This window comes from Streptococcus sp. XMC, from assembly GCF_021341835.1.
GTDB lineage: Bacteria > Bacillota > Bacilli > Lactobacillales > Streptococcaceae > Streptococcus.
This window is the reverse complement of record NZ_JAJTNQ010000004.1, coordinates 57,247-114,917: the sequence shown is the minus strand read 5'-3', so window position 1 is coordinate 114,917 and position 57,671 is coordinate 57,247. Positions and strand designations below refer to the sequence as shown.

At 35.2% G+C, this 57,671-nt stretch carries 57 protein-coding genes and 2 pseudogenes (2 of these 59 only partly in view); 26 read left to right on the top strand and 33 right to left on the bottom strand.

What is annotated here, in order from left to right; genetic code table 11:
- The 3 genes in view from LXO72_RS08155 to LXO72_RS08145 are tightly spaced (at most 1 nt apart) and all read left to right on the top strand, a layout consistent with a single transcriptional unit that may run on beyond the window.
- Nucleotides 1-640 carry the 3' portion of an ABC transporter ATP-binding protein gene (locus LXO72_RS08155; protein WP_003010129.1) on the top strand. It extends 347 nt beyond the left edge of the window, so only the last 640 of its 987 coding nucleotides appear in the window; its start codon lies off the left edge, out of view; it ends in the stop codon at nucleotides 638-640.
- Nucleotides 637-1,431, top strand: a complete 795-nt coding sequence (locus LXO72_RS08150; protein WP_003013825.1) for an ABC transporter permease — start codon at nucleotides 637-639, stop codon at nucleotides 1,429-1,431. The genes LXO72_RS08155 and LXO72_RS08150 overlap by 4 nt, the downstream gene beginning before the upstream one ends.
- A 1-nt stretch (nucleotide 1,432) precedes the next feature.
- A complete protein-coding gene (locus LXO72_RS08145) occupies nucleotides 1,433-2,218 on the top strand; it encodes an ABC transporter permease (protein ID WP_003013947.1) in 786 nt (261 codons plus the stop codon).
- Nucleotides 2,219-2,808: 590 nt separating this feature from the next.
- Here LXO72_RS08145 and LXO72_RS08140 read toward each other — a convergent pair.
- The 16 genes from LXO72_RS08140 to LXO72_RS08065 all read right to left on the bottom strand — a co-directional run bounded on the left by LXO72_RS08140 (nucleotide 2,809) and on the right by LXO72_RS08065 (nucleotide 16,732).
- Nucleotides 2,809-4,080, bottom strand: a complete 1,272-nt coding sequence (locus LXO72_RS08140; protein ID WP_233332053.1) for a tyrosine-type recombinase/integrase — start codon at nucleotides 4,078-4,080, stop codon at nucleotides 2,809-2,811.
- A 10-nt stretch (nucleotides 4,081-4,090) separates the two neighbouring features.
- Complete coding sequence (locus LXO72_RS08135; protein ID WP_006152868.1) at nucleotides 4,091-4,348, bottom strand: MerR family transcriptional regulator; 258 nt, start codon at nucleotides 4,346-4,348, stop codon at nucleotides 4,091-4,093.
- A 13-nt stretch (nucleotides 4,349-4,361) separates the two neighbouring features.
- Entirely contained in the window at nucleotides 4,362-5,474 is a 1,113-nt protein-coding gene (locus LXO72_RS08130; protein WP_233332052.1) for a CHAP domain-containing protein, read from the bottom strand.
- A 16-nt stretch (nucleotides 5,475-5,490) separates the two neighbouring features.
- Complete coding sequence (locus tag LXO72_RS08125; RefSeq protein WP_001092961.1) at nucleotides 5,491-5,715, bottom strand: hypothetical protein; 225 nt, start codon at nucleotides 5,713-5,715, stop codon at nucleotides 5,491-5,493.
- A gap of 1 nt (nucleotide 5,716) precedes the next feature.
- Nucleotides 5,717-7,603 carry a conjugal transfer protein gene (locus LXO72_RS08120; RefSeq protein ID WP_233332051.1) on the bottom strand — a complete coding sequence of 629 codons (1,887 nt, stop codon included), beginning with the start codon at nucleotides 7,601-7,603 and terminating at the stop codon, nucleotides 5,717-5,719.
- A gap of 11 nt (nucleotides 7,604-7,614) precedes the next feature.
- On the bottom strand, nucleotides 7,615-10,119 hold the full coding sequence (locus LXO72_RS08115) for an ATP-binding protein (protein WP_049546050.1): 2,505 nt from the start codon (nucleotides 10,117-10,119) through the stop codon (nucleotides 7,615-7,617).
- A 13-nt stretch (nucleotides 10,120-10,132) separates the two neighbouring features.
- The gene (locus LXO72_RS08110) at nucleotides 10,133-10,543 is read right to left on the bottom strand and encodes a conjugal transfer protein (RefSeq protein WP_049503699.1); all 411 of its coding nucleotides are present in this window, start codon (nucleotides 10,541-10,543) and stop codon (nucleotides 10,133-10,135) included.
- A 2-nt stretch (nucleotides 10,544-10,545) separates the two neighbouring features.
- Nucleotides 10,546-10,770, bottom strand: a complete 225-nt coding sequence (locus tag LXO72_RS08105; RefSeq protein WP_003005585.1) for a TcpD family membrane protein — start codon at nucleotides 10,768-10,770, stop codon at nucleotides 10,546-10,548.
- A gap of 9 nt (nucleotides 10,771-10,779) precedes the next feature.
- On the bottom strand, nucleotides 10,780-11,775 hold the full coding sequence (locus LXO72_RS08100) for a conjugal transfer protein (RefSeq protein ID WP_233332050.1): 996 nt from the start codon (nucleotides 11,773-11,775) through the stop codon (nucleotides 10,780-10,782).
- 11 nt (nucleotides 11,776-11,786) lie between these two features.
- A complete protein-coding gene (locus tag LXO72_RS08095; RefSeq protein WP_233332049.1) occupies nucleotides 11,787-12,344 on the bottom strand; it encodes a conjugal transfer protein in 558 nt (185 codons plus the stop codon).
- Between the two features lies 1 nt (nucleotide 12,345).
- Nucleotides 12,346-12,579: a hypothetical protein gene (locus LXO72_RS08090; protein ID WP_233332048.1), complete on the bottom strand. Its 234-nt coding sequence runs from the start codon at nucleotides 12,577-12,579 to the stop codon at nucleotides 12,346-12,348.
- A 14-nt stretch (nucleotides 12,580-12,593) separates the two neighbouring features.
- Nucleotides 12,594-13,826 (bottom strand): replication initiation factor domain-containing protein, encoded by a 1,233-nt coding sequence (locus tag LXO72_RS08085; protein ID WP_233332047.1) that lies wholly within the window; start codon nucleotides 13,824-13,826, stop codon nucleotides 12,594-12,596.
- 207 nt (nucleotides 13,827-14,033) lie between these two features.
- Complete coding sequence (locus LXO72_RS08080; protein WP_233332046.1) at nucleotides 14,034-15,722, bottom strand: FtsK/SpoIIIE domain-containing protein; 1,689 nt, start codon at nucleotides 15,720-15,722, stop codon at nucleotides 14,034-14,036.
- A gap of 13 nt (nucleotides 15,723-15,735) precedes the next feature.
- On the bottom strand, nucleotides 15,736-16,197 hold the full coding sequence (locus LXO72_RS08075; RefSeq protein ID WP_233332045.1) for a conjugal transfer protein: 462 nt from the start codon (nucleotides 16,195-16,197) through the stop codon (nucleotides 15,736-15,738).
- A 21-nt stretch (nucleotides 16,198-16,218) separates the two neighbouring features.
- Nucleotides 16,219-16,515 carry a cytoplasmic protein gene (locus tag LXO72_RS08070; RefSeq protein ID WP_233332044.1) on the bottom strand — a complete coding sequence of 99 codons (297 nt, stop codon included), beginning with the start codon at nucleotides 16,513-16,515 and terminating at the stop codon, nucleotides 16,219-16,221.
- 34 nt (nucleotides 16,516-16,549) lie between these two features.
- A complete protein-coding gene (locus LXO72_RS08065; protein ID WP_013904646.1) occupies nucleotides 16,550-16,732 on the bottom strand; it encodes a hypothetical protein in 183 nt (60 codons plus the stop codon).
- 650 nt (nucleotides 16,733-17,382) lie between these two features.
- On the opposite strand from LXO72_RS08065, the gene LXO72_RS08060 reads away from it, so the two are divergent.
- The 9 genes from LXO72_RS08060 to LXO72_RS08020 all read left to right on the top strand — a co-directional run bounded on the left by LXO72_RS08060 (nucleotide 17,383) and on the right by LXO72_RS08020 (nucleotide 25,923).
- Complete coding sequence (locus LXO72_RS08060) at nucleotides 17,383-17,724, top strand: helix-turn-helix domain-containing protein (RefSeq protein ID WP_013904647.1); 342 nt, start codon at nucleotides 17,383-17,385, stop codon at nucleotides 17,722-17,724.
- A gap of 158 nt (nucleotides 17,725-17,882) precedes the next feature.
- Complete coding sequence (locus LXO72_RS08055) at nucleotides 17,883-18,404, top strand: hypothetical protein (RefSeq protein WP_013904648.1); 522 nt, start codon at nucleotides 17,883-17,885, stop codon at nucleotides 18,402-18,404.
- Nucleotides 18,343-18,750, top strand: coding sequence for a hypothetical protein (locus tag LXO72_RS08050; protein ID WP_041818439.1), 408 nt, complete (start codon nucleotides 18,343-18,345; stop codon nucleotides 18,748-18,750). The genes LXO72_RS08055 and LXO72_RS08050 overlap by 62 nt, the downstream gene beginning before the upstream one ends.
- Complete coding sequence (locus LXO72_RS08045; RefSeq protein ID WP_233332043.1) at nucleotides 18,731-19,540, top strand: hypothetical protein; 810 nt, start codon at nucleotides 18,731-18,733, stop codon at nucleotides 19,538-19,540. The genes LXO72_RS08050 and LXO72_RS08045 overlap by 20 nt, the downstream gene beginning before the upstream one ends.
- Nucleotides 19,541-19,735: 195 nt before the next feature.
- Nucleotides 19,736-20,593, top strand: coding sequence for an ImmA/IrrE family metallo-endopeptidase (locus tag LXO72_RS08040; protein ID WP_013904651.1), 858 nt, complete (start codon nucleotides 19,736-19,738; stop codon nucleotides 20,591-20,593).
- Nucleotides 20,594-20,601: 8 nt separating this feature from the next.
- Nucleotides 20,602-21,288, top strand: coding sequence for an XRE family transcriptional regulator (locus tag LXO72_RS08035; RefSeq protein ID WP_013904652.1), 687 nt, complete (start codon nucleotides 20,602-20,604; stop codon nucleotides 21,286-21,288).
- A gap of 512 nt (nucleotides 21,289-21,800) precedes the next feature.
- Nucleotides 21,801-23,384, top strand: coding sequence for an ABC transporter transmembrane domain-containing protein (locus LXO72_RS08030; RefSeq protein ID WP_233332042.1), 1,584 nt, complete (start codon nucleotides 21,801-21,803; stop codon nucleotides 23,382-23,384).
- A gap of 261 nt (nucleotides 23,385-23,645) precedes the next feature.
- Complete coding sequence (locus LXO72_RS08025; RefSeq protein ID WP_233332041.1) at nucleotides 23,646-24,767, top strand: HesA/MoeB/ThiF family protein; 1,122 nt, start codon at nucleotides 23,646-23,648, stop codon at nucleotides 24,765-24,767.
- Complete coding sequence (locus LXO72_RS08020; RefSeq protein ID WP_002917271.1) at nucleotides 24,760-25,923, top strand: M16 family metallopeptidase; 1,164 nt, start codon at nucleotides 24,760-24,762, stop codon at nucleotides 25,921-25,923. Before LXO72_RS08025 ends, LXO72_RS08020 begins: the two co-directional genes overlap by 8 nt.
- Here the strand turns inward: LXO72_RS08020 and LXO72_RS08015 are convergent.
- Nucleotides 25,886-26,770 carry a helix-turn-helix domain-containing protein gene (locus LXO72_RS08015; protein ID WP_233332040.1) on the bottom strand — a complete coding sequence of 295 codons (885 nt, stop codon included), beginning with the start codon at nucleotides 26,768-26,770 and terminating at the stop codon, nucleotides 25,886-25,888. The two genes, LXO72_RS08020 and LXO72_RS08015, sit on opposite strands and share 38 nt — an antisense overlap.
- 1,161 nt (nucleotides 26,771-27,931) lie before the next feature.
- Here LXO72_RS08015 and LXO72_RS08010 point away from each other — a divergent pair.
- A pseudogene (locus LXO72_RS08010) lies at nucleotides 27,932-28,000 on the top strand (peptidylprolyl isomerase); the annotation flags it as partial.
- Between the two features lie 233 nt (nucleotides 28,001-28,233).
- On the opposite strand, the gene LXO72_RS08005 reads toward LXO72_RS08010, so the two are convergent.
- Nucleotides 28,234-28,596 (bottom strand): hypothetical protein, encoded by a 363-nt coding sequence (locus tag LXO72_RS08005; protein ID WP_233332039.1) that lies wholly within the window; start codon nucleotides 28,594-28,596, stop codon nucleotides 28,234-28,236.
- A gap of 483 nt (nucleotides 28,597-29,079) precedes the next feature.
- Between LXO72_RS08005 and LXO72_RS08000 the strand changes: the two genes are divergently transcribed.
- The 8 genes and pseudogenes from LXO72_RS08000 to LXO72_RS07965 all read left to right on the top strand — a co-directional run.
- Nucleotides 29,080-30,000 carry a helix-turn-helix domain-containing protein gene (locus LXO72_RS08000; protein WP_233332038.1) on the top strand — a complete coding sequence of 307 codons (921 nt, stop codon included), beginning with the start codon at nucleotides 29,080-29,082 and terminating at the stop codon, nucleotides 29,998-30,000.
- 256 nt (nucleotides 30,001-30,256) lie between these two features.
- A complete protein-coding gene (locus LXO72_RS07995) occupies nucleotides 30,257-30,937 on the top strand; it encodes an ABC transporter ATP-binding protein (RefSeq protein ID WP_233332037.1) in 681 nt (226 codons plus the stop codon).
- Nucleotides 30,927-32,081, top strand: a complete 1,155-nt coding sequence (locus tag LXO72_RS07990) for an ABC transporter permease (protein WP_070659344.1) — start codon at nucleotides 30,927-30,929, stop codon at nucleotides 32,079-32,081. The genes LXO72_RS07995 and LXO72_RS07990 overlap by 11 nt, the downstream gene beginning before the upstream one ends.
- Nucleotides 32,081-32,698, top strand: coding sequence for a CPBP family intramembrane glutamic endopeptidase (locus LXO72_RS07985; RefSeq protein WP_070659343.1), 618 nt, complete (start codon nucleotides 32,081-32,083; stop codon nucleotides 32,696-32,698). Before LXO72_RS07990 ends, LXO72_RS07985 begins: the two co-directional genes overlap by 1 nt.
- A gap of 10 nt (nucleotides 32,699-32,708) precedes the next feature.
- Nucleotides 32,709-33,125, top strand: coding sequence for a hypothetical protein (locus tag LXO72_RS07980; RefSeq protein WP_233332036.1), 417 nt, complete (start codon nucleotides 32,709-32,711; stop codon nucleotides 33,123-33,125).
- A gap of 415 nt (nucleotides 33,126-33,540) precedes the next feature.
- Nucleotides 33,541-35,124 (top strand): ATP-binding cassette domain-containing protein, encoded by a 1,584-nt coding sequence (locus tag LXO72_RS07975; RefSeq protein WP_233332035.1) that lies wholly within the window; start codon nucleotides 33,541-33,543, stop codon nucleotides 35,122-35,124.
- Nucleotides 35,125-35,127: 3 nt separating this feature from the next.
- Complete coding sequence (locus LXO72_RS07970; protein WP_070659338.1) at nucleotides 35,128-35,436, top strand: hypothetical protein; 309 nt, start codon at nucleotides 35,128-35,130, stop codon at nucleotides 35,434-35,436.
- A 62-nt stretch (nucleotides 35,437-35,498) separates the two neighbouring features.
- Nucleotides 35,499-35,686, top strand: a pseudogene (locus tag LXO72_RS07965) (IS3 family transposase); the annotation flags it as partial.
- A gap of 248 nt (nucleotides 35,687-35,934) precedes the next feature.
- Here the strand turns inward: LXO72_RS07965 and LXO72_RS07960 are convergent.
- A complete protein-coding gene (locus LXO72_RS07960; protein WP_070659336.1) occupies nucleotides 35,935-36,834 on the bottom strand; it encodes a tyrosine-type recombinase/integrase in 900 nt (299 codons plus the stop codon).
- A 90-nt stretch (nucleotides 36,835-36,924) separates the two neighbouring features.
- On the opposite strand from LXO72_RS07960, the gene LXO72_RS07955 reads away from it, so the two are divergent.
- Nucleotides 36,925-37,923 (top strand): D-alanine--D-alanine ligase, encoded by a 999-nt coding sequence (locus LXO72_RS07955; RefSeq protein WP_233332034.1) that lies wholly within the window; start codon nucleotides 36,925-36,927, stop codon nucleotides 37,921-37,923.
- Here the strand turns inward: LXO72_RS07955 and LXO72_RS07950 are convergent.
- Nucleotides 37,918-40,257: a DNA repair protein gene (locus LXO72_RS07950; RefSeq protein ID WP_233332033.1), complete on the bottom strand. Its 2,340-nt coding sequence runs from the start codon at nucleotides 40,255-40,257 to the stop codon at nucleotides 37,918-37,920. The two genes, LXO72_RS07955 and LXO72_RS07950, sit on opposite strands and share 6 nt — an antisense overlap.
- A gap of 239 nt (nucleotides 40,258-40,496) precedes the next feature.
- Here LXO72_RS07950 and LXO72_RS07945 point away from each other — a divergent pair, with 239 nt between their 5' ends.
- Complete coding sequence (locus LXO72_RS07945) at nucleotides 40,497-41,789, top strand: radical SAM/SPASM domain-containing protein (RefSeq protein WP_233332032.1); 1,293 nt, start codon at nucleotides 40,497-40,499, stop codon at nucleotides 41,787-41,789.
- 147 nt (nucleotides 41,790-41,936) lie between these two features.
- Nucleotides 41,937-43,511: an ATP-binding cassette domain-containing protein gene (locus LXO72_RS07940; protein ID WP_233332031.1), complete on the top strand. Its 1,575-nt coding sequence runs from the start codon at nucleotides 41,937-41,939 to the stop codon at nucleotides 43,509-43,511.
- A 178-nt stretch (nucleotides 43,512-43,689) separates the two neighbouring features.
- On the opposite strand, the gene LXO72_RS07935 is transcribed toward LXO72_RS07940, so the two are convergent.
- From LXO72_RS07935 to rpmF, 4 genes are all read right to left on the bottom strand, one after another.
- On the bottom strand, nucleotides 43,690-44,301 hold the full coding sequence (locus LXO72_RS07935) for a Fic/DOC family protein (protein WP_123159719.1): 612 nt from the start codon (nucleotides 44,299-44,301) through the stop codon (nucleotides 43,690-43,692).
- Nucleotides 44,294-44,482 (bottom strand): hypothetical protein, encoded by a 189-nt coding sequence (locus LXO72_RS07930; protein WP_014713950.1) that lies wholly within the window; start codon nucleotides 44,480-44,482, stop codon nucleotides 44,294-44,296. The genes LXO72_RS07935 and LXO72_RS07930 overlap by 8 nt, the downstream gene beginning before the upstream one ends.
- A gap of 293 nt (nucleotides 44,483-44,775) precedes the next feature.
- Nucleotides 44,776-44,925, bottom strand: coding sequence for a 50S ribosomal protein L33 (gene rpmG, locus LXO72_RS07925; RefSeq protein ID WP_001265622.1), 150 nt, complete (start codon nucleotides 44,923-44,925; stop codon nucleotides 44,776-44,778).
- Nucleotides 44,926-44,940: 15 nt separating this feature from the next.
- The gene (gene rpmF / locus LXO72_RS07920; RefSeq protein WP_003009516.1) at nucleotides 44,941-45,123 is read right to left on the bottom strand and encodes a 50S ribosomal protein L32; all 183 of its coding nucleotides are present in this window, start codon (nucleotides 45,121-45,123) and stop codon (nucleotides 44,941-44,943) included.
- Between the two features lie 238 nt (nucleotides 45,124-45,361).
- Between rpmF and ilvD the strand changes: the two genes are divergently transcribed.
- A complete protein-coding gene (gene ilvD, locus LXO72_RS07915) occupies nucleotides 45,362-47,065 on the top strand; it encodes a dihydroxy-acid dehydratase (RefSeq protein ID WP_129822763.1) in 1,704 nt (567 codons plus the stop codon).
- 48 nt (nucleotides 47,066-47,113) lie between these two features.
- Here ilvD and LXO72_RS07910 read toward each other — a convergent pair whose 3' ends face one another.
- Nucleotides 47,114-47,455, bottom strand: coding sequence for a metal-sulfur cluster assembly factor (locus tag LXO72_RS07910; RefSeq protein ID WP_006595245.1), 342 nt, complete (start codon nucleotides 47,453-47,455; stop codon nucleotides 47,114-47,116).
- An 864-nt stretch (nucleotides 47,456-48,319) separates the two neighbouring features.
- Between LXO72_RS07910 and LXO72_RS07905 the strand changes: the two genes are divergently transcribed.
- Nucleotides 48,320-49,492: a CynX/NimT family MFS transporter gene (locus LXO72_RS07905; RefSeq protein ID WP_233332030.1), complete on the top strand. Its 1,173-nt coding sequence runs from the start codon at nucleotides 48,320-48,322 to the stop codon at nucleotides 49,490-49,492.
- A gap of 239 nt (nucleotides 49,493-49,731) precedes the next feature.
- Here the strand turns inward: LXO72_RS07905 and LXO72_RS07900 are convergent, their stop codons facing one another.
- From LXO72_RS07900 to LXO72_RS07865, 8 genes are all read right to left on the bottom strand, one after another.
- Nucleotides 49,732-50,904 (bottom strand): LysM peptidoglycan-binding domain-containing protein, encoded by a 1,173-nt coding sequence (locus LXO72_RS07900; protein ID WP_233332029.1) that lies wholly within the window; start codon nucleotides 50,902-50,904, stop codon nucleotides 49,732-49,734.
- 445 nt (nucleotides 50,905-51,349) lie between these two features.
- The gene (locus LXO72_RS07895) at nucleotides 51,350-51,973 is read right to left on the bottom strand and encodes a V-type ATP synthase subunit D (RefSeq protein ID WP_023027505.1); all 624 of its coding nucleotides are present in this window, start codon (nucleotides 51,971-51,973) and stop codon (nucleotides 51,350-51,352) included.
- Nucleotides 51,974-51,994: 21 nt separating this feature from the next.
- Nucleotides 51,995-53,392 (bottom strand): V-type ATP synthase subunit B, encoded by a 1,398-nt coding sequence (locus tag LXO72_RS07890; protein WP_233332028.1) that lies wholly within the window; start codon nucleotides 53,390-53,392, stop codon nucleotides 51,995-51,997.
- Entirely contained in the window at nucleotides 53,379-55,169 is a 1,791-nt protein-coding gene (locus LXO72_RS07885) for a V-type ATP synthase subunit A (protein WP_233332027.1), read from the bottom strand. Before LXO72_RS07885 ends, LXO72_RS07890 begins: the two co-directional genes overlap by 14 nt.
- A gap of 33 nt (nucleotides 55,170-55,202) precedes the next feature.
- On the bottom strand, nucleotides 55,203-55,907 hold the full coding sequence (locus LXO72_RS07880) for a GNAT family N-acetyltransferase (protein ID WP_233332026.1): 705 nt from the start codon (nucleotides 55,905-55,907) through the stop codon (nucleotides 55,203-55,205).
- Complete coding sequence (locus tag LXO72_RS07875; protein ID WP_233332025.1) at nucleotides 55,904-56,224, bottom strand: V-type ATP synthase subunit F; 321 nt, start codon at nucleotides 56,222-56,224, stop codon at nucleotides 55,904-55,906. Before LXO72_RS07875 ends, LXO72_RS07880 begins: the two co-directional genes overlap by 4 nt.
- Nucleotides 56,214-57,224 (bottom strand): V-type ATPase subunit, encoded by a 1,011-nt coding sequence (locus tag LXO72_RS07870; RefSeq protein ID WP_233332024.1) that lies wholly within the window; start codon nucleotides 57,222-57,224, stop codon nucleotides 56,214-56,216. The genes LXO72_RS07875 and LXO72_RS07870 overlap by 11 nt, the downstream gene beginning before the upstream one ends.
- 8 nt (nucleotides 57,225-57,232) lie before the next feature.
- On the bottom strand, nucleotides 57,233-57,671 hold the 3' portion of the coding sequence (locus tag LXO72_RS07865) for a hypothetical protein (RefSeq protein WP_233332023.1). The gene runs 152 nt beyond the window's last position; 439 of the gene's 591 nt are visible here — the last part of the coding sequence; its start codon lies off the right edge, out of view; its stop codon occupies nucleotides 57,233-57,235.

Here is a 57,671-nt window from a genome sequence, read left to right as displayed (position 1 = left end):
TTATTTTCAATTGATTGGTACTTTATATGAGGTAGAACCGGCGATTTTACAAGAACGAATTCAGGAATTAAGCAATTTGTTGAATGTAAAAGATCAGCTTTACCAGCAGGTCCGGACCCTCTCTCTTGGACAAAAAATGAAAATGGAGTTTATCGCGGCATCTTTAACAAGTCCGGAAATATTATTTTTAGACGAGCCTACTATAGGGTTAGATATACAGTCTAAAAAAGATATCAGAACATTTTTAAAGAAAATGAATGAAGAATGTCATACTACTATTATTTTAACGAGTCATGATATGGATGATATTTCGTCTGTTTGTGACGAATTAATCGTCATTGACAAAGGAAAAATTATTTTGCAGGAGTCAATGGATGTTATTTTATCTAAATTTTCTGATTTTAAATATTTAAAGATAAAAATGACATTAGATTTGGTACCAGAGTTATGCTCTGTTAAAGGAGTAGTAGTCATTTCTCAAACAAAATCGGAATGTATACTAAAAATACCTAGAGATTTTGTCTTTGAGACATTAGAATCAATCAATAAGCTTGTAGATATAGAAGATTTTGAAATATCAAATCTTTCTTTAGAAGAAATTATTTTACAAAACTATTTTACAAAAAAGGAGCACAATTGAAAAAAGAAATGTCTATTATTCTGATATCATTTCGATCTATTTTGAACTATAAATCAAGTGTACTATTGTTAATGTTACAGGCAAGTATACAAATTATGATATCAGTATTTTTATGGACGTATATATATCAGAGTAACCAGATAAATATAGCAGGATATGATTTTACCTCAATGGTTCAATACTATTTGGGGACTATAATTTTTTCATATTTTGTTTTTTATCCAGTTGATTGGGAAATCAATGACGATGTTCATTCAGGAAATTTTTTTAGCATATTAATAAAACCTGTTACTTTTTATAAGTATTATTTTTGTAAAATGCTTGGAGATAGGCTTGCTCATTTATTATTTATCATCATTCCTGTCATTTTATTCTCCAGTGTTTATTACAAGAATGAGTTATTAACCATTGAAATTCTTATTTTAGGAAGTATTGCAATTATTCTATCTATGGTTCTATGGTTTTTAATATCATGTTGTGTAGGTATGCTTTCTTTTTGGTTAGAAAATATATTTTTTGTCCTTACTGTTAAAGAAATAGTAATTCAGTTTTTATCAGGAATATTATTGCCTTTAAGTTTTTTTTCAAATAATTTTCGTCTGTTTTTAGATGTATTACCTTTTAAATACTTAGTATATGAACCGCTTCAGATGTTTAGTAATGATACATATAAATTAATAGACTATTTGAGAATTATTTGTATTCAATTGATTTGGTGCATCATTTTTTATATTATATCAAGATTCATATTGAGAAAAGGAGTGGAGCACTTCTCAAATGTGGGAGGATAAAATGTTTAGAATAAAAGTAATTTTTAGGCTACTTCATTTTGGTTTTAAATCTGATATGAATTTTCATTTTGACTTCTTTTGTGGTCTATTTTCGTCGATACTGTGGATTGGTTTACCTATTGTATTTTTTAGATTGATTTTCTTAAACATAGACTCTTTTAATGGTTGGGACTATTATCAAATTTTATTTTTGGTAGGTTCCTACACTATTGTAGATGGAGTTATGATGGGATTGTTAATTAGAAGTATGGGAATTTTAGAATCAGATATTTTGAGTGGTAACTTGGATCAAATTTTATTGAGGCCGTTTGATACTCAGTTGTTCTATATTTTTAGATCATTTAATTTAGTTCAATTCGTGAATACTTTTTTTGGTCTTGCGATCATTTTTATAAGTTATGGAAATTTAAATGTACATTTAAATTCATTAAAAATATTATTTTATATCCTTTCTTTAATGTGTGGTTGTATTATATATTATTCAATTTGGTTTCTAATAACGATTAGTTCATTTTGGTTCCCAACTAAATTTTCAAAAGTAGATGTATTTTTGAATTATATTGGAATTTCTAAGTATCCATATAATATTTTTACAGGTATTAACAGATTGATCACTATGTTATTTGTTCCCAATTTATTAATTGCCAATCCTGCAGTATTAATATTTTTAGGGAAAGATACATTGAACCTATTTTTCTATCAAATAGTTTTTACAGTTTTTTTGATTATTATCAGTCGTACAATTTTTAGAAAAGGATTGAAAAAATATGAAAGTGCAGGAAGATAAACAATGTTGTTCAGTTATATGTTTGACTAAAGGAAGTGATTCGCTGTACTTTGTTTTGTGGTCATTGAAACATCAGATAATTATAAACTATAATTTAAAGAATAGTATTATTAACTTATAGGTGCTAAGAAAAAATTTAAAGAAATTCCCTCATTCAATCAAACTTATTCATATTTTTTAAAATAAGAAAATAGTTGGATTTTGATGATGGTTGATATAAAGCTAAACTGAAAGTACCTGAAATCCAACTGTGTCAAACCAGGTCATACGATCTGTGAGAAAAAGAACACATAACAAAAAGAGGAGCTTCACAATAAAGTTCCTCTTCTTTTATATATCCGAATCATTATTCTTATTTCAAAAAAGGTAGTGAAAAAGGTAGTGATTCGGTTGATTTATATTGCAATGTAGTGAAATTTAGAATTTCAAGAATCGCTTAAAATCAAGGTTTCTAACATCTATTGACGTGTAGTGAACCCCTATTTTACTTCTGTAAAAGTTAAATTATATACTTACAAAGCTTATTTTAACAGACTTTATAACTATTTATGAAGAAAAGGTAGAGAAAAAGGTAGAGTTTAAAATGACTGTTAATTCTCACCTTTTATTTGTGAAAGTCTTTCCATTAAAATATCGACTGCTTCATTCTTTCGGTTAGGATCTAATTCTGCATATATATCCATTGTAGTTGAAATAGATCTGTGACCCATACGTTCTTGCAATTCTTTCCAATTTGCTCCAGAGTTAAGCATTAAAGATGCATGAGTATGGCGGAATAGGTGAAAACCATAATGAGGTAAACCTAACTCTTTTAATCGTTTAATAAGAGTAGCTCGCTCATTTCGATCAGCCATGTAATTTCCATAGATAGTGGGAAATATCAACTTAGATTTTGGAAGCCCATGTTTTTCAAAGTAATTATTCATTTCATTGTTAAAATCTTTAAGTTCTTGAATAATGGTAATAGGTACTGATACTTTGCGATTTCCTGAATCAGTTTTCGCAGAATTTTTACAAATAACCTTACCTTTAGTACCTAAGGTTTTATCTCCTCTCCTCCACATAAGAGTTTTATTTACGTTAATTTCTGATGAGTCGAAAAGTAAGTCATCAACTTCCAATGCTAACAGTTCATTAATTCGTAAGGCAGAAGCTAAAAGAGTATTACAAATAACTTTAAAGCGCCTGTTGGCTCTTGAGTTTGGGAGCGTATCTAAGTAGTTCAACCATATAGCGATATCTTTTTCATGTAGAACTTGAACTCGGTTTTGAGACGATTTAGGCTTGGGTGGTATTCTGACTTGTTTTGCGGGATTATTCTTTAGATTAAAATGTACCATTCCAAAATCAAGAATATCTTTTAGTTTATGAACGACTGCACCATAATCAGATGCCTTTCCTTTATCTGCCTTACGTTTTCCCTTATTTATTTCTATTCTAGCTTTTTCTGCTAGCTGATCAACCCATTTTTGAACTTCAGTAGATTCAATAGAATCTATTTTATAATCACCAAATTTTGGAAGGATATATGTATCCAAATACCCCCTTACTCTATTTCTAGTATTATCAGAGGATACCCAAGATTTATAACTATCATACCAAACTTCCGACAATTCTTTTATAGTACCGACAGGTATAGTTTCTTTTCGAGTACAATCATTTTCTTCAAATTTTCTTTTAGTCTCTAAATATTTGCGATCTAAGGCTTTTAGTGTTGGAGCTGATATAGTAGTTGTAACTTGTTTTCCTGTTTTTTTATCAGTTCCTAAATAAGCTCCTTTCATAGAATAAGTTATAGAACCATCTTTTTTGATTTTCTTAAGAACTTTCTTATTGTTTCTTTCTATTGTCTCAATTTGCATTTAGTTCACCTCAGATGGTCAAGAATTTAAGAATATCCCCACGTTTATAATACACTGTTCGGGTCCCTTCGATTGGTGGCTCCAATCGTGGCAGTCCTTTACGTTCCCAACTTTTGAGTGTATTAGGGGAAATATTCAGTTCTTTGAGGACTTCCTTTTGAGTCATGATTTCTAACTGATTAGTATCTGATCTTTTATCTAGAAGATTTACCAGAACCTGTAATAGATTTTCGATTTTATCTAGTTTTACTTGTTGTAGTGTATCCATATAATTATCCTTTCTAATGTCCTATAATGTATGTAAATTGTTTGGCAGTTTCTGCATCAAATGTACGGTAACTAATGATCCCTAATCCTTTCACATTACACTCCGAGACGAGAATTGAACCATCTGATTTGACCTGTTCCACAAATGAAATATGTCCGTATATTGGATCAGCTCCAGCTTGTCCAGGGCTAAATGATAGAGCAGAGTGTTCTGTTGGTGTATGGGTTATTGTGAATCCTGGCTTATTCATCCATTGACCACCATTTCCCATAAATGGATCAAAGTTGACTCCGACTTGTTTTCCACGGTTGAAGACATACCAGGTACATTGTCCCCAAGGATAGGTACTAGTGATATATCCTGTGGTATCAATAGCTGTTGTCAAACTATAACCTACAGGTATATCATTTGAAGTGACTCCTCCACCATCTCTAGTTTTTCCTGTAGTTTGTTCAGGAGCTTTTGGTGTTCCTCCATGTTCATCAATGAAGGTATCCAGTTTTTGCATGGTTTCTGCACGTCTTTTTCCTGATCCGGTGGTATCTGTGAAATAGACCCCACCATCAGTTGCTGGATTGAGTGTTCCATTCGCAAACTTTTTAGCTTTGTCATCTTGAATTTTGAAGGTTTGGTTCTTATTTCCAATGATGGTTTGTTGGGTTAGTCCGACAACAGCAATCTCATCATTAAAGTTATTGGCATATTCTGGATTGGAGTCATAGGCCCCAAAACCAAACATATTGGCTCCAGGATTAGTGGCTACCCCAGCAGTTCCAAGGGAACTTTCATTCAGTGCGATCGCAACGATTCCACGGACATCAAGATTAGATTTAGCTTCCCATTCGAGGAGCTTTTTCCCATTAATTCGGTTCTTATCATAGGAGATTCCTAACGTATCTAAAAAGCCATCTAATTGCTCTGCTGTGATACCGAAGCGATGAACCAGTAGGTTGTGAGTATAGGGATCTCCATCTGACCAGTGATCCGCATAAGTCACTCCATTTTGGGATTGGGGTGAGCCATTCGTCCCACCACCTCCGACAGCCCCCATAAGGATAATGATGATGAGGACCGGTAGAAAGAGAGGAATGAGACCGGCTAATAGAAACCATTTTAGTTTTTTCATCGAATCTCCTTTCTAGTTAATGTCTTATATAAGCAGTGAACAAAACCGTCCCAAACCGCCATTTTGCATCTAAAACGACTGAATAGGACTTAGCCTGTAAGATGATTTTGTCTCTTTCTTGTTCTGAGACTGGAAACAAAAGAAGGAAATCGACTGAGCGTTTTCCTTCTTGGTAGGCTTGATAAAGAGTTTCTTCAAGAACTCTTGGAAAAGCAGTTCTTGAACGTATCTTGGTATTCATATCATTCTCCTCTAAGTTGTTTTAAGCGTTCTGTTAATCGGTCTCTTCGTTCAATATTGGCTCTCAATTTATCATCTCGTGTCATGGTTTTCCTATAAGCACGAGTGAAGGCATTCGATCCTTGGGCTTTGTACATAGCTTGAGGATCTTTATATTCCTCTAATTTGTGCTCAATACTATTAATGCGGAGCTGTTTAAATGGAGAAATCCACTCTTCTTTAAGAGTTTGAAATTCCTCGTTTGAACTTGGTGTTGGCTCTACTGTGATTGCGGATTCCATTGAAGGAGTTGGTGGTATTTTTTCTTCAACTGGTTTAATCCCTTCTAGCGTTTGCTTTGTTTTCGGAATGTTTGGTTCTGGAGCATCTGGACTTATCGGAGTCTCAAGTGTTTCTGCTGGGAGCACTTCATCAGGTTGGTGCTCTGATTCTTTATTGGTAAAGAAAGAACCAACATTTTGGAAGTGACTCTTGGCATTCATGAGCATTCCAGCTCCGAAACCAGCACCTGCTAAGGCAAAGTTCCCAAGGTGTTGAGCAGATGAGAGACTTCTCGATGGTACTTGTGAAGCCACCTCTCTGGTCTTTGTGACCCCTTTTTCAACTATGTATCCAATATCATTCGCAACCATTCGTGCTTTAGATCCAAGAATGAATTGTATCAGTTCAGCTTTGTATTTCCATAGAAGGAAGTATACAAGTCCTTTTGAGACAACTGAAATGAGTAGTTTAAAGACAAGGCCAAAGATGATCAATGATGGAAGTGTTTTAAGGATGCCATCAAAACCTGTAATGACGATATTTTCGATCATTTTTTCAATGTAGAAGACTAAAAGAGTTAATAGACTCGTGATAGCTGGGAAAAGCAGCCCACCAAACATGACTTTCAGAACTCCGAAAATCAGATCCTGCATTCTTGGTACAAAGGACATCAATAGCACAATCGGAAAGAGCAGGATCATCATCAAGACGAGTGTTTGCGCGATGACGTTTAACATCTGAATCAAAATAACCGGTATCGCTAATACAAAAGCTTCACAGATTTTGAAGATGACGTAAAACATGCGAGTAAAGATGAAATCTGGCATAGCTGAAACCCAACGGTTCTTTTCACCATCATCATTGGCTCCATTTCCTAGTTCATCCAGATATTTATTACGATCTTTCGATTTAACCGCTTTAAAGTTTCCATTCTTATCGCCTGTTCCTAATACCTTACTATCGTCAAAAGTCTCTTGTTTCCCATCTTGGCTGTTCTTATATTTTCCATTTTCTTGACCTGTATTGACAAAAACATAGGCTTTATAAGAGGTCTCTGCAATATAGCTATCTGCCATGGAATCGCCAATTTTAATGGATTTATTATTTCCATATTCCACCTTGATATTCGTGATATTTTTGGTGACATCTTGAGAGACATGGTTAATAGTATCTAGCAGATACAGACCACCTGATGTTCCAGCAATTGTTCCAAAATAACCAAAGCCAAGGATGAGAACTAGAAAGACATGAAGAAGAGTTCTTGAAAAAGCTCCCTTAGAAAAGAAAAACTGATAAAAGAGATAGAATGCTAGAATCAGAAGTAACATTGAGACGAGTGATTGTTTTGCGACTCCACCAGAGCTTGAACCAATGAATCCTTTCCAGATATTCATCGCTCCATTAAATACATAGTTCTTGTAGTTGGAGTAGAGATCAATCTTTTCAAGAATTCGAATCAGCAAAGAAAAGAAGCCCACCACTGCGTTTAGAATGAAAAAGAAGAAGTTGACGAAAAGCTCATTAATCAGAACCCAAGCCCCATTAAAGGAAGCAAACCCAGTCGGCTCCATATAGGACTTGAGAGAGAAGATATCGACTCCCCTTAGTTTGTCAAAAGCTTCTTGCATGGATTCACCTCCTAACTAGCATATTTATTTTCAAGGCTTGATGATACCGTAGCTTTCATTGGTTTTAGAAGCATATCAATATCTTCAAAGATGTTGTGTACGGAAATCATATTGAGATTGCCATAGACGTCATAGTACAGGCATTGGCCAGAGATCATATTATCAATCCATTCGAGATTGCTTTCAGTGACTTCGAGATTAACGTGTTTTAAGATATCTTCACGTTCAGATTTTTCATAAAAAGCAAAGATAGTCCCGAACCCCGTTGTATCATCGTCATTTTCTGCATCATGTACAGATTGAGTAATCAGTGCCAAGGTATTATTTTTGGAGCGTCCAATCCGACGCATATTTTTGATAACGGCTTTTCCTTCTGCCGACTTCATAAGAATCCATGCTTCATCAAAGAACTCAATGGTATCTTCATTTTCATTTCGTTCTCCAAAGTGAGTACAGAAGGCACCAAGTGCAAACATGAGAGCAATAGAGTTGCGTTCATGATCTGAAATTTTTGTGGAATCGTCTTTTGGTAGTTTGAGGTTATTAACCTCTAGGATGGTCACTCGTGACTCGTAGTTAAGTCCTTGAGTGGTTCCATCTGAAAAGGCTAGTTCCAAGATAGAGTTTGTGACAATTGAGGTCAGATAACGACCAACCGAAGCAATTTCAGCGGAAGTAGAGTCTCTCAGAACTTTTAGGACGTGTTTAAATCCGACCTTCTCACCAGCGACTCGTTTCTCCACAATCGCATTAATAGCTTCTGTGATAGCTGTTTTTTGATCCATCGTGACATCATCTACAGCTTGTAGTAGAAACTCAAGCATGTTTTTTGCGACCTCTACAGCTTGTTCTTTATCTAGAACGACAATAGGGTCTAAGACTCCGTGGTTGGATGGTAGTGAGCTATCCAGTGTTACAAAGTTAAAGTTCTCAATCTGTTTCTTGCGTTCAGGATAGAGACGTGTGAATTCAGTCGAGTTGATTACTTCTTGGTAGTGATTCCTAAGTTCACGTTTAGGGTCGATATAAAGGGTTTTAACATTTTGTAAAGCCACACTTAAAAAGATGATCTGAGCGAGGAAAGACTTTCCTTGTCCTGTTGCGCCCGTAATAATGATGTGCGGGTTCTTGGTAATCTTTCCAGCGATATCTTCCTTATTTCCCACTGTCGCATTATAGAGGACAATGTTCTTTGAGGAATCAATAGCTTTCGCGATATTGTCCCAACGGCCTGTCCAGTTATCTACTCGGCCAATATACCAACCAATACGGTTTCCAGAAGAAGTATTTGTGAAAGGCATGAGTTCTGAAAATCCACGAGCTGTGACCATATGTGTCCAGGTGCGAGTTTTCTTTTGGAGGTTTTCTCCATAGAGCAGCGCTTGAAAGAGATAAGGTCCGTCTTGAGAGGCTTCACTAATTTCGACTCCCATATCATCAAAATAGTTCAAAACCACTTGCCGTCTTTGTCGTAGTTGGTTCACACTAGAAGCAGAAACAATCAGATAGGCTCCGTATTCGATGATATCTTCCTTGTTTCCGACTTTCTTCATTAAGTCCTTTAGGGAGATGGACCCCATGATGATCTCGTCTTGTTGGACAGTATCAGTATTTTCTGCCTCTTCCATGATGTTTCTGTAACGTGTATTCGAACGTCCCATTCGACCCTTGATTTTACCAGTATCAATGAATTCTGCCTTGATTCGTAGCTCTACAGGAAAGTTCAAACGTTGGATAAATTCACCTAGGTGAAAGCCGTTGAATTGAACAGGAAATTTACCTACAGGAAGAATAGTTACAAAGGAAGAGCCGTAAGGGCTTTCTAGTTTGAGGAAGCCACCTTTTAGGACTTTGATCAAGGTGTCTGTGATATTGAATTGAGCACGATTAGCGAGTACCTCTTTCTTGTAGTGAGGGATATAGCGAAGGTACTGCATCCGCTGGTAATAAAAGAGTTCTTCATTGGATAAACGTTTTGCCCGAAGGACAGAGAAGGCTTGAAAAATAGTGAATTCATCACTTTTATAGTCTTCATACCAAGTGGGGCTTAACTCATATTCGTAACCAAGACCCTTGGCAATTTTTTCTGAGAACTCATTGAAGCTCTCATAGGCCAAGTCTTTGACGGTCGCTCCATGATTTTGTTTGCGCAAGGTCACTCCAACGACCCAGTCAAACTGATAAGGAATTTCCATTTCATCCGTTAGACGATCCACCGTGTAAAGAAGAAGTTCTTCTCCTAGTTCTCGGCTGTCATCTGCTAGAGCATCTGAAAAGTCCCGCATTTTCTCTTCTAAAAGATAGTCTTTAGGGATCAGAGATATTTCAAAGAACTTGTTTTTCTGAAGCTTCTTCATCATTTGAGCAACAGTGATTTTGTGTTTGCCCTTTTTTTCATCATCCGTAATCGTGATAGGAGTGTTTGGAATACGATAATAAGCAACGACTGTTTGATCTTTTTTGAGAGCTAGATTTTCATGTGTTTCCCTAATTGGATAAGTTAAGGTAATACTCATAGGTCCTCCTTTTCTATAGATTTGTTTTTTCAAAGACAATTTCTTCTACAGGTTCTATTCGATCTTCATGGTAGATGGCTTTTTTATTGATCTTGAAGTCCCAAAAGTAAATCAGGTAATCTCCAATAAAGACGTGCATCTTCTTACCGTGAGGCTCATATTCCGTATAGAACTTAGCCAATTTGTAAGGGAGATACCAATAGAGCAAGAGAGAAATTGAGTGAGTGATTTTTGCGAGTGGCACAAAGATAAATCCTCCAAAGAGTAACATGGCCACAAAGACGATGATAAAAACAATGAAAAAGGACAACTGCATAGGTGTTGCAAAGTACCATAGTCGAGTGCCCTTTTTTGTCTTAATTTCTTGGATCCAATAAGGAGCATTTAGGCCCTTACTGTAATCATACAGTCTTTCTTCGTTCATACTTAAAGTCCTGATTCAATACCGAAGAGTCGTAGGAACCAGCCGACTGCTTTTAGGATATCTTGTCCTTTGGCAATCGAAACAATAACGGCATAGAAACCAACGACAGAGAAGAGTTGAAGCCAAGAGCTGTTTCGCCAAGCCTTGATCGCTAAGAGCACCGCAATGGCAGTCAGGATCCAAATTCCATCGCCCTGGAGGAAGGTTCGTAGATTGTCTGTATTCATAGAGTTCTCCTATTCTTTATCATTTGCATAATTCAGTGGAATGGTGTGTTCTAGTTTTGTGACATAGTAGGTCTTTTCTTTTTCTGAGAGGGTAAAGGTGAAGTTTTCTGAATGAGTGGTCCCTCCGACCTCAAAGGTTGCTTGAACATAAGCGATTAGGTTCTGACCGTCTTTTTTAAGATAAGTATAATCAATTGTTTTGAAGGTGGTATTGGCTATAATATCGACATCCTTAGCAATCAGATTGAGGTTATCTTGATTGGTAGTATAGTTGGTAAAGAAGACCTTGAGGAATTTTTCAACCTTTTTACGCTGACCATCTGAAAAGTGATCGTTAGCGGTTAATTGAAGCTGATCGTCTTCGCTAAAGTGTCCAGCTTGTGAGGATTCAATAGCAGAGAACCAAGGAAGGCCAGAAATATAATATTTCCCATCTTTTTCATCAAATGGAATATTGAAACCTGTCACAATTTCTTTTTCTTCCGTGTTATTATCCCGACGGATAGTTTCCTTGTATTTGATCTTATAGGTCGCAACCTTCCCTTCTACAGTCACTAACTGAGAATAGAGAAGCTCACTAGGATTTCGAACTTGACCTTGAGCTTTTACATCAGGAATGAAGTTGTAAAAGCTGTTTAAGTATTCCACTTGAGCTTGTTGTTTATCCCCTTCTTGTGGGAGGGTGAAGTAAGCATAGACATAATCATTCAGGTAATACTGGAGTTTGTAGTCATATTTTCTACTAGACTCCATAGGCTGTGCCTTTTGTTTTTTAGTAGCCTCGACTTGAGCTTGTAGTGCTCCTACTTTATTTGATAGTGTGATAGCACGAAAGGATCCCAAGAGACCAACAAAAAGGAGGAAAGAAATTCCTCCTATGACTGCGATATTGATGGTCTTTTTATTGGTAACTTTTAGTTTTGGTGGGCCTCCTTTTTTCTCCACCTTTTTAAAGTGTGAGAGATATTCTTTTGCTTGAAGCAAGTAGCGTTTGGCTTTATCCATAGATCCTCCTTTTAGAGAGCAGCTAGTTCAATGAGCTTTGAGCCTTTTGCATAGAGGCGCTTATTGGCTTTTTCGATCTCGCCATTAATGTAATAGTAGCCTCGAAGCTCAGTCTGGAGTTGTTCGATCAAGTCAGGTTTTAGATCCTTGGCTTCTTCTTTTTTTAGGAGACTATTTAATTCTCCAGCTTTGGTCCAAGCCTCTCTATGATCTTTCTTTTTAAGTAATTCCCCCAGTTCATTCGTAACTTGAGAGACTTTCTTTTCAAAAATAGTTTTAGTAGCCATTTCAATTTCCTTTCTAAATGTTTCTTGATTGTCTTTGATGGCCTTTTGGATATAAGTAATGAGTGAAGGGCGCATTTTTTTATTTACGCTCAATACTTGACCATCTAGCGTGAAACAGGCATGTTCATAGGTATAAAATCCTCTATTATCTGGAAGTTCTTCGGTACACCTACCAGCACACTCGTAGTAGAAGTCCTTGCCTTTTCGTAAGAGAATGTACATATGCCAGAATTCATGTTCTGGAAGAAGCAGAAAATCTGCTTGATAAATTTTCTTTAGCATCTCAAGAAGCCTCAAGCAGATCATCGTAACCTAGAGCTTGGTAGATAAAATCTGAATCAAACCAGAGCCAGTCATTGATTTGTACTTCTGTTGGTGTATTCCCAGAGAAGATATCTTCACAAATGATGGTTAGGGTATCCACTCCACCACGTTCTCGGACAGTATTCAAGGTGGTTAGTCCACCAGACCAGGCTTTAAAGTTGTCTAGTGAATTGATTTGAACTTTGTATTCCATATAGTTTTTCCTTTCTAGTGTTCATAGTGTTTATTGGCTTTGAGAAGTCGTAACATGGCTTTTCCTCGATCAGTGATCTCTCCGCTGTTCTGAATCATCTTCATGTATTCTGTTTGCAAAATTTTATCTGCTTCAGTAACTAGTGCAAGGGAGTTCGCAACTTGATAGGTCAGCCAGCGAATCGTTCGCTCAATACTGTAAGGCTGTGGGTTAGTTGAGAGTTTTAAGGGTTCGACTCCTCCGAAGAGCCGTTGCCATTTTTCATCAGGTTTGTAGGCTCCAAAGCTAGTAACTCCATCATAGACTTGGATTTCTTTATTGATGATGCCTCTTGCGATTTCTCCGAGATCTACACCATTGATGTATTCCTCCACAATGCCTTGAGCTTTCTGATCTGAAAAGCGGAGTTCATAGCGATTCCAGATACCAAAAATCTCCAAGGATTCGTCCAAGGAGATATTTTCCATTCTAGCTATTTCATAGCGCTTTTCATAAAAGTTGAAGTAGAGTTGACTTTGACGGCTCCCAAAATAAATGGACAAGCCGTGATTAGCTTCCATGTCTTCATTATCTGTGAAAGATCCACCACCCGTGATATTCCATTTCTTGATCGTGTCTAGGACAATCTCTTTGGAATAGAGTTTATCAATCAATTTTGGAATCTGAATTTGTTCGTCCTCGTGACCGTAGCCTTTATAGAGTTCATCTAGAGCGATATCGAGACGTTTCACCCGAACATCTTCATAGGAATAAAGAATGTTTTGAAGAAAAATCTGCCAAGTAATTCCCTTATCTTCTAGAAGCAATTCCAGCTCACGGCATCCTTGACCGGATAGTTGAAGACAAGTTTGGTAGTCATTGGTCACAGACTTATCAAAGAAATCAAAGATCCAGATGTTTCCTCTTTGCCAGAGATGAGTATAGTTCATGAGTCGTGTTTCTTGTTCGGTAAACTCACTCAAGGGACAGTGAAGGAAGTTTTCACAGAAAGCATCTAAATCCTTCAATCTAGGAAAGGTCAATCGTAGATAGTCGATCTGAGCTCGAAGACTGTTTTTATCGCACTCTTGATAGTAACCGAGTCTTTCTTTTAGTTCTCTAAACTTATCAATCGTCAGTCCTCTTTCGCCTGTTTCATAAGAGCGATAGGTTCGTGTAGGTAGATCAACAGCTTGTGCAAATGCTTTTTGACTAAGTCCTGTTTGTTTTCTGAAATTCTTAATATGAAAAGGACTAATTTTGTCCATTCATCGCAACACCTCTTTCTAACGAAGTGACACACTTTTTTGACGAAAGTGACACACTTCATAAAAATTGAAAACCCAACTCCCATAAGGAATGAGGAGGGGTGGACTTGGCGTTTTTGCCAAATGTAACCCCCCTATTAGAAAACGGGGGTTGAAGTTTCATCATGGCCTAGAAACTTCGGGCTACGGTCTGCGCCTGACCTGCGGTCAGGCTTGCCCTTGCCCTTGTCCTAGCCCATGATGAACAATCGTCGCTTCAACTGCTTTTGGATAAGACCTGCGTCCTCCCGCTTCAAATTGAGCGAGGATTTCAATAAGAAGTTTTTCTTGAAAAGGATCCACTAGAATAGCGGATACAGTCCGTTCAAAGATGATCCCTTGTTCTGTTAAGAGATAGATAATCTTGCGTAAGGTTGGCATTTTAAGATTTTGTTCGTCCGCAAATTCCTTGAGTGGTCGTTTGCTTGGTTCGTTTTCTATAGTCTCCTCTTCCACTATAGGATCAATTGTTTCAAGCGGTGGTTTATATTCTTCAAATACTGAGAACTCTTCTCCTTCAAATTCCATAATAGGAATTTTAGAGTAGGCATCGTAGAAGGAAAATCCTTGATCAAGCGGTACATAAGGAGAGAAAAACTCACCCGCCAACTCACCATTATTTGCGATATAGCCCCGTCCTTTGACTTTGACTCCATTAATTTCATCCAGCTTTTTGAACTCTTTGGTTTTATTAGCATCTCCAAACATCATGTCATAGCCTGTTGATTCTAAATGACCGACAGAGAGACGCTTCATAAAGTTATCCCGAAGAGCTGTTTTGATAAATTCTCCATCGGGTCGTTGCATAGCAAAGATGATAAAGACTCCAGCTTGACGACCTTCTAGAACTAATTGTGAGAGGTATTCCATGAGTTCTGACTGTTGGCTATAGTCGCGATCAATCTTTGCCATGAGGGCTGCCCACTCGTCTACCAGGATGAATTTTGGTTTCATGTCATAGTGAGTAAAGTTCTTTCCAGCTTGGAATCTTGGCGAAGTGGACATCCGCTCATAGCGTTTTTCCATGAACTCTACATTCTCTTTAAAACAGTTGATGATATCTTCCTTACTAGTATAAACACGGCCATGAAAGACTGGAATTTTCTTTAATCCAGCTAGATCAGAATTCTTTGGATCACAGATATCAACAAAGCCGATTTTAGCTAGGGCGTAGATAATGGTCATGAGAACAACTGTTTTTCCTCCACCTGTTCCACCGCCAATGAGAAGATGAGGTTCTTCAATATAATCCCAAGATACATCTTTCATGAGCTGGAGTTTGGATCCCTTGACTTTTACTTCATCGATGGTGATTCTGCTATCAATTCGGTTAATAGCAATTTCATACTTGATAAAGCGATTATCAAAGGTTTTATTGCGAAAGTCTCCGTTAAACATGACTTCAAGCGTAGCTCCAAGGTTTAAAAAGCGATCTTGGAACTTATTGCCCTCCAAAATAAAACTCACTTCAATCTTGTAGCGAGACTGTTTGATATACACTTGAGGTAAGGTGATTTTTTCAATGATCTTGTTTTCACGTCTAACCTTTTTAACTAGATAGAGGTTATTCTCTAGCAAAAAGCGAGAAAGAATTCGAAGGCTGTTGAGCTTTTGAAAAAAGAGCAACTTTCTGTAGCAAACCCGATTGATAAACCAAGAGAAGATTAAAGAAAAGAGAAGCCCAGCTCCTAGAAAATATCCTTGGGGTAAAGGATGGACTTTTAATTCTTCTAGATGTAAGTAGCTGTAGAAACTAATAGCCAATAAAAAAGGAAACCACCAGACAAACCATGTGATTCCCTTTAGTTTACGATGAAAAACTCGAACTCTTTTTCCCCGATAGGTAAAGAGTTTCATCCTGCATCACCTCCTAGTTTTCTTTCTTATTTTCTACTGGTTTGTTTTCTTTAGTCGGTGCGCCTCCAGTTTTTTTCTTGATTTTAGAAGCAAATAGCTTATAGATATCATTACGATTGACATGGGTATGCGTGATAACAATATCTTCTAGTTCAACTTCTTCTCGGTACTTAATGCCCAAGTCTTCAATTTCAGACTCAGACATATCTGCGATGGTGAAAAAGAGGGTTTCATGCTGGACAGAAGAGTGAATCCCTACAACAATTCCACGGATCTCACCTGTATTGACTTGTACAAATGATCCATCAGGATTACGTTGTGAGCGCTCCACTTCAAAGATGATATCAGGGCCCTCAATGCCTCGGAAAGTCAGTTTTCCAAGGACAGCTGGGACATCTAACCCGTCTGTAATAACACGATAAGTCTTGTCAGCAATTTGTAGTTTTTCTCCGTAGTTTAATCCAATTTTAGCCATGTGATTTTCTCCTTTTATTTCTTATTTTTTGATTACCAATTTTTCCGCAAAGACATTGAGATAAGGTGCAACAGTATTACCATTTAAAGCAGTATCTGGGAAAAAGATTGGGTTAACAGTTTCTACTAGAGCATCTTCAGGAAAGAGCGTTGTAGAGGCTGGTGTAATGACATGAAAGGCACCGTGCTCTGCGCTGTTTAGAATGTGACGTTGGTATTTGCCTTCTTTTCTAAAAATAAATTTAGGAGCATCTCCTAAACGTTCGTAGTAAGCAGGGCCAATAAATTCTGGTTTCATTTTAAGTGTTTCTGAGATCATAAGATTTTCCTTTCTGAGTGTAAAATAAAAAGAGTTAAGCTAGTTGCTTCACTCTTGAGTAATAGTGGGTAAATAGTTTTCGTTTAAACATGCGACTATAAATATCAATATCCCCATGAGCGTAGCCATTTCTACGAGCATCTTGAACCAAGTGATCTAAATCTATTTGAGCTTGAGCATAGAGTTTAGCCTGTAGTTTATCAGATTCACTAAACATGCCATAGGTGAATTCATAGTTATCATAGAGTCGTTTACATTGTAGTGCGAAAAAAGTTTGTCATATTATTCTCCTTTATTGTAAAAGCAAAAAGCTACTAAGTGAAAAAAGGAAAGAACTTAGTAGCTTGAGAGTAGGTCTATCTTAGTAGATAGACAGCAGTAAAGAAAAGTTATTTGGTTGGAAAGATCCCTCTTTCCACGGTGGCAACGTTTAGCAAGGTGCTTTGCGTCAATTACCATCGCTTTCCCAGCCAATCTCTTTAGGTAGTCATGATCATACCCAAGAGATTCTCTTACGCCCTTTGGCGAAGCCAGTTCACTTTACTATTCGGAAAAGTGCGAAAGTCCGAAATGCGTGGAAGCCCACAAGAATTAAATCCTGTTTTTTATCTTCACTTCAACCATAAAACGGACTTGACTTTTAGTATCAAATAAATTACAATAAAGGTACGAAGTTTAGTGTAGTTTGATAGTCAGTCCTCTGGTTGTCAGACGCACTTTTTATTTAATTGTCAATGATCTCAATTGGTAGGGATTATTATTTTGATTTTCAATATCGCTACCAGCTATATCTATATTTTATCGCCTATAGCGATAAAAGTCAAGGGATTTTTAAAATTTTTTTAAAAAATTTGAAGAGGAATAACTATGGCGTTTGCAGAACGTTTAAAAGAACTACGAAAACAAGCTCACCTTACTCAAGTTGAATTAGCAAAGCAATTAGGGATTGGGCAGTCTTCCTATGCAGACTGGGAGAGAGGAAAGAAAAATCCCACTCAAGAGAATCTTATTAGACTAGCACAAATTTTAAATGTGTCAGTTGATTATTTAGTTGGGAACTCAGAAGCAAAATCAGAGGAGTTAGATAATATTGAACTTCTTTTCCGTATGAACTCAAAAGGATTGACCGAAGAAGAAAAAGAGATTTTCAAAAAAGAGTTGATTGAGTTTATGGAAGAACGGAAGAGAAATTTTGAGTCCAGAAGTTAGTATATAAATGTTATGAAAGTACGATTTAGATTCTATAAAAATTTAATTCTTGGATGAAAAATGCCAATAGACTTTATTCAGACTTATAATTGCGTAATGTAGTACTTGTTAATTTTTTGAAAATATTATACAATAAGTTAGTTTAGGAGGTGAAATTTATGTTTTTAAATACCATAGTATATGATGAAAAGCAGTATGAGTCAGTAAAACGTAGTATTTCTACCTATCGAGAAAATTTTAAGAACTATCGTTCTGAACTCGAAAGAAGAGTAGACGATGATGAAGAGCTCAAATTTTTTTATTCTAACATTATATCTGAGAGTATTAAAGTATCTATTTTAGATAAGATTAGTTCTGATAAGGTATTACAAAAAAAATATTCAAATGATTTAATAAAATTTTTAAATTTTTATAGTGGTGTATTATCAAAGGAAACTACTTTCTTAGGACGTAATAGTGATGTAGAAAACTCTATTAATATTTTACACAGTAATAATGATAAATTACAGAATAAATTAAAAGATATTTATATTCAATTTGAAAAAAACTTTTCGAAAAAAGATGATCATAAATTCGAATTAGATAATATTGTAGTAACACTACCAGAAGGAGATAATAATGAAGATAATCAAGTCGATAGATTCAATTTATCCAACAGAATTAGTATTCAATTTAAATAGATTAGATGAAAAACTTTTACCAGATAATGTGGTTGAAATTAAGGTTGGTATAACAGTTAAAGAACTTGAACATGATGACCAAGGAAATTTCAGAGCAATTGTTTCATTCCTATTAAGTGTCGCTGATGAAAAGGAAAGTTTATTTAAATTATCGCATCAAATAGAATTCACTAGTTCAGATGAAAACTTTAATATCAAGGATAGGGAATATAACTTTGCATTGTTTGAAATCGTAGAACCTTATATTAGATATAGATTTAATGAGTTGTTTTCACAAACAAAATTCTCATCTCTTGAGATTCCATATAGATTTTGGGAGACAATTGATGACAGATCCGAAATATAAACTAAAGCATATTAGATTTAAGTCTAATCAAAGATTTGCGCCAACACGTGTACATAATATTGTATTGGAATTATATAAGTGGGCTGTTTCAGACTATTCCTGTTATAGAATTATTAATAGTTTTTTTGATTCAAATAGAAATAATAATGAAACTCAATTAGTTATAAATTCTCGAATTGAAGATCTTAAAGACGAACAAGAAGTCATATATGATAATTCGGTTAATATAGACAGTTTTAATGAATTGAAGAGATTACTTCTAAGTTTATTTAATAATAATTTATCTGCTCAAGACTATCGTATGATATATAGTTATTACCTTGAGTATATCACAATGCGATGGAGAAGAACTCCGGGTAGATTTGGAAAAGTTGTTTATGAACCTTTAATAAAGTATAAGCGGAAGGAACTATTTGGAAATAAAGATTTTTCTAAGTCAAAATGTGATGTAGTGTATAAGAATAATAGAGATAAGTCACTATATATCTATGAGTGTAAATTTGGGTTATCTACTTTTTTCTACCATCTCAGAGTTAATATCAATACTGCAACAGGAAGATTGAAAAAAAACGGAATTCGAGCTAATCGTAAAATTCAATATCTAGAAGAGTGTAACAATGTGTTTAAAACTAGTTCCGATGTTATTAATCTTGATGTAAAAATTGTAACACTTGCAACTAGAAGTTCTATCATAAGTTCTGTTGGCTTATTAAGAGGTATTGATTTAATGACTAGAGATGAACTAGAGGCCAAAGACTTTTACGACTTGTTAAAAAATAAAGGAGTCTAGCAAAAGTTAATGAACATTGTAAATAAATCCTTGGAATAATGTTTTTTCAATAATAGACTATTAAGGTTATGATTTTTAAAATATTATATTATTTTTTTTGGGTTGAAGAGTGGACAAACGTCCACTTTTTTTGTATAATCAACTCAATCAAATTGGTTTAGTTTATAACTAGTGACTTAAAGGAGGTACTATTCATTGGATGAATTGTATTCAAGAGTAAGTAAAATAACAAAACAAGCCCTGTATTCCTTTATGAAAGAGGAAGATATTTCAACCCTGAACTATCTCTTTCGCTACTATTTTGACCATTGTATTGATATGAATCAGATTAAAGTCATCCCTCATCACTTTTCAAACCATAAGATTGAAGGGTTGACGGTTATTGATGAACTAGGAACGAGTTTCTCCTACGAACAAGATAATCCTGTAAGCAAGCGTCACTTTACCTTGTGTCATGAATTAGGGCACTTTATCTTGAAACACGATGGTTCTTATTTTACAGAGTCAGTGGATAATCAGGAATCTATTCTAGAGCGAGAAGCTAATATATTTTCAGCTATCGTTCTCATGCCTGATATTGTTCTACTATCCAAGATTTACTACTCTTGTGATTCATTTCAAAAAGTCAAAGAGGATCTAGAAGTTTCAAAGCAGGCACTTTATTTCCGACTGATTGACTTATTGAGAGTTTACCAAGTGGATACTGAATCAGCCATCAAACAGGCAGTAGATGAATACCTTGACGGTCAAAACGCCTCACTTCACCATTTCTTTCATCAACTCAAAGAAATATTGATTGAAGAGTTCAATCAATATCAACCCTCGCTTATAGCACGGCTAAAAAAGAGATTGAAACAAACCAATTTCGTGACGAGTCAAGAACTACCAGAATTACTTGACCAGACTAGGTGGGACGAAATTAGAGCGGTAAAGAAATTCAAGGTGTGGCTTGTTTACAATAAGGGAAAATCTTTAGCCTACGTGTGGGATAGTGAAAAGTTATCTGAAACAGAAGCAAGGAGAAAGGCGAATTTAGAATTATTAGTCATGTGAGGTAAGTGATGTATCAACCAGAAAAACTAAAAATTCGTAGGAAAGAATTGAAATTAACACAAAAGGATATTGCTGATCAGTTGGGAGTCAGCTATCAAGCCTATTCCGCATGGGAACGTGGAGTAAAACAACCATCTAGAGAAAAAGTGCAACAACTAGAGCAGATTCTAAACGTACCGAAAGGTTTTTTTACAGAGATCGAAATCGTCCGACTATATAATACTTTATCGGATGAAGGTAAGAATAATGCACTTAGTTATGTCAGAGGCCTAGTTCAAAAAGAAAAATGTAAGAACATTGTTTCAATGTCAGAAAAACTATACGAATACCATGTTTACGAACAAATGTCTGCTGGTATCGGTTCATCGGTGTATAACGATCAAAACTATGATACTGTCTATTTTGATGAAGAACTAGCCCACGATTTCGCCTCATGGATTTCTGGTGACTCAATGGAACCCAAATATCAAAATGGTTCTGTGGCTCTCATTCGTGAGACAGGATTTGATTATGATGGTGCAGTTTATGCCGTAGTCTGCAACAATCAGACATACATTAAAAGAGTTTATCAGGAAGAACAGGGCTTACGGTTAGTTTCTATCAATCCAAAATATCGAGATATTTTTCTTTCGTATGATGAAGATCCTAGAATTGTAGGGATTATTGTAGGGAATTTCTTACCTGTTGAACAGTGATATTGTTAATGTAAAATAATAATAGTGTATTATTTTTTCTAGACAGGGTATAAGTGGAAGAAAAGATGAATAAAATGGAGAAGACTCTAATGGTTCTTCTCCATTTTTTTATCTAATTGGTAATGTTGAAAATCGGAAGTGAAATGATACTTTCAAAGAATTCATTTTGGACACTAGCAAACGAAATAGAGCCCTGATGCAAATCAACAATTTGTTTTGAAATTTTTAGCCCAATTCCAGTCGTTCTAATTTAGGATACTGACTACGTCAGTTCCATTTCAACCTTAAAACAGTGTTTTGAGCAACCTGCGGCTAGTTTACTAGTTTGCTCTTTGATTTTCATTGAGTATAAATAAAAATATGAGTTCTCCTCTTATTTTAAAAAATAATTATTTTATAATTTTTTTATATTTAGTGTAAACTATTCAGTGCGTCCCAAATACGGGAGGTTTGTTTCTGATTTTCATATTTGGATTATAATATTCTCATCAGAGTTACTTAAGGAGTAAGATATGAACCAGATTATGAAACAATATAAATTACTATATTTCTTGATTATTTTATTAAGTCTGACAAGTGCTCTTTTAATGACATTCTTCTCTCTTCAATTAGGAAGAATACTTGATAGTATAACTAATTCAAATAGTGGATTACTCTTTCATATCACTATTTGTGTAAGTTTAATTTTACTGTGGTTCTTTATCTCTTGTTCTTATTCCTATCTTAAAAATCAATATGTAAAAAAAGTTATTATAGATCTAAAAAAGGGTCTCTTATTACATTATTTATCGCGTGAATTTAACCAAATTGACAACCGTAACCATTCAGATTTCTTAAATAATATCACCAAAAATAGTGACCTTATTCAAGAAAATTTATTGATTCCTAGAATCTCTCTAATTGCAAATTTAGGGACCCTTATCATGAGTGTGGTTGCCATTATCTATATAGAATGGCGATTAGCATTAGTCTTTCTTTTATTGTCGATTATAACGATTTTTCTATCTCAAATTCCTGGAAAGTTAATGACTAAAGCAACTAATAATTATTCCCTACAAAATAGTCACTATTTGTCAAAAATGACAAACTTTATTAATGGTTTTGAACAAATTAAGTTATTAAATATTCAAAGCTGGACCCAAGAAAAAATTCAGGGAATCAGTTTAGAATTTGAAGAGTCCAGAAAGAAATATCAATTCTTAAAAGACTTAGCTTCAACTACTGGAATTTTACTAAGTTTTGGCTCTCAACTATCCTGTATGGTCGCTGGTATCTTTTTTGTAAGAAATAACTTACTGACTATTGGACTACTAGTAGCAAGTATTCAATTATTAAACGGTGTTTTTGCTCCATTACAATCTATTCTTTACAATAAAAATTTAATCAGCAGTAGCAAGTCCATTATTGATAATATCCAAGAAAATCTATATGAGACAAATCATGGAACTTTCCATAAAACAAGTACAATTGATCGTGATAACATTTCGACTATTTCTATTAGCCAATTATATTATGAAATTGAAAATAGAATATTATTTGATCATTTTTCCTATGAATTTAAAAAAGGCAAGCGCTATGCGATTATCGGTGCTTCAGGAACTGGGAAAACAACTTTAGTAAAATTAATACTAAATTATTATCCAAAAAATCTTTATGATGGAGAAATAAAAATCAACGGAAAACAGAATATTGATATTCCCTCAGAGGAGTTATATAAAGATATTGCGTTTGTGCAAAAAAATGACTTTCTAATTGAAGGCAATATTCTAGAGAATATCAAATTGGCTAGAAACCTTCATTTAACTGAAAAATTAAGAAAATCCTTAGGTTTTAATGAAGACTTCCTTCGTAAAAACCTAGCTCAATCAAACAAAATCATTTCAGAAGGAGAAAAGCAACGAATTGATTTAGCTAGGTTTTTAGTCAAAACATATTCAGTTTATATATTTGACGAACCTACAAGTAACCTTGATCCAATAAAAGCAAAAGAAATAATGGACTACATTCTATCCATTAAAGATGCAATTGTTATTGTCATTACTCATGATCAAAATCCAGAAATATTGGAAGAGTTTGATCAGATTATTGTTTTATAATAGAAAGGAGGTGATGATCATGATTATGGAAGATTTCAACATTTTGGAGTTAGAATTTGAAGAAATTCGTGAAGATAATACAACTAATTGGTACTTTATCTAAGATAATTTTAGATTTAGTTAATTTAAACTTTTAAAAAGAGAGTTTAAATTAGTTTGTATTAATAAAAAAGAAGTCAATAATATTAATTGACTTCTCGTGTATTACAAAAGCATGCATGTTCATCTTGCATGCTTTTATCAAATAGTTGAGGATATAAAATGGATAATTATTTCCCAAAATGGAACCAGGATAGAATCGTTTACCAATGGAAGAACGACAGATTAAGAATTGGAGCTGACGATGTTGATGTATTAGAAATTACAGGATACTCAGATTTTTGGTCAGATTTAATTTCTTGTTGCAATGGAATTAATAGCTTTGAAGAAATTAAAGATTTATTAAGAAAAAAATATGATATATCCGAAAATATTATAGAAAAATATATATCTAAATTTTCTGATCGTAATTTATTAGAAATATTAGATAGACCTGTAAATCAAATTGATCACTATTTAATTAATGAATCACTGGAAACTTATTATTCTAGTGAAGGTATTGGTGGGATTAAATTACTTGAAAAATTGAGTAATTTAAAAGTTACCATACTAGGATGTGGAGCCGGTGGTTCTCATATCGCATTACAATTAGCCCAATTAGGGGTAGGGCGACTTCGTTTAGTCGATGATGATATTGTTAAAGAAAATAATATAAATAGGCAATCTATGTTTACCTTTAACGATATTGGTAAATATAAAGTTGACTGTGTAAAAGATTGTATTCTAAAACGTAATTATCAGTGTGTAGTCACAAAAAGAAAATTAAAAATGAGCACTGTTGATGCTGTAAAAAAAGAAATTTCTGAAAGTGACTGGGTATTTTGTTGTATGGATGAACCTCCTTATATAGCACAAAGATTAGTAAATAGAGCATGCTATTTATTTAATATCCCTAGTATATACTGTTTTAGCCAACGTAGCGCAGGTAAACTCTTATTTTGTAATCCTAATATTCAAAATATAGGCTGTGTTGATTGTTTACTTTATGAACAAGATAGTGATAACTTTCAAAATTTAGTTAAAAAATTTTCAAACTATGATGGAAAATTAATAACTGCAAATATTTTAACTAATATTCTATTATTGTCATCATGGGTTGTGAAGAAATGGTTAGATTGTGTAACAGAGAAAAATAGTAATGTTTGGAATACTTTATTTAGATTTGATTTTTATAGTTTTAGGGAAGATGAATTCAAGCACTTCTCTAAGCAATCTCATTGTCCTACATGTGGTCATGATTTCGATAAAAGTAAACTCTGGGAGATTCTAAAAATTGATGAATAAGAAAATTATATTTAAAAAAAATCAAGCAAGTAAATTTGCATATTTTTCATTGATGTTTGTTGCAGGTACTAGTATTGAGCAAGTAAATGAATTAGGATTTTCACATCTTATTGAACATTTACTAATACGAGCAGGGAATGAACAATCACTAAATGAATTGTTTGATATGAATGGTGCAGCTATTAAAGGAGAGACATCTAGAGATTATATTAATTTAAGTGGTTACTGTCTAGCTGAAGATTTCAATAAAATTTTTAAAATACTGATAAGTAGGATTTTCAATCTTTCTATTACTGAAGATGAACTATTGAGGGAAAAGAAAATAGTCTTAATTGAATTAAATCAGTATGAAAATAGTAAAAAATCTATTAATGATAATCGAGTAATTTTTAAAAATAGTTCTTGGTCAATAGATATTATTGGTACTAGAGGTAATATTGAGTATGTTAGTTTAGAAACTATATATAAATTTTATATAAAAAATATTCAAGCAGGAGAATTCCAGATTGCTATTGCTGGTCCAAGTTTTCTACAAAGTGAAATCATAAGTATTGAAAATATGTTACCTTTAAGTGGATCATCTGTAGAAATTAACTCTCCGGCTTTTTCAACTGGTTTAACGGAATTAGATAAACAACAAGAACTTTCTGAAATTTCTATGTATCTAGATATATCTGGTATGGTAGCATCATCTCATGAAATGGCAATGTTAAGTATCTTAAACTCGATGTTAACTGGTATTAAAGATTCATTATTAGGCCATAAGTTAAGGACACAAAAGCAATGGATATATAGTATTGTATCATACCCAATATTTTATAGTAATATGACTTTACTAAAAATAGTAACTATAACACCTACAATCTATAAGAAAAAATTGATTAAAACACTGGAGAACAATCTTGTTAATGAATCCGATTTATCTGATGAACTATTATTTTATAAGGCTAAAAAAAGAGTAATCAATGAATTGTACATAAATTGTGAAGTTAATAAAAATGAATATTTAAAAACAATTTGTAGAGAAAAATTATTTGATATTCCAAGTTGGGATAGTATTGCTGAAGAGCTGGAATTGATTTCTTTAGATGAATTAAAAAGTTTTTCAAAAAAAGCAATTATTCAAAATAGGAATTACCACATTGTAATAAAATGATAATATTTTTTTTGTAGTAATCTTTATAATTTTTGTATAATGTTTTATTGAATAATTCAAAAATTTTTAAAGCATCTTCTATTTTTAAAATTGATTTTTGATTATGATGAAATTTAAGTTCAAAAAATCCTTCTAAATACAAAAGAATAGTTTGTTCAAAAAAATCTGTGGAATTAGATAATATATTCTTAGTAGCTTGTTTTAAAAATAAAGCTTCCTCATATAAGCTGTTTTCAATCATAATAAGAAGTGAATTAAGAAGTAATTGAACGAGAGCTTGTTTATTTCTAGGTATAGAACTATACAACTTTCCTTTTTTAAGCGCCTCTTTGGCATATCTAAATAATAAATTTGGTAATATTGCTCGACAACAATTTCCAAGAATAAGAATTTCGTAATATCCCCAGTTTTCAACAGAAAATAAATAATTAGTAAGATAAGAGGTGTCTTGATTACTCAATTGATGAGTATTATCAATTCCATAGATAATACTTTCAATGAAAATAGCGTTTAACTTATGATAATGAGATTTGGTTTCTCTAAACAGTTCCATCTCTTTGCTTACCATATTAAGTAATGATTTGATTTCTTGATTGTATGCAGCCTGTTGAACTAAGCGTATCAAGGTATTGAAGTCTGAAGGCTGATAATTATTACATGAAAGCAAAAACTCTTCTAGTGTTACACCTATTTTTTCAAGTAGATATAATAATTTAAAAAATGAGATTTCTGTCTCTCCTAATTCAAATCTAGATATTTGAGACTTTGAAATTTCTGCACCTGCTAATGAAGAAATAGAAATACCTTTTCCTTCTCGTATTTTTCTATAAGTTTCACCTATAATCATATTTATCTCCATTTACCATAAAAAATCATTAGAAAGCGTGACAGATTATGAAAAAATACTATCAAATCTTTTTATTATTATTTGATATTATCATTATTATTGGATTATATCAATAAAATTAATGAGTGTGTGAAAATTCAATACTAGGAGAAAATGAAATAAATATTTCCACAATAAAATGTATGATATCAAGTTTTTTGGAAAGCCTCTGTTCGTAAATTATTTTAACTCATAGTTGATGATTCCACAAATTGAAAAGTTTTAAACTTAGCATTTAAACGCTCAATTTTAATACGTATTACAACTATCTCTATTAAACTTCTTATCCTCTACAGTCGATACATGCTTTTTAGAACTTTTTAAAGGAAAAAAGATATCTCATGAATATTCATAGTATCTAAATAACAAAAACAAGTAATTGCTCTGACAAACTTGACCTATACTTTCTTTAAAAAGAGTAAAATAATGTGTATGACCATCTCAAAAAACTAATTGACAGGCACGAAGTGTCGTTAAATCGATTATGATTGTGTCTTTATGGTGTATATCTTTTTCCAGGATAATTCTTACTTTGGTTTCTTTTAGGACATTGAAATAGGACTTTCTGTGACATCAATAGCTATAGTGACACTTGTTGATTTTAAGTTTTCTAAGTCAAATAGACTTGAGGAATGAAGAGTATATTCTACGAATGTTAATGTTCAGTGACTATCACTAGTCCAAGACCAAAATCAAAAAACTAGAAGATGTTGAGTTGATTAATAGCATAAATAATGCAAGTTCAAAATTAACTGTTTTTCTAGACTTAAAGTTTTTGTGCCTCCTCCTTTACAGTGTTTGGATTTATAAGTTGTATCTAGACAGGATATCTTTGTTGGGAAGGTATCCTTTTTGACACTAATAAATAATTTAAAGTTCTCAGGAGTTAGTTGCATGGTTTTTCGTAAATAGTTTTCTTAACTATAGTATAGCATAGTACAGTATGGCACTTTATTTTTTCCAATAAGTCTATTATACCCCAAGGACAGCTGGTTTTAATTTTTTCTCTGAACTGTACGATTTTGCGCCAGAAATGTAGGAATTACCTTTCGTTGTGATGTGATAAAACTTACAAATCTTTTTTGTTATTCTTGACCTAGTTTTTTAGAAAGAAGGTCTAAGATGTTAAATAAAGTCAAAACTAAAGCCTTAATTAGTGTTGGAGCAGTGGCTGCAACTAGCTTTATTCTCTGAATCTTGCATGATAAGAAGAATAAAGAAATAAAAAGAAAAATCAAAGTGTTTGTTTATCGGCAATCATCACAATTCGGTTTTTTAAAATAGGATGGTATATTTTGTTTCTTTGACCAAAATTTGAACAAAAAATAGATTTGACTTTCGGTTAATAATAAGCTTAAAAGTTTTTTGAAGGAATCTATTTAGCACAAAAAAACACCTATTCGGTAAAATAGGTGTGAATAATGTTATTTATATCCATATTGTTTTAGAGCGTTTTTATATGCTTCGCTACCTTTTAAATAGTAGTCGTGCTTAACTCCACTAATATCAACAGAAAAGACCCCATCTTTAAATGAATACTCTTCTGTTCGACTTGCAATATTTTGTCCAGTTAATTCGATCGTATTCTTTTGCTTGTTAATGGTAAAGCTGTCGGCTTCTCCATGCTCTATGGAAGCATTATCTCCTTTAATAGTAAATGCCAATTCATTTCTTTCACTTGATATCCAATAGTATTCGCCATCCAGAGATTGTTGCTTATTTTTAGTGCAAGCAATTAGTGTAATTATTGATAATGACAACAATAATATGCAAACAATTTTTCTCATGTTTCTCGCCTCCTTTTATAATATTACTATACCAAAATAATGTTACAAAACTGTATCAATGTCTGTTATAATGGAAATTTCAAATAATGTCCATTATAACAGACATTAGTAAATTTTAGAAAAAGATCTATATTTGGCTATAGTTTTACTAAATCTCTACGACTATAGATTAAAAATGTATACACTTCTATTTTACAAGTTCAACTTAAGAAAATTCCAATTACAACCATTTAACAAGTAATATAAAAAGAGTTCTACACTTTCAGTAGAACCCTTCTTATTACCAGTATTTTGATTACCTAGTTTTTTCTATTTTAACGCTTCTTTAATTTCACTAACTGTTGTAGCAACACTTTCATCGTAGAATGATTTTTCACACAAAATTATTGACAGTATCCATATCTATATTCATAAAATAAAATTTTTTAATATTATTCAATAAATGCTATAATATAAGTAAATAACTTAGGAGGTTAAAACTAGTTGCTGGATTTTGGCAAAAGAATTGAAAGGATGCGATTAGCTCAAAAAATAAGTCGTCAGGAATTCTGTGGAGATGAATCTGAATTAAGTGTCCGTCAATTAATTAGGATTGAAAGAGGTGAGTCAAGACCTACATTAACAAAATTGAAATATATTGCGAATCGGTTAGGAATAGAAGATTTTAAATTAATGCCAGATTACGTAGAGTTAGAAAAAGATTATTTGCAGTTAAAATATTACTTGATGAGAACCCCCACATATGAAGATGAGAACATTGCTAAAGAAAAAGAAAAAATTTTTGATAAGATTTTTGACGAGTATTACAATGATTTGCCTGAAGAAGAAAGGATCATTATCGATATTTTACAAGCATATGATGACTTTGGCCTACAAAATGATGATAGTAATTTAGAAATGATTTTACAAGATTACTTTACTCAAATTCTTCTTAAAACCGAATACGAAGTAAATGAGCTTTTAATCATAAAATTATTTTTATTAAGATTAGTTCATCCCAATACAATACTAGATGAGAAAGAAAAACATAAATGTACAATAATAGCTAACAATATTTTACAACAATTAGATAAGTTCGATCTTGATTATGTATTTATTGTTAGAGATTCCTTACTTTTATTACTTGGAATATTTGAAAAAATGAGTGATTATACTCGATTTGAAAAAATTCTTCAAGAATTGAATGATTTAACATCTAAAACCTACGACTATCAGAAAAAACCTATTATTCGTATATGGGAATGGCGCTATGCGCTATTTTCAAAACAAAATTATCAAATGGCCGAAAATTTTTTTCAAGAAGCAAAAATATTTGCAAAAATGATTAATAATAGCTATCTTATAGAACAGATAGAAAAACAATGGCAAAGTGATCTTCAAAATTACTTTAAAAATAAAAACTGAGTAAGGAAAGTGACAAAAATGTCATGGCAAAATCCCGAATTAGCTAAAGTTAAAGCTGATTCGGGATTTTTTTAATAATAATGTGTTTATATAAAGAATTCTATTTAAAATTAGTGACATTTTTGGCCTTTTTATATATGTTTTTTATAAGTATAATATTCGTAAATTAAAAAACAAAGGAGATAAAATATGTTATTACTAGTTATTTCAATTTTTTGGACTTTTATATAATTGATAAGATAAAATGGAGTATTCTATGTTGGAATTAAAAAATATATGTAAAAGTTTTAATCAAGGAGAATTTAAAAATAGTGTTTTAAAAAATATAAATTTAATAGTTAAACAAGGAGATTTTATATCTATAATGGGTCCATCTGGATCTGGTAAATCCACATTAATCAATATTTTAGGATTACTCGATTCTGAATTTCGCGGAGAGTACAAACTTAACGGAGAAATTATAAAAAGTTTAAATGAGGATCAGCATGCTACACTCCGTAACAATGATATTGGTTTTGTATTTCAACAATTTCATCTAATTGATGAGTACACGGTTAGAGAAAATATTTTATTATCATTCCTCTACTCAGAGAAGAAGGCAAATTTAAAATACATTGAGAGTTTAGTTGAAGACTTGGGCCTTGTAGACAAACTTAATGAATATCCAAATAATTTATCAGGGGGACAAAAACAGCGAGTTGCTCTAATCAGAGCTCTTGCTCATAAGCCAAAATTTCTTATAGCAGATGAACCTACAGGAGCATTAGACGAAGAAAGTAGGGACGAGATTTTACAAATTCTACAAAATTTAAACAATTCTGGTACTACAATTATCATTGTTACTCATGATGAGTTTGTTGCAAATTGCAGTAAAACTAGGTATAAAATGAGAAACGGTCATTTAACGCTGGAAGGATTGAAATTAAATGAAGTTTAAAAAAATTTTGATAGATACTTTAAAACTGTTATTGAGAAATAAACGACAGAGTATTCTCACTTCCCTAGCGATTGCCGTAGCAACATTTGTGGTGCTGGTTATTTTGTCAAGTTCTTCTTATACCACTTCTACATTAGGTGATGACTTACACATTGAGGAAGATTCTGTAACAATAACTTATACTCCCAAAAATATCTTGACTAGAGGTGGTTTTTCCAAGGAAGATAAAAGAATAGTTGAGAATTCTATCGGGAAAGATGTGAGGCTATCTGCTAGTTCCTATGGTTTGTATGCTGAAACATATTTTAATAAAACAAAACAATATCTCAGTTTTCGTACATTAGATGATTTGAATAAAAATGGATTAAATGTACCATCCTTGTTAAAAGGGAAATCAATAAAGAACCTAAATAACGGGATTGCTATTAGCGATAAAGCTCTAATGTTATTGACTCGAAAGGGAAACATTGAGAATTTCTTAGGAAAAACTATTAATATATCTGGCAAAGATTACACTATTCAGTCAATTTTTTATGGATCAGCTGTTAACGAAAGATTACCTTCTTTAATAGTTACTGAGGATACAAAGCGTTTACTGTTAGGATATAAGGAATATTTTGATGAGCTGGTGATATCAACTAACAAAATAGAGAATATTAATAAAGCTTTGTCAATTTTAGATATTCATGGAACATATCATCGTGAAGGAACTTATTCATATATCGATAACAAACGTGTTTATGAAGAAACTAAAGCTCAAGCTAACACTATACTTAATTTTATTGCATTTCTTTCAAGTATTTCAATATTTGTTGCTGGTTTTGGAGTCATGAATGCTTTGTTATCTTCCGTAAGTGAGCGTAGTAAGGAAATAGCAATTCGTCGTGCTCTAGGTGCAAAAAAATCTGATATCTACCTATCGTATATGATAGAGGGTACATTTTTATCCATAATAGGAGGTATGTCAGGAATCCTAATAGCTGAAATATTTGTTATTTTAATGAATATAAGTGGTTTTGTTGCGACATTAACTTTGAATCACATTTTAATCACATTGTTTACAACTAGTGTATTTGGAGTTGTATTTAGTATCATTCCTGCAATGGTTGCAGCAAATAAAAATGTTATTGAAGGTTTGAAATAATGGAGAATTGTAATCTACATAAACATGAAGTTGTTGTTATATTAATCGCCACAGCAATTTTTCCACTCTTATCTCTTATTTTAGGAGATGCTCTCGTAGCTCTGTTATTAGGAAATGCAGGAATGCTAAAAATGATGTTCGGTGAACGAATAATATTTGCAATGACAGCATTATTTCTATGGTGGGAGCTAAATAAAACAGGTTTAATTCGTATTAAAACCAAGCAAATATTCTCTTTTAAACAAGTCAGTATTCTTATTATTTCAGTTATTTTAATAACTATATATGTATTTCTATTTACAGAAAAATATATTTCAGCCATTTACATATTTTTATTTATTGTATTAAATTTTTTAATTGCCTGGGAAGAAGAATTCGTTTATAGATTGCTGGTTCCTGAAATACTTAAGATATTATTTAGAAATTTTTTTATTATATGTTTACTTCAAGGTATAATATTTAGCTATTTAGGGCATATGGAGGAAAGTATATTAGACAATTTATTATACAGGCTCCCGCTGTCTATTGTTTTATTTGTCATTAGAGATAAAACCGGAAATATTCTTCTCTCAACAACAATTCATGCTTTATGGAATATTGTATTAGATTTTATTTAAAGGAGATAAAATGAAACTTACAAACAAAGAAATAGTGTTTATTGCGTTACTAATTGTAGAATTTTCAATATGTTTTTTCATGTTAGAACATTTTAGTATTTTTCAATTTATGTTATTTGTTCAAATTATTCCGTCAATATTATTGGCTTTTATTTCCGGTAATATTGCAGTTAAAAATAAACATACTTGGTTAATCTTGATTAGTTTTGGAATTATACACGCATTGATGATGTTTGCAATTTTTAGTGTTACCCCTATGACGATTATTGAACAAAATACTATTCAATCCGAAACCTCAGTGTTTACATTTAATAGAAATTTACAATTTGGTACTTATTTTGGATTCTTTTTACAAGAATTATTACTAGGTGGATTTATTGCAATTCTTTACAAAACTTTTAGAAAAGTTAAGCAAGGACAATTCTGATGAAATATATATTGAAAGGAGGTGAAAAATCATGCTAAAATTATTTAAAAAATTAACGACTCAATGGTTCTGGGGTGTTTATACCCAGGTAACCTACTATTCAAATGGTAGAAAGAAATCGTAATATTTTTTTTGCTTTATTAGGAGGAGGTGATGAAAAATGATTAGATTATTTAAAAAATTGACAACTCAATGGTTTTGGGGTGTTTATACCCAGGTAACCTACTATTCAAATGGTAAAAAGAAATCATAATGGAAGAAAGTACATATCTAATTTATCTTAAAAACGTATCCCGATTATAGGATATTTACATTAAATACTAACTTCTATAAAATAGGTGCATCTTTCTAATAAAAAAAGGTGCACCTATCTTTTAATTTAATGTTAGCTAACATAATATATTAGAGGTACACTATGACTATCGTAGATTTATTAAAAAAAATACATTTTTATATAAGTTTTAAAGAAAGAGTACTATGGGGAATAGGTGTAGTACTAGCTTCAGTCTCAGCTATTGTAGGACTATTATTGCCAGCTCAGATTAATCTATTATTCCAAAACTTTAAAGAATTTAACTATAATAGAATTGTTCCTCTTGCACTACTTTTTTTAATACAAAATGCAATTATGTATTTTTCTTTATATATACTCGGAAAAATAGGAGAATATACGATCTTATCTCTACGAAAAGAAAGTGTATTATCTCTTTTAAATTCGGAAATATTTAATCTTGAAACTACTACTTGGGCAAGTAGAGTGATATATAATCCCGGTTTTTTTTCTGAGTTAATTTCGAGACAGATTCCAACTTTAATAATAAATACCCTTCAATTAAGTTTAAGTATAATCATATTGTTTTATCTAAATTTAAAAATTACGTTATTTATAATCATAGGTATATTGGTAGTAGTTACTTATTCAATTTTATCCGGAAAAATCTTATCTAAAATTCAAATCAGATTTCAAAATTTTTTGTCAACAACAAATCAGCAACTTTCTGATGTCCTTGGAAGGTTAGGATTAATAAAAATTAACAATACCATTGATAAAGAATTTAAAGATTTAAAAATATCAATTCAAGAAATTTTTAAAATATCAGTAAATACTTTAAAGATAAGTATATTTAGCCAGATTGGTAACCAATTATTATTTATTTTAATTTCTATATCATTGTTATTTATTATTATGAATGATATAAAAAGAGGTGTGACACAGATGTCTTCGGTTACTCTATATATCATGTACTGTGCTCAATTACTAGCTCCTTTATTAGCAATATCAGATGACCTAACTAGTATAAAGCGAAGCAAAGAGATTATGGTAGAATATCTTAATACATTCTCTGATTTAGAATCGAATTCGAATAATTGTGTATTTGTAAAATTTGGGAAAAATACTCAAATTGAAATAATTAATTATTTAAATCCGTTTAATAAAAAAATAATAAGTAATCTAAATTTTTATGAAGGTGAAGTATACCAATTAACAGGTAGTTCTGGTATTGGTAAAACAACGTTATTAAATTCTATTTTAGGTTTAGTTAAATTTAACACTGGGCAAATTCATTTAACTTTTAAGAATGGGAAAACCCTATATAGTAAACTGGCCTATTATCAAAGTCAACAGCAAATACTAGTAAATAAAACAATAAGAGATAATCTATCATATTCGCATCAGATACCAGATGAAGAGCTGGTAGATACGCTTCAACAATTCGGATTGTTTGATGAGTTTCATAATAAGGATCTATTAAATCTAATAGTTACTGAAAAAACACTTTCAAAAGGCCAAATTGCTAGATTAGCATTAGCTAGAGAATACCTAAAAGAGGATTCCGAAATTGTAATATTAGATGAACCGTATGCTCATATAGATGAGGTGAATTCTAGAAAAATTGATAAAATGTTTAGAGATAGATTCAAAAATTCTATTTTGATTATTGTTAGCCACACAAAAAATTATATTAATAAAAAAGATTATATTATTGAAATGGTATAAGATTTGAAAAAAATTATTTTTGAACGAAAAAAATATGTCTACGTAAATTCTAAAAGAAGTCAACAAAAAGATTTTCTGATTATTAAGAATTTAATGTCAAGAGAAGTTCAAGTTGAAATTAGGATAGAAGGCAATTTACTAGATTTGCTTGTTCTAAACAGCAGGGGAATAAAATTTTATAATTTACAACTTCTATCATTGCCTCGTTATATTAATATAACCGTAAAAGAGGTTGAAGAAGATATTGATTTGACACTTAATAAAAATAGATATTATAAAAAATTTTATTTTTTTAAAAAATTTGATAAATAAACTAACTGAACTGCGCCCTAAAAGTTAGACAGAAAAAATCTAACTCTTTGGGTGATTTTATTATAAAATTAACTTATGAAGATAAAGTTCAAATATATGAATTGAGAAAGCAAGGAGAGAGCTTTAGACGTCTTTCTTATCAATTTGGGATAAACATTTCTAATCTTCAGTACATGATTAAAATGATTGATCGTTATGGAATAGAAATCGCAAAAAAGTAAAGAATCGTTCTTATTTTCCTAAATTAAAATAAGAAATTATTTATAAAGTTCTCCTGGAAGATTGTTCATAAAAAAGTGTATCTTTGGCTAGAGAAAATCACAAAATCTAAATAAAACAGAAGACACAAAATATTTATAATATGTAAAAGGTAGTTCAAAAATATAGAACTACCTTTTGTTGATAATAATGAAATTAGATACTTGTTCTTTTAAAATAAATAGAGTAAAAATTTCTAGAGGGAAATCATCAAAATGCTTTGATTTAGCTATGGTTATTTTACTTTTGTGGTCGAGAACGAATGGAAGATATGGGATTACACAGAGTGAGTATTTCTTTTTGTTTTGATTGAGATACATGAGTATAGATCTGAGTTACAGAAATAGAGCTATGTCCAAGTATTTGCTGTATATAACGAATATCTACATCTTTATCCAGTAGCATTGTAGCAAAGCTGTGTCTAAACATATGTGGCGTGATAGTTATAGATAAGTTGTTTTTCTTAACCAGCTTCTTTAAAATTAGACGTACACTTTGTTCTGAAAGTGCTTTAAGAGGATTTTGACCAGTAAATAAATAGTCATTAGGTCGGACGCAGTATTTATTTATATATTTTTTCAATAAACTAAAGGTTGTTTGGTCTCCTAAAAAGAGGATACGTTCTTTTTTTCCTTTTCCGATAATATGAAGTGTTCTATTTGAAAAATTAATATCTTTAAGATGAATATGACAAAGTTCAGAAATCCGAATGCCAGTTGAAAGTAATAAGGAAATGATTAGTAAATTTCTTTCAGCTTTTTGTTTTTGATATTTAGATTTTGAATAGATAACTTTTTGTTCTGAATCTGAGTAGACACTTTTTAAAATATCATAAGGAATGGTTTTAGGTAATATTTTTTCCTTCCGAAATTGAAATCGTAGTTGATTAAAAGGATTTTCATCAATTATACCTTGAAATTTTAAATAGCTGTAAAAAACCTTCAAACTTGCGATTTTTCGTCGTAGAGTGTTTGATTTTATATTTGATTTTGTTAAAAATTCAATATATGATTCAACATTATCGTAGTTTGAATTGTAAAATTGTAAAAGATCGTTTTTGTAAGCTCGAATTGTATGTGTGCTTAAACGTTTATGCGTTTTGCAGTAACTTAAGTAATTAGAAATAAGTTTAGAATCCATGAATATCTCCTTTAATAATAATCATGTTATTTTAAACTTATTTGGGCATTTTGTATAGTGATAATAAATAGTTATCGTTAGGAATATGGTATGAAGCATTTGTTACAATCTTATTTGCAAAATTTTGATAAAGAGTGCTCCAAAAGCAATTTATTTTTTGTTGCTAATCTACAAAAACAAACTAAAAGGATGTCTTATTATACAATTGAGCATGCTTCTGATAGTGAGTTTTTTTCGCTGTCTGAATTTGAAGAGATTACTTCAGCACTATTAAAAACGGGATTGTGCGTGAATATTTTTTATACTGAAATAGACTTCATAGAATATATTTTAAAACACTATCCTCAATTATCAAAGGAGGATTTATTAGTCTATAATTTAGCTAGAGATGGCCGAAAAGAAGGAAAAAAATCTTTAATTCCGTCATTTTGTGATTATTTCAATCTTGATTATACTGGCTCAAATGCTTTAACAGTATCTCTCTGTCGTAATAAATTTATTTGGGGTGCTGTTGCAAATAAGTTTAATATTGCAACACCTAAAATGGTCTGTATAGAAAATGGTAAGGTACTTGGAGAAGTGTTTGAAACCCCAAAATATATTCGCAAAGAGATTTCGGAATCAGCAAGTATCAACTTGTCGGAAGATTCCATTATAGATGATTTTGATTGGGAAAATGTTGGTACTCAAGATTTTCTTCTTCAAGAATTTATTGAAGGCATTGAGGTTGAAGTTCCATTTTTTAATATTAGAGGAGACTATATTATATTAGATCCAATTAAAATATCAACTCACTCCGAAATTTTGACAAGTGAATTGTCAGATAATAATGACTATATCTTTGAAAGTTTAGAAGATAGTTTTTTGTGTGAGAAATTAAAAGCAGCAACACAAAAACTCGCCCAATATTTAGGTATAACTACCTATGGGCGAGTTGACTTTAGGATAAAATCAGATAGAAGTTTTTTCGTTTTTGATGTTGCAACAATGCCTTACACTACGAAACATAGTTCATTTAATTATAACTTCGAACAATATGGACTTACACTGACTGATGTTCACAAACTAGTAATATTAAGTAGTTTATAATGCACTAGTATACTGTATATCGGTTAGCATAAGCCCCCTTCGAAAGTAAGCCCATTCTTTTGAAGAGAACTTAGATTGTGATAGAAATTCAGAAAATTCCTTTCCTGTCTTGATACTAGATTCCAAAATTTTTCCATATCGACGATGTTTTTCAAGAAGCATTTTTTTCTCTGATTCAAAGATTATTGGATAAAAATTTTGCAATTGCATATACTTATTTTTAGCAAGTTGTTGACTGTTTTCCAGCAATAATTTACAAAATTCGAACCACCCAAAAAAATAGCGGTAAAAGTCATCTATTGAAATATCATTGATGTCAGATAAATCATCAACTTCCATTAACTCTTCAAGTTTTATTTTATAGCATTTGTAGTTTTCTATTTTAGAAAAATATAAAGAGATTGAACATAGATTTGTATATATTAAATGCTTACTCACATCATTTAAATTATATTCAGCAAGAATCTTTTCAAATTGAGATTTCCAGTAATCAAATTCTCCTTCAAATCCAGAAAGAAAGTCCAATAAAATAAAATTATTTTTAGATTTCCAATATATTGGGAGATCATATTTATCTGCTAATGATTCTATTTCTTGTCTCACCTGATTTGCTTGCTCATAGTCGGAAGAAATAAGTAATAAACCTAGAAGGCTACCAAGAGTATAATACTGTTCAATTGTATCGTCAATATCTCTAAAAAATTTTAATGCTATATTTGCATCATTGATTGATCTATCATTATCTTTATACAGAAAACTTTTCCTTAGATAGATATTCTTAAGATATTGTGCACTTTGCTCAATATCTTTTGTTGTATAAAATCTATTGATAATGTCTTCATTTAAAACTTGAAACTTATTAATTTCATTAAGTTTATCTATTAAATGAGGGAGTAACATATAAATGCATGAAATATAGTGAATAGGTTCAACAATGACATCTTTGGCACTTTCGGATAGTATATTGTCATAAAGAGCATCGCAAAGTGAATGGAAGGAAGAATCTTGTGATGTATTTCCTTGAAAATTAATATCATTTTTTAATAATATTGAAGATAGTAGAGAACTTTCGGGTAAGATTTCTTTATAAAGAGAGTTCGCATTGTCCGTATATTTGTATTCAATACATTTTAAAAATATTGATTTAGTCTCTTTCGTAAGAAATTCAAGTCTATCTAAGCTATTTTTTTCGCTTTCGAGTATCTCATTTTGATTCGATAAATGTTCATGCCAAAGCAAATATAGTGATAACAAATATTCTTGACTCTCCTTAAGTTTTGCCACAATTTCTATTTTTAATCTGTAATTAAAGGGCTCTTTCCCACATAAATACTGATAGTATCGCCTATAAATTTCTTTTTGTCCTTTTTCAACTGTTAATAGGAGCTTATCTTTCATAATCAATATCAAGCTATAAAAATTTATTCTATTTTTTACAGGAATTAAAACTAATAGTTTTATTAAGATATCAATTGCTTTTTCAATTTGGAAAGTTTTTAAATTAAAATATTCTTCAGCATCATAGGGGTTGAAATATTCAGGTAGGACAGACAGCTGGTATATGAAGTCGATATCAATTTTATTCTCTCTAAAATCTTTCTCAATCGTATTTAGTAAATCGTCCAATAACTTTTCAATATTAGAATCATCAGGTGCTAATGAAATAACGTTGTAAATTTTCTCTAAGTTTCCTTTTGTTAGAGGATAAAGTTTATCTACCAGATCATTAGATATATTTGAAGTTTGTATATTTTCTAAAATGTCTTTTAAATCATTTAATTCAAAATGGTGAATATCCATTTTTTTTGAAAATCTAATATCATTACTTTTGAACTCTGTGTCTCCAACTACAATAATGATTGATTTATTATACTTTTTTTCATAATAGGATGTATTATTAATAAGGCGTATAAAGAATAATTTTAGTTCACTTCCTAACCACTCCCAATGCTGGATCAGAAATATTAATCTATAGTTGTTGCTATTATCTAATATTTTCTTCTCTATTCTAGTCGAATCATATTTTAATGCTATACCAGCTGTTCCAAACCCTGGTATAGAACTATTAACAGATATTGAAATAGGTTTGAAAAATTTTTCTGTAAATGAAAGTTTATACTCGTCTGTAATATCGTTTTCTCCGAAATCACTATATAGTCCTGTTCCATTCCCTTCAATTTCTCTTTCTAATAGTTCTTGTGATATTTTATCAAATGCTAAAGATTTTGATAAAGAATCTTCAAACGGGACGTATATAGAAAGTGATTTTTGAGTTGTGTGAGCTTGAATAATTGAATTAGCAATCTCTGTTAAAAACTGATTCCATTGAGACATAATTAAAATTCCTAACGATAACTATTTATTATCACTAGTATACCATAGTTTCTAATCTCCTATATGTTTCCAACAGTAACTTTTTATTGTAATGGATGAGATGAATACTTACGGAGGAAAACTCAGAATATCATTAAAAGTTTAAACTTTTCTAATCTTTTGAGTATTCGTTGACAAAGACTTGTTCTTAGATGTATAATGAATTTGTAAATAATTCACAAAGAAATAGAGGTGATAATATGCAATTATCACGATATGTATTAAGTCATAATCTTGATTCAGGTACGGTCTATTTTAATACTAAAAATAATCATTCTTTTTTTATAACAAAAGAATTGGAAGAAGTAATCTCTCATAATAAAGAGATAGCAAGAGATTATTATAGTTATCTTGAGCAGAATATGTATTGTTCTGAAGAGAATGAAGTAGATAAATATCTACAACAAATTCAAGATACTAATAATGAGGTTTTAGAGTTTACAATTTTAACACATGGTGATTGTAATTTTCGATGTAAATACTGCTATGAGCATTTTGAGAATATCGGAATGTCAGAAAAAACAGAGCTAGCAATTTTAAAATTTGCAGAGGAAAAGTTAAAAACAGGTGTTTATAGGTATTTAAGAATTTCTTGGTTCGGTGGAGAACCACTATTAGGATATGCAACTATTCAGCGATTATCTACAAAATTTTTAGAACTTTGTGATCAGTTTGATGTGATATATTCAGCTAGTATAACGACTAATGGATTTTTACTTACAAGTAAGAAATTTGAAGCGTTAGTATCTGATTATCATGTTTCAAGTTTTCAAATTACTCTTGATGGTGATTGTGAAAGTCATGATACACAACGAGTTTTAAAAAATAAAAAGGGGTCTTATCTTCGTATTTTAGAAAATTTGCATCGTATGAAAGAAACTCCTCTAAATTTCACTTGTGTACTTCGTTTCAATGTTTCTAAAGAAAATTACCATCACATGGAATTGTTTTTACTGAATGATGGCGAATTTTTTAAAGGTGATGATAGATTTTTAGTAATGTATCATAACATAGGAAATTGGGGTCAAGGTGACCGTTCTAGGGATGATTGTGTTACATTATTAAAAGATGATGCAAGTTATGAGTTGTCAATTAGAGCATTAAACTTAGGATACAAGTTATGTTCACCAAATATAGTTATTCATAATTCGTTTAGTTGCTACGCAAATCGATTAAATCATTATATGTTTAATGTTAAAGGTATTGTACAATCTTGCACAGTAGCCCTATACAATAAAGAGAATATCTTTGGAAATATCAATACTGGATTGATTAACCAGAATAAATTAAAGAACTGGAGTATTATGGTCAGAGATGATTGTAAAGGGTGTCCATTTGTTCTGGTATGTAAATCAGGCTTTTGTCCAATGGCCAAGCATATTACAAAATTAAATTCTGATTTTATATGTGAAAGTATGAAAGAGAGAATTAAAAAAAATCTAGCACTTTTTGCTTTATCCAAGTTATATGAAGATATTTTAGATGTGGACTAGAAAGGAGATCATATTTATGGTTGTCAAAAAAAATAATCAAATCCCTAAGAGACCTGAAAATGTGACTAATATTTGCAATTATTGTAAATAATGTTTCTAAATTACAGAGAGGTGTGCTAGCCTCTCTATTTTTTCCAGGAGAAACTTATGATTCATATCTTTAAATATCTTGATAAAAAAACAAAATACCTAACCATTATTGGGGCACTGGCAAATGGAGGTCTCGCTTTGGGGCAACCCTTGGTTGTTGCCAAAGCATTATCGATAGATCAAAATAACCTTACCTATTCTTCTATTTGGAAATTTGCCCTCTTTGGTTTTTCTGTCTATTTCGCTTTGTATAGTCTAATGTTATTTTGTAATCATGCAAATAATGTCTTTCGACGTGAAATTCACATGAATATCCGAACGGCATTGTTTCATAAGTTAATGGAAGACAGGGAATATAGTGAAGATGAAAAGATTACCATGCTGACACAGGATATGGAATTTTTAGGAGATAACTTTTTTGAACGCTATATGACTATTTCATGTTGGGGATTTGGAGCGCTGATTACGGCGATCTATATCATTGCCCAAAATGTTTTATTGGGTTCTATCTTTGTTTTCTTCACGATCTTACGTCCCATTCCACAATTCTTAATGAATAATAAGCTAAAGAATTCAGGGGATGAAATGTCTCAGGGAAGAACAGCCGTTCATAACCAAATCTCTGATAGTATTCGAGGGGCTCAAACCTTGCGGATGAATCAAGCCTTGCCTGAAAATTCTCAGCGCGTCTGGAATATCAATCTTCGTTATCAACGAGCCATTCAAAAGTTTGCTTTTACCCATAATATTGTTTTCTTTTGTAATGGTTTCATGGTCTTTCTTAGCCAAGTACTCCCCTTGGTATTGGGGTTCTTCCTTGCCATGCATGGTCATCATGTTTCAGTGGCTAGTCTGGTTGCAATGTATATTGCCGCTGGTCAACTGGTAGGTCCTATACAAAATATCATGTATGATGTGGTTGAAGTACAAGGAGCCAAAACAACGGCAGAAAAGATTTTCGGAATTTTAAATCGAGCAGATGATAGTGAATCGGACAATCATTCGATCTCACAAGTAGAAGAACTAGAAATTTCTCATTTAAGTAAATCTTATAACGGTAGAGAGATCATACGCGATCTTAATCTAGCCATTCAACAAGGCGAAAAAGTCCTCATCAAAGGGCCAAGTGGCTGTGGGAAATCAACCCTCTTTCGAATGATCACAGGGGAAGAAAAGGCGGATGATGGGACGATTACTTGTCGGACAAGGGATGGAGCAAAAACAAGTTATTTTATTCGTCAGGTAGGTATCATCAGTCAGCATCCTTTCCTCTTTAATGATACTGTTCGCTACAATCTTAGTTTGGGACAAGAGTTTTCAGATCAAGAATTGGAGACTGTTTTGAGACAGGTCAAACTCGACCATGAACTAACTGATGGACTTGATTTTGTAATCACTAATAACGGAGAAAATATTTCAGGCGGACAACGAGTCCGGATTGAACTAGCTCGCTTCCTTCTTCGTAAAAAGGATATTTTATTAGCAGATGAGGTAACTGCAGCTCTTGACGTAGAAAATAGCCAGATGGTTCGAGACTTGATTTTCTCACTACCGATGATGGTGTTAGAAATCGCTCACCATATTGATTATGAAAGTCGATACGATCAAGTCATTGAACTAAGAAAAAATTGAATTATTTTCATGATAAGATAATGTGGTATCGATTAATAGTTGCAGTCGTTTTATGATAAGAAGAAAGCTTCTGAAACGTTAGATTTCAGAAGCTTTTTGTCTTTAAGTTTTGAGTAAGTTATAATTTTCTGTGATATTTAGGATATTTAAAAACATAGAAGTATTTTTGTAGACTAATTTACAATTTTTCCAGTATTTTACCAAGTAGTTCTTCTAACTTTCCTAAATCTCCATAGACTGTTCCGTCCATATAAAGATTGTAAACCTCGTCATCTTGCTCCACACGTATTTGTGCAGAGTATCCTTTTGATAATGCTAAGGAACGAATGACTTCTCGTTGAGTTCGTCCATTCCCTTCTCGAAAGGGATGGAAATAATTAAGATTATCAAGAATTTTTGCTAATTGTTTAATAATCTCATCTTTTGAATTAGCAGTTTGATAATAGGTATGAATAAGGCGGTTTATATAAGCTTGGGCAGTACTGAAAGATTGTATTGACATAAAAGGATTCCCATTTTTTGAGATATTCACCTTGCGAAATTGTCCCGCCCAAGCATAGACATCTTGAAATAAATATTTATGAATGGCTAAAATATCACTAATGGAGTAGACTTCAATGACTTTCAAGCGTAAGTCTGCAAGCCTTCTAGTAACGAATAAATGCTCATTCCGATAGGCTTCTTCAATATTTGTAACATTTTGTTTGTTGATTAAGACTGTAGAATTTGGATAGGTATATTGATGATTGGGGTCAATGTACTCATATCCTTCGTATTGATTTTTAACCAATATTCAATTCCTTTCGTCTGTTGATAACATAAGTTTTTAAATCAATCACATCTTGAACAGTAGGTTCATAATTTTCAATCATTGATGACCCAATAGCATACCAGACAGTATCAAAATCCGAAAAGTTATCAAAGGGAATCCCTAAAATTGTTAATTCTTCTTTATTTACATCAAGAGTCATAGCACACCTCCTTATATAGAGTTATCCTTATTATACCATAAAATCGGTATTTTCACCTAAAGGATAGAGACCAAAAGATATATGTAAGCATATAGATTAATACTTACAGAACTAAAAATATTCCCCTGTTTTTAGTCCAACTGAAACCCATACTTTCCAAACCAGGTCTTAAGAAAAAAGGTAGAGAAAAAGGTAGAGTTTGAATTGAAATACAGTGCAATATATCGCATTTGGCAAAAAGAAAAAACGCTTGAAATCAGCGTTTTTCTTCTGTATTGATTCGTATTGAACCCCTATTTCACCTCTGTAAACACGACGTGTTTGCGAAGTTTTGGTGAGTATTTCTTCAATTGAAGACGGTCTGGAGTGTTACGTTTGTTTTTAGAAGTAAGGTACAAGCGTTCACCAGATTCTTTGTGTTCAAGTGTAATATTTACGCGCATGGTATCTCCCTTCTATTATTCAGCTGATGCAGCTTTAGCGATCTTACGTCCTTTGTAGTATCCTTTAAGTGATACACGGTGTGAACGTGAGTAATCTCCAGTTGCTTCGTCAAAGTTTACAGATGGAGCTGTTACTTTGTAGTGCGTACGACGTTTGTTTTTCTTCGCTTTTGATGTGCGACGTGCAGGTACTGCCATTTCGTTTTTCTCCTTTTAAGATATAAATTCAATTAGGTTTGATTTTCATCAACTTTAACAGTATAACAAAACTTTTTTGTAAAGTAAAGTTACTTGACAACTTTTTTCAAATAATTTATTTCATCCTGCTGTCCTCCATCTTCACTCTGTTAAATTGTCTGAAAATTCAAGAATTTTCTTCTGTCGTTGGGCCGTAAATTGTGCTATAATAATAAAAAATACGATGAGAGGGAATTAGATGACAGAATTAGATACACGCCATCGCAGTAGTGTCTACGACAGTATGGTCAAGTCCCCTAACCGGGCCATGCTTCGGGCAACTGGGATGACAGATGAAAACTTTGAAAAACCAATCGTAGGGGTAATCTCTACTTGGGCTGAAAACACGCCTTGTAACATGCACCTCCATGATTTTGGAAAATTGGCCAAAGAAGGTGTAAAAGATGCGGGAGCTTGGCCGGTTCAATTCGGAACCATTACGGTTGCGGATGGGATTGCTATGGGGACGCCTGGGATGCGCTTCTCCTTGACTTCTCGTGATATCATAGCAGACTCTATCGAAGCGGCTATGGGCGGTCACAACGTGGATGCCTTTGTAGCCATCGGGGGTTGTGACAAGAACATGCCTGGTTCGATGATTGCCATTGCCAATATGGATATCCCTGCGATCTTCGCTTATGGTGGTACCATTGCTCCTGGTAATCTGAACGGCAAGGATATCGACTTGGTTTCTGTTTTCGAAGGGATCGGGAAATGGAACCATGGTGATATGACTGCTGAAGAAGTGAAGCAACTGGAATGTAATGCCTGCCCTGGCCCCGGTGGCTGTGGTGGTATGTATACGGCCAACACCATGGCGACAGCGATCGAGGTCCTTGGTATGAGCTTGCCAGGTTCCTCTTCTCACCCTGCTGAATCAGCTGATAAAAAGGCTGATATCGAAGAAGCGGGTCGTGCAGTTGTGAGAATGCTTGAAATGGGACTGAAACCATCTGACATCTTGACCCGTGAAGCTTTTGAAGATGCGATTACAGTGACCATGGCGCTAGGTGGATCCACCAATGCGACTCTTCACTTGCTAGCGATTGCTCACGCAGCTAACGTTGACTTGACACTTGAAGACTTCAATGATTTCCAAGAGCGTGTGCCTCACTTGGCAGACTTGAAACCTTCTGGTCAATACGTCTTCCAAGACCTTTACAATGTCGGTGGTGTGCCAGCCGTCATGAAATACCTTCTTAAGAATGGTTTCCTTCATGGGGATCGCATCACATGTACTGGTAAAACAGTAGCTGAGAACTTGGAAGCCTTTGCTGATTTGACACCAGGTCAAAAAGTTATCATGCCACTTGAAAATCCAAAACGTGCGGATGGCCCATTGATCATCTTGAAAGGGAACTTGGCTCCAGAAGGGGCGGTTGCCAAAGTATCAGGTGTGAAGGTTCGTAACATCACGGGTCCTGCTAAGGTCTTTGACTCTGAAGAAGCTGCCATTGAAGCGGTTCTTTCGGATGAAATCGTAGATGGCGACGTTGTTGTTGTTCGTTTCGTAGGTCCGAAGGGTGGTCCTGGTATGCCGGAAATGCTGTCCTTGTCATCCATGATCGTTGGTAAAGGCCAAGGAGATAAGGTAGCCCTCTTGACAGACGGACGCTTCTCTGGTGGTACGTATGGTCTCGTTGTTGGACATATCGCGCCTGAAGCTCAGGTTGGTGGTCCAATCGCCTACCTCCATACAGGGGATCTGGTAACAGTTGACCAAGATACTAAAGAAATCACCATGCATGTCTCAGATGAAGAGTTAGCCAAACGGAAGGCTGAAACAACTCTACCACCACTGTATAGTCGTGGGGTTCTCGGTAAGTATGCTCACACTGTATCCTCTGCTTCACGCGGTGCCGTGACAGACTTCTGGAATATGGAACAGTCTGGTAAACAATAAGATATGAAAAAACTCACTTTACGAATTTGTAAAGTGAGTTTTATTGATTTATCGCGGTGGAAGGCCAAGTGCAATACGCCCATAACGGCTGATCCGGGTAATTTTCCAGGCTGGAGACCAGGTCACTTCGACCTTGACATCCTCAATCCCGTCAATTTCTTTTAGGCGGGCGACGATTTCGATAGGCAAACTTTCCGCACAGTCACAAGCGGTATCGGTAAAGGTCATGACTACTTTGCAAGTCCCTTCCTCATCCAGGTCCAACTCGTAAATCAAACCGAGGTTGTAGACGTCCAATTCAACATCGGTATCAAACACAAGCTCTAACTTCTCAATCAATTGTTTTTCCAGTGCTAGGGCACGGTCGTTAATCTTGATATCCTCTCTCATCTCGCTATCCTTTCCCTCCTTTAATGAAGACTATTTTCTCACAATTCTGACAATAATGCAAGTTCACCTAGAATGAGATCGAATGACAGCTACAAATCAAACTATCCGTCTTAAGACTGATTTATAATTACAGGAACTTATCTTAAGTTTTCTTTAAGTTTTCCGATTTATACTAATACCATCAAATGAAGACCTCCTAACTTTGTTTGATAGAAAATCCTAAACTTTTTCATAATAATCTCCCATAAAGGCCACCAAATCAGGTGGCTTTTTTTATGGGAGTGAGACAGAACAATTTTTTAAAATTGCTTCGCTTCCTTATTTTTTGGCTCAGGTTGAAAAGGTTCCCCAAACCTTTTCAATTGTCTCACCCCCGCACAGGTCAAACAGTCTGGGAGACTGTTTGAGGTTGCGGATATAGGAAACCTCGTTTCCTCATTAGTAGGTAATCTTTGGAGCTATAAGAGCGAACAAAGATACCAATCAACCACTGCGTTATATAATTATTACTAAACCTATTTCATCTAACCAAGCCTGATAGGGACGTGGACGAGCTTAGGTACATTGATGCAGTTCGAACGCTAGTGAGAACTACGTTCCTTATTTTTTTACGAGCATCGGCGAGTTTAGGGACGTTGACGCAGTTTGAGCGGAGATAACTAGACTCCTATAAAAAGGATGTGTGATGAAAGTTTTAAAACCTTAAAAAAATATTTTTCAGCTCTATCTTTCTATTGTTTCCTATATTTGTAGGCGAAACAGCTATTTTACGGGCTTTATTCCCCGATAATTCCTTTTGCCTCCTCCAAGTTCTTGTGCTATAATGATACGGATGCTGTTCATTTTCGAGCAAGGAGGTACATTATGAAACAAAACCATTCACGTTTTCTCATTCCAGGGATCCTTTTACTAGGAGTGGTCTTGCGGGCCCCATTTACGACCCTCTCCACTGTCTTATCAGATATTGCTGCTAGCTTTGGTGTCGAGGTGAGTTCTCTCGGCCTCTTGACAAGTTTACCCCTCCTAACATTCGCTATTTTCTCTCCTTTTGCTACCAGCTGGGCGAGACGCTTTGGAATTGAGCGACTCTTTCTTGGAGTTTTGATCCTGATGACGATTGGATCGGCCCTACGTACCATCAATCTCCCTCTCCTCTATGTGGGAACTCTTTTGATCGGTGCTGCCATTGCCTTTATCAATGTCCTTCTACCAAGCTTGATCCAAGCCAATGAACCAAAACGTCTTGGCTTCTTGACTACCCTCTATATCACTGCAATGGGCTTGTCTACTGCAGTCGCTTCTTCTGTCGCTGTTCCTATTACTCAAGCTACCTCTTGGCAAGGCTTGGTCTGGGTGCTGACAGTTGTCTGTGCGGTCGCTCTTGTGATCTGGCTCCCTAATGCTCGCCACAATCATTATTTGAAAAAAAGCTCTTCTTCTCATGAAAATAAGACTAGCTGGTATAAGAATGGCAAAGTTTGGGCCATCATGCTTTTCTGTGGTCTCCAGTCTCTCTTATTCTATACCACGATGACCTGGCTTCCTACTATGGCAACCCAAGCTGGTATCAGTCAAGCCAATGCCGGAATTTTAGCATCTGTATTCACCCTGATGAGTCTTCCTTTCTCTATGACCATTCCAAGTCTTACCACCAGCCTTACTGAACGAAATCGACGTATCATGCTGATAACGACTGTTTTAGCTGGTTTTACTGGAATTGCCATGCTGTTAATAAAGACAAACAACTTCATTTACTGGTTGATTCTGAATATCTTGATTGGAAGTTTTACGAGTATCTTATTCCCTTACCTCATGGTCACCTTCTCCATGAAGTCTAGCTCTCCTGAGAAAACGGCTCAACTCTCTGGGCTAGCTCAAACAGGAGGATATATCTTTGCTGCACTTGGACCTATCTTATTTGGGTCAAGCCAACAAATCTTCCATTCTTGGACACCCGGAGTTTTACTTCTTCTGGTTGTTGTTTTATTCATGAGTCTTGCTCTCTATCAAGTAGAGAAATCTGATGTTATCCTTTAATCCAATAAACCCCATTGATCAAATGGGGTTTATTTTTTATACAAAAAAAGAGAGTGGGACAGAAATCGGTCATTCGTTAGAATTCGATTTCGTCGTCCCACCTCCGCACAGTTGAGTAGGGCTATAAAAGCTGATGAAATCAGCGTAGTAGAGCCCACTCAACCACTGCGTCTTGCTCGACAATCCAAAGACAATTAAGAGGCTGGGACTTTTGTCCCAACCTCTTTGCTATGACTTGATTATGGGTTGAATGACACGTGTACGTGGTCGTAGTGATTTTCTGTTACACTTCCACGGTCTGGCATTTCATTCCAAGTATTTGCTGGTCCATAAATGTTGTCGAATGGAGCATAGAAACGTTGTTTCCAAATGATGTAGGAAATTCCATTTTCTTCAATATGATTGATTGCATATTGAGCTACTTGGTCACCGATCGCTGAACTTTCTGGAACCATAACGTCGATTGCAAGACCTTTACCGTGATCTTCTGGGTCACCAGGACGGTAACCACCGATATCAGTCAAGCCAAGTTCATTTATTACTTGTTCTTTGAAGCGAATCGCTTGAGGTTGAAGACCTTCATTTGAAGTAGGTGTCGCAGTTGAAGGAGTTGAAGCTGTCGTGTCAACAACTGGTGCTGGTGCACCATATTGTGGTGTTGAAGCAACCGCAGTAACTTCTGGTTCTGCTGGAACTTCAACGACTGGTGCTGGTGCAGCTACTGGAGCTACTGGTGCTTCCTCAACAACTGGTGCTGCTACAGGAGCCGCTACTTCAGCTGGCGCTGCAGCAGGTTGCGCAGGTGCCTCTTCAACAACTGGTGCTGGTGCTTCATCTGCTACTGGGGCTACTGGTGCAGGTGTTTCTGCTGGTGCTTCTGGAGTTGACAAGCTTTCTGATACTTGGTCTGCCACTGCTGCTACAACTGCAGGTGCTTGAGGGAGTTCTACAGGTTGGTTGCTCTCATCTGCTACTGGTTTTGTCAAATCACCCACTGCAACAGTTTGGTTGTCTACTTTAATTTGGTTGTTGGTCAAATCAGCAGAAGTTGTCACAGTTGCATCAGCATTACCTGCTGTAGGAGTTTGGATTTCTACACCTGTCACTTGGTTTTGATCATTGACAGTTGTTGTCAAGACAGTTCCTGGGAAAATCAAATCAATGTTGCTGATTTGGTTCAAGTTTGCCAAAACAGTTACGTCAACATTCAAAGCTTCCGCAATCGTGCTTAGGGTATCCCCATACTTGATAGTGTAGGTTTGTTTGTTTTCTGAAGTTGAAATATCTGCACGAATTTCATCTACAGAACGGGCAACCCAGTCTCCATTTGATTCTGCTTTACCAGTTGTAAATGGCAAGACCGCCATAGCAACAGTCGAAGCAATTAGAGCTTTTTTGTTTACTTTCTTCATACGTTATTTCCTCGTTTTCTTATTATCGGAGATTTATCTCCAGACAGATACATTTAATATTCTACCACATTTTTTGCCCGAGGAATGACCCTTCTTTTCTTTTAATCTAACTGACCCTAATTTGTAACATTAACCCTTCCTTGTTACATTCTCTTAACATTTAGTGACAGTTAGTACTATTTGGATAATCAAATAAATTTGTTGTATCAGAAGCCTTCAAACGCCCTGAACAAAGAGATTTTAGAGAATTTTTCAGCGAAAATAGAAGCTAAAAACACCCTAAGTTCGTTTCCTGTAGACATCACTCGGGTGCTATTTTTAACGGCTTTGTATCTTGTTAATAGAACACGCCTACAACTCTTTGGAAAAAGATAAATCCAACTAGGAGCAATCACTCCGTCGTTGGATTTCCTAATTTCATCTTGCATTTTGTGGGCTTTATATCTTATTTGACCTTCATCATTCTGACCAGATTGGCGCGTTCGGCTTCTTCGAGTTTCATTTCGATATAATAGATGGTCTCCTTGAGGTCTGGAATGGTCGCATACTCCAGTCCATTTACCCGACGGCGCGTTTTTTCGATCTCATCGGCCATGAGCTGGCAAGTTTTTTCAATCTCAGCTAGACGAAGCAGGTCTGGGAGGAGTTCTTCCATTTCTTGAATGGTGCTATCCATCTGACTATTGGAAGCCACGTAGCTGTAGACCACGTCTCCCTCATCGTCTCCATACGGATTATCGATATGGGCATGCATCTTGGGCACGCGCACACTCATGATATTCTCCGTCTCGATATGCAGGCTAACCTCACGCGTCGGCACCGCAAAGATTTCCTGGACCATGAGGTCATTTTCCAGACATTTGGCGAGGACAAATTCTTGCATATTTCCGACGAGAGCTGCCTCAACCTTCTGGCGGAGGCGGTCATTTTCACGGACCGATTCGATGAAGCGTCGCATGAGCTCGTCTCGTTTGTCCTTGAGAAGTTTATGCCCTCTAGTTGCTGTCTTCAGGCGCTCTTTGAGGGTGTTTAACTCCATCCGGGTGGGTTTGACATTTAATCGTGCCATTTGACTTCCTCCTTTCTACTCCTAGGCTTGTGCTTCCTTGGAAGTTTTTGGGAGGTATTCGTCGATCATATCATCCTTGATCCGCTTGAGCTCTGTCCTTGGCAAGATAGCCAGCAATTCCCAGCCCAGATCTAGACTTTCTTGAATGCTCCGATTGGTAGTAAAGCCTTGATTGATGTATTCCTTCTCAAAGCGATCAGTAAATTTGACATAGAGCTTGTCTGTATCTGACAAGGCAGACTCCCCAAGCACCACGGCTAACTCTTTTGCTTGTTTCCCTTGGGCATAGGCCGCAAAGAGCTGGTTCATGGTCGCCGCATGATCTTTCCGAGTCTTCCCTTCACCAGATCCCTTGTCTTTCAAACGAGATAGAGATGGAAGGACATTGATCGGTGGACGGTAGCCACTGTTGTAGAGATCACGGGACAGAATAATCTGACCTTCGGTGATGTAGCCTGTCAAGTCAGGAATAGGGTGGGTGATGTCATCTTCCGGCATGGAGAGGATCGGAATCTGGGTCACAGATCCTTTCTTTCCAACCAAGCGTCCGGCACGTTCGTAGAGGGTGGATAGGTTGGTATAGAGGTAACCTGGATAACCCCGACGTCCTGGAACCTCCCGGCGAGCAGCGGATACTTCCCGAAGGGCTTCACAGTAGTTGGTTATGTCGGTCATGATGACCAAGACATGCATGTCTTTTTCATAGGCCAAATATTCTGCCGCTGTCAAGGCAATCCGAGGAGTGGCTATCCGCTCGATAGCTGGGTCATTGGCTAGGTTGATAAAGAGAACAGAGCGGTCAATGGCTCCTGTTTCCCGAAGGTCATTCATAAAGAACTCTGCTTCTTCAAAAGTAATCCCCATGGCCGCAAAGACCACGGCAAAGTTTTCTTCGGAATTCAGTACCGTCGCTTGACGGGCAATCTGAGCTGCCAACTCCTTGTGAGGAAGACCAGAACCGGAGAAGACTGGGAGTTTTTGGCCCCGAACCAGGGTATTCAAGTGGTCAATGGCCGAGATTCCTGTCTGGATAAATTCATCTGGATAGTCCCGAGATACTGGGTTGATGGCTTGTCCATCAATGTCCAAGTACTTCTCTGGGATAATCTCCGGACCACCATCAATGGGTTTGCCCATCCCGTTAAAGATGCGGCCCACCATGTCTTCGGACACTGGAAGTTCTAGAGGACGCCCGGTAAAGCGGACCTTGGCTTTTTCTAGGTTGATCCCGCTAGATCCTTCAAAGAGCTGGACCATGGCCTTGTCTTCTTGGACTTCAAGGACTTGTCCCTGGCGAGTCGTTCCGTCATGGAGCTTGATTTCTACGAGTTCATTGTAGTGAACCCCTTGGACCTGATCGACAATCATCAAGGGGCCAACAACTTCGCTGACAGTACGGTATTCTTTAATCACGCTCATTGTCTACTCCTCCTTGGGCTACGATTTGGTGTAGGGTTTCTACGATTTCTTCTTTCAGGGTTTGAATGGTGGCCAACTGATCCTCATGTATGAACTTACTACGGGCAATGCGGTCCCGAAGGTCTACCGTTCCTTCCATGATTTCTGTGAAGTAAGCCCCTAATTCCAATGCTTTTTGACTTTCTTGATCAAAGGTCAAAATGTTGGTCAACAAGGCCACCTGCTTGCTGAAAGAAGTATAGGTGTCTACCTCATCAAAGGCATTTTGTTGCAGGTAGTCTTCACGGATCATCTTGGCCGCATTCATAGTCAAGCGGTCTTTTTCAGACAAGGAGTCCAGACCAACCAAGCGCACAATCTCTTGCAATTCACTCTCTTTTTGCAACAGATTCATGGCGCGGGTGACTTTTTCTGCCCAGCTAATCTGCTCATGCTGATCGATATATTGGCCTACCTCATCTTGGTAAAGGGAATAAGAGCTCAACCAGTTGATGGCTGGGAAGTGGCGACGTTGCGCCAACTGAGCATCCAGTCCCCAGAAGACCTTAACAATCCGCAAGGTGTTTTGCGTTACGGGCTCTGAGATATCTCCACCCGGAGGGGAAACAGCACCGATAGCGGTAATAGAACCTTCACGCGCAGTCGTTCCGAGTGTCTTAACCCGGCCGGCACGTTCGTAGTATTCGGCAATCCGGCTACCAAGATAGGCCGGGTAGCCTTCATCTCCGGGCATTTCTTCTAGACGACCAGACATTTCACGAAGAGCTTCTGCCCAGCGCGACGTCGAATCGGCCATGATGGCAACGGAATAGCCCATATCACGGAAGTATTCGGCAATGGTAATCCCTGTGTAGATGGAAGCTTCCCGCGCTGCCACTGGCATGTTCGAAGTGTTGGCAATCAGAACCGTCCGTTGCATGATGGATTGGCCGGTTGTTGGATCGATCAATTCTGGAAACTCATTCAGAACGTCTGTCATTTCATTTCCACGTTCCCCACAACCAACGTAAATCACGATGTCCACATTGGCAAACTTAGCCACCTGGTGTTGCACGACGGTTTTTCCAGCTCCGAAAGGACCAGGAACAGCTGCAGCACCACCTTTTGTCACTGGGAAGAAGGTATCAATGACCCGTTGACCGGTGACCAAAGGCTCTACTGGAATGAGTTTTTGTGCAAAGGGACGTCCTCGACGAACTGGCCATTTTTGCATCAAAGTACCAGTAAAGAGACTGCCATCTGCCTGCTCGATCTCATAAACCGGCTCTTCTACCGTGTATGAACCTGCTGCAATCTTGGTCACACGTCCACTGACTCCAAAGGGTACCATGATGCGGTGTTCGACCATATTGGTCTCTTGAACCGTACCGACGATGTCTCCGGCAACTACCTCTGTTCCTTCTGCCACGCTTGGTTCGAAGGTCCATTTGGTGTCACGGTCTAGATTTGGAACTTGTACCCCACGAATAAGGAAGTCACTGGCGGTGACTTCTTGGAAGCGTTCCAAGGGACGTTGGATCCCGTCAAACATCTGAGAAATCAAGCCTGGTCCCAACTCGACAGAGAGGGGAGCTCCGGTTGTTACCACTGGTTCACCTGGACCAACTCCAGACGTTTCTTCATATACTTGGATAGAGGCTTCGTCACGCCGCATCTCAATAATTTCGCCAATCAAACCAAGATCGCCGACCCGGCAAATGTCTTGGATATTAGCCTCCTGCATCCCTGATGCAACCACCAAGGGACCAGAAACTTTAATAATTTTTCCTTGAGTCATGTATTCCTCCTGGGAATCCTTTGTTTCTTTGTTTTACTTTTGTGCTATCTCTCTTAGAGCTTGCTTTTGTTGGCCATTGGCATCGAAATTGCTTGGATCCAACCAAGCTTCTAGCCGCTGTCTGATAGCTGGCCATTCTTGGTCAATGATGGACAACCAGTCTGTATCACGGGTCCGACCTTTATAAACAACAGCCTGACGGAAACAGCCTTCATAGGTGAACCCTAAGCGCTCAGCTGCTTTGCGAGATGCTTGGTTTAGGGCATCACATTTCCACTCATAGCGACGGTAGCCTAAATCTTCAAACACGTAGCGCGCTAAGAGATACTGGGCTTCCGTAGCCATGCGTGTTTTTTGGAGCGCTGGTGAGTAGGTCACTGCTCCGACTTCGATCACCCGATTGGCTTGATCGATCCGCATGAGAGAGAAAGTCCCCAAAGCCTTGCCTGAATCTTTGTCTACAATCGCATAGTAAAAGCGACCTTGATCTGTCATGAGATCATCTAATAAGCGGTCCCACTCCTCTTCATTGCGGGCAGGGCCTTTGAACAGAAAGGTCCACATCGCTGCTGGAGAGTCCGGCCCGTAGACCTGATAAAGATCTGCTCCATGTTTTTCTTTTGAGAGGCGCTCGATCACGGTATAGCGACCTTCGATCCGCTCAATAGCTGGCAGACGCCCCGGTGTAAAATCCGGCAGTGCATCGCCAATCGCTTGGCCAAATTCATTTGTTCTCATAAAATATCCTGTCCTACTGCTTTTTCGACATTATCACGAATCCGCTGTTGGCCCAGTCCAGTCGTTCCCTTATGAGTAGGGATCAAGATGACGGCTGGGGTTACTTGGCGATCATAGTAGGCAATGGTATCTGGGATTTCCTGAGCCATATCCTCCGTCAGATAGATGATGCCAAAATCTTCTTGGCTCAAGTGACGTAAGGTATTGATGGCTTCCTGAGCCTCTGCTACGGGAAAGGTCTGAAAGCCAATCATTTGAAAAGGAAGGATGGCATCTCGGTTTCCCACAACGGCAATTTTTTGCGTTTTACTGGCCATAGATTGGTCTCATCCTTTCTTTTATTTTGTCAATCGGGAGCTGATTATCCAGACCCGTCAAGACCAAACGAAGGTTCTTCACCTCCAGCTCTTTTCCAAAGAGATAGCGAGCTAAAGGCAAGGGCCCGTCTATCTCAAAGGAAGCTTGTTCCAATATTCGGTACTTAAGCACATGCTCCAGGTATTCCACTGTCTCAGCAGTTACTCTGCCTGCTCGCATCTGCTCCTCATACTGTGTCAATTCCACATCATAAGGCAAGGGATTGACTTGTTGGAACCAACTGATGAGGTTTCCCTGTTCGACGCACTGGATGACTTCTCTTGCTGAGAGGGTCCCTGCATCGGACAAGAGTTGCTTCATAAAGCTGTTCGGCTTTTTCAAACTGAGGGCCCGCTCAACTGTGATGACATTGTAACAATCAATGGTCAAGGTGACCAGCGATTCTAAAAGTGGATGGTCCAGATCTTTCGCCAAGCATTTGAGATGATCAAAGTAAGCCAAATCCATGCCAATCTCCAGAACTCGAATATCCTGATAGTCGACATATTCCTGCCAGGTTGCTGCGACTTCTTGAGCCATAAACTCTGGGCAGTTCTCTGAAGAAAAGGTCTTGGCTACTTGTTCAAGAACCGCAAGCGAATAGGGACCCGCATCCAATAATAGGAAGTTCAAATCCCGACCCGTTGCTCGCTCTTTCAAGAAGACCTTGAGATTGTGATAGGTGTACTTGAGGGCAAAGAGGTCGACTACCGCAGGGTTCGGAGCTACCTGATAAGCCCAATCGTACTCTGCTAGAAGGTGCTTCATCAAGGCTTGCTCGACCACTTGGACTTGACGCAGTTGATCTGCCTCCAAGGCATAGGCAGTCCCTTGCAAGAGATTAGCACGCGCTTCTGCATCGGAGCTATTCAGAAGGGCATCAAACTGAGCCGGGCTCAAAAAACTAGCTTCACGTACACTAATCCCGGTATTTACTTGAGAATACGTCCGTTCACTCATAGCCCCTCCTAGTTTTTCTCTTCTTTAAAAATGCTGGCTGCCATATGGAAGCTTTGCTCCTCCCGCACAGCATTAACCAAATCACGGTAGAGGTAGCTGGCATCCACTTTGCCAAAGGAAAGGACAAAACCAGCCTCTTGGGTAAGCGTTTCTTTCGCTAATTGAAGCTGTGGATAGGCCTCTATCAAATTCTGACGATCTTGATCTGTCAATTTTTCTGCCGTCACAGCACCAAACGTTAAGACCATTGCTTGATCTGCATAGCGAGGAAGAATGCGATGCAGAAATGCGAGCTCTTCTTGGCGTGACCAAGTCGCCATTTTCTGGTAGGCATCCGCAAACAACTCTTTTAAGACCCGTTGCTTGGTGACCAATGTCGATTGGCGCTTTTGATTTTCGATTTGTTGGCTTTCACGTTGCAAGCGGCGCTCAATGGTCTGCAATTGA

Coding starts and splice junctions, on each gene's coding strand:
- LXO72_RS08145 (WP_003013947.1), top strand. CDS start 1,433: ATGTTTAGAATAAAAGTAATTTTTAGGCTACTTCATTTTGGTTTTAAA.
- LXO72_RS08140 (WP_233332053.1), bottom strand. CDS start 4,080: ATGCAAATTGAGACAATAGAAAGAAACAATAAGAAAGTTCTTAAGAAA.
- LXO72_RS08135 (WP_006152868.1), bottom strand. CDS start 4,348: ATGGATACACTACAACAAGTAAAACTAGATAAAATCGAAAATCTATTA.
- LXO72_RS08130 (WP_233332052.1), bottom strand. CDS start 5,474: ATGAAAAAACTAAAATGGTTTCTATTAGCCGGTCTCATTCCTCTCTTT.
- LXO72_RS08125 (WP_001092961.1), bottom strand. CDS start 5,715: ATGAATACCAAGATACGTTCAAGAACTGCTTTTCCAAGAGTTCTTGAA.
- LXO72_RS08120 (WP_233332051.1), bottom strand. CDS start 7,603: ATGCAAGAAGCTTTTGACAAACTAAGGGGAGTCGATATCTTCTCTCTC.
- LXO72_RS08115 (WP_049546050.1), bottom strand. CDS start 10,119: ATGAGTATTACCTTAACTTATCCAATTAGGGAAACACATGAAAATCTA.
- LXO72_RS08110 (WP_049503699.1), bottom strand. CDS start 10,543: ATGAACGAAGAAAGACTGTATGATTACAGTAAGGGCCTAAATGCTCCT.
- LXO72_RS08105 (WP_003005585.1), bottom strand. CDS start 10,770: ATGAATACAGACAATCTACGAACCTTCCTCCAGGGCGATGGAATTTGG.
- LXO72_RS08100 (WP_233332050.1), bottom strand. CDS start 11,775: ATGGATAAAGCCAAACGCTACTTGCTTCAAGCAAAAGAATATCTCTCA.
- LXO72_RS08095 (WP_233332049.1), bottom strand. CDS start 12,344: ATGCTAAAGAAAATTTATCAAGCAGATTTTCTGCTTCTTCCAGAACAT.
- LXO72_RS08090 (WP_233332048.1), bottom strand. CDS start 12,579: ATGGAATACAAAGTTCAAATCAATTCACTAGACAACTTTAAAGCCTGG.
- LXO72_RS08085 (WP_233332047.1), bottom strand. CDS start 13,826: ATGGACAAAATTAGTCCTTTTCATATTAAGAATTTCAGAAAACAAACA.
- LXO72_RS08080 (WP_233332046.1), bottom strand. CDS start 15,722: ATGAAACTCTTTACCTATCGGGGAAAAAGAGTTCGAGTTTTTCATCGT.
- LXO72_RS08075 (WP_233332045.1), bottom strand. CDS start 16,197: ATGGCTAAAATTGGATTAAACTACGGAGAAAAACTACAAATTGCTGAC.
- LXO72_RS08070 (WP_233332044.1), bottom strand. CDS start 16,515: ATGATCTCAGAAACACTTAAAATGAAACCAGAATTTATTGGCCCTGCT.
- LXO72_RS08065 (WP_013904646.1), bottom strand. CDS start 16,732: ATGTTTAGTGAATCTGATAAACTACAGGCTAAACTCTATGCTCAAGCT.
- LXO72_RS08060 (WP_013904647.1), top strand. CDS start 17,383: ATGGCGTTTGCAGAACGTTTAAAAGAACTACGAAAACAAGCTCACCTT.
- LXO72_RS08055 (WP_013904648.1), top strand. CDS start 17,883: ATGTTTTTAAATACCATAGTATATGATGAAAAGCAGTATGAGTCAGTA.
- LXO72_RS08050 (WP_041818439.1), top strand. CDS start 18,343: ATGAAGATAATCAAGTCGATAGATTCAATTTATCCAACAGAATTAGTA.
- LXO72_RS08045 (WP_233332043.1), top strand. CDS start 18,731: ATGACAGATCCGAAATATAAACTAAAGCATATTAGATTTAAGTCTAAT.
- LXO72_RS08035 (WP_013904652.1), top strand. CDS start 20,602: ATGTATCAACCAGAAAAACTAAAAATTCGTAGGAAAGAATTGAAATTA.
- LXO72_RS08030 (WP_233332042.1), top strand. CDS start 21,801: ATGAACCAGATTATGAAACAATATAAATTACTATATTTCTTGATTATT.
- LXO72_RS08025 (WP_233332041.1), top strand. CDS start 23,646: ATGGATAATTATTTCCCAAAATGGAACCAGGATAGAATCGTTTACCAA.
- LXO72_RS08020 (WP_002917271.1), top strand. CDS start 24,760: ATGAATAAGAAAATTATATTTAAAAAAAATCAAGCAAGTAAATTTGCA.
- LXO72_RS08015 (WP_233332040.1), bottom strand. CDS start 26,770: ATGATTATAGGTGAAACTTATAGAAAAATACGAGAAGGAAAAGGTATT.
- LXO72_RS08005 (WP_233332039.1), bottom strand. CDS start 28,596: ATGAGAAAAATTGTTTGCATATTATTGTTGTCATTATCAATAATTACA.
- LXO72_RS07995 (WP_233332037.1), top strand. CDS start 30,257: ATGTTGGAATTAAAAAATATATGTAAAAGTTTTAATCAAGGAGAATTT.
- LXO72_RS07990 (WP_070659344.1), top strand. CDS start 30,927: ATGAAGTTTAAAAAAATTTTGATAGATACTTTAAAACTGTTATTGAGA.
- LXO72_RS07985 (WP_070659343.1), top strand. CDS start 32,081: ATGGAGAATTGTAATCTACATAAACATGAAGTTGTTGTTATATTAATC.
- LXO72_RS07980 (WP_233332036.1), top strand. CDS start 32,709: ATGAAACTTACAAACAAAGAAATAGTGTTTATTGCGTTACTAATTGTA.
- LXO72_RS07975 (WP_233332035.1), top strand. CDS start 33,541: ATGACTATCGTAGATTTATTAAAAAAAATACATTTTTATATAAGTTTT.
- LXO72_RS07960 (WP_070659336.1), bottom strand. CDS start 36,834: ATGGATTCTAAACTTATTTCTAATTACTTAAGTTACTGCAAAACGCAT.
- LXO72_RS07955 (WP_233332034.1), top strand. CDS start 36,925: ATGAAGCATTTGTTACAATCTTATTTGCAAAATTTTGATAAAGAGTGC.
- LXO72_RS07950 (WP_233332033.1), bottom strand. CDS start 40,257: ATGTCTCAATGGAATCAGTTTTTAACAGAGATTGCTAATTCAATTATT.
- LXO72_RS07945 (WP_233332032.1), top strand. CDS start 40,497: ATGCAATTATCACGATATGTATTAAGTCATAATCTTGATTCAGGTACG.
- LXO72_RS07940 (WP_233332031.1), top strand. CDS start 41,937: ATGATTCATATCTTTAAATATCTTGATAAAAAAACAAAATACCTAACC.
- LXO72_RS07930 (WP_014713950.1), bottom strand. CDS start 44,482: ATGACTCTTGATGTAAATAAAGAAGAATTAACAATTTTAGGGATTCCC.
- rpmG (WP_001265622.1), bottom strand. CDS start 44,925: ATGCGCGTAAATATTACACTTGAACACAAAGAATCTGGTGAACGCTTG.
- rpmF (WP_003009516.1), bottom strand. CDS start 45,123: ATGGCAGTACCTGCACGTCGCACATCAAAAGCGAAGAAAAACAAACGT.
- ilvD (WP_129822763.1), top strand. CDS start 45,362: ATGACAGAATTAGATACACGCCATCGCAGTAGTGTCTACGACAGTATG.
- LXO72_RS07910 (WP_006595245.1), bottom strand. CDS start 47,455: ATGAGAGAGGATATCAAGATTAACGACCGTGCCCTAGCACTGGAAAAA.
- LXO72_RS07905 (WP_233332030.1), top strand. CDS start 48,320: ATGAAACAAAACCATTCACGTTTTCTCATTCCAGGGATCCTTTTACTA.
- LXO72_RS07900 (WP_233332029.1), bottom strand. CDS start 50,904: ATGAAGAAAGTAAACAAAAAAGCTCTAATTGCTTCGACTGTTGCTATG.
- LXO72_RS07895 (WP_023027505.1), bottom strand. CDS start 51,973: ATGGCACGATTAAATGTCAAACCCACCCGGATGGAGTTAAACACCCTC.
- LXO72_RS07890 (WP_233332028.1), bottom strand. CDS start 53,392: ATGAGCGTGATTAAAGAATACCGTACTGTCAGCGAAGTTGTTGGCCCC.
- LXO72_RS07885 (WP_233332027.1), bottom strand. CDS start 55,169: ATGACTCAAGGAAAAATTATTAAAGTTTCTGGTCCCTTGGTGGTTGCA.
- LXO72_RS07880 (WP_233332026.1), bottom strand. CDS start 55,907: ATGAGAACAAATGAATTTGGCCAAGCGATTGGCGATGCACTGCCGGAT.
- LXO72_RS07875 (WP_233332025.1), bottom strand. CDS start 56,224: ATGGCCAGTAAAACGCAAAAAATTGCCGTTGTGGGAAACCGAGATGCC.
- LXO72_RS07870 (WP_233332024.1), bottom strand. CDS start 57,224: ATGAGTGAACGGACGTATTCTCAAGTAAATACCGGGATTAGTGTACGT.